36 protein-coding genes (1 of these 36 running past the window's edge) are annotated in these 43279 nt (G+C 71.3%); 10 read left to right on the top strand and 26 right to left on the bottom strand.

Annotated elements, in window-relative coordinates; all coding sequences use genetic code 11:
• The first annotated feature begins 200 nt into the window (after positions 1 to 200).
• Positions 201 to 1880 carry an alkaline phosphatase D family protein gene (locus tag ABT057_RS37740; protein ID WP_502974030.1) on the top strand — a complete coding sequence of 560 codons (1680 nt, stop codon included), beginning with the start codon at positions 201 to 203 and terminating at the stop codon, positions 1878 to 1880.
• Positions 1881 to 1886: 6 nt separating this feature from the next.
• On the opposite strand, the gene ABT057_RS37735 is transcribed toward ABT057_RS37740, so the two are convergent.
• Complete coding sequence (locus ABT057_RS37735) at positions 1887 to 2456, bottom strand: dienelactone hydrolase family protein (protein ID WP_352348417.1); 570 nt, start codon at positions 2454 to 2456, stop codon at positions 1887 to 1889.
• 98 nt (positions 2457 to 2554) lie between these two features.
• On the opposite strand from ABT057_RS37735, the gene ABT057_RS37730 reads away from it, so the two are divergent.
• Positions 2555 to 3649: a mechanosensitive ion channel family protein gene (locus ABT057_RS37730; RefSeq protein ID WP_352348416.1), complete on the top strand. Its 1095-nt coding sequence runs from the start codon at positions 2555 to 2557 to the stop codon at positions 3647 to 3649.
• A 10-nt stretch (positions 3650 to 3659) separates the two neighbouring features.
• On the opposite strand, the gene ABT057_RS37725 is transcribed toward ABT057_RS37730, so the two are convergent.
• The 6 genes from ABT057_RS37725 to ABT057_RS37700 all read right to left on the bottom strand — a co-directional run bounded on the left by ABT057_RS37725 (position 3660) and on the right by ABT057_RS37700 (position 9400).
• Complete coding sequence (locus ABT057_RS37725) at positions 3660 to 4400, bottom strand: SDR family NAD(P)-dependent oxidoreductase (protein ID WP_352348415.1); 741 nt, start codon at positions 4398 to 4400, stop codon at positions 3660 to 3662.
• A 64-nt stretch (positions 4401 to 4464) separates the two neighbouring features.
• Complete coding sequence (locus tag ABT057_RS37720; RefSeq protein ID WP_352348414.1) at positions 4465 to 6051, bottom strand: Na+/H+ antiporter; 1587 nt, start codon at positions 6049 to 6051, stop codon at positions 4465 to 4467.
• A gap of 72 nt (positions 6052 to 6123) precedes the next feature.
• Positions 6124 to 6600 carry a GNAT family N-acetyltransferase gene (locus ABT057_RS37715; protein ID WP_352348413.1) on the bottom strand — a complete coding sequence of 159 codons (477 nt, stop codon included), beginning with the start codon at positions 6598 to 6600 and terminating at the stop codon, positions 6124 to 6126.
• Positions 6597 to 7541, bottom strand: coding sequence for an RluA family pseudouridine synthase (locus ABT057_RS37710; protein WP_352348412.1), 945 nt, complete (start codon positions 7539 to 7541; stop codon positions 6597 to 6599). The genes ABT057_RS37715 and ABT057_RS37710 overlap by 4 nt, the downstream gene beginning before the upstream one ends.
• A gap of 76 nt (positions 7542 to 7617) precedes the next feature.
• On the bottom strand, positions 7618 to 8226 hold the full coding sequence (gene lspA / locus ABT057_RS37705; protein WP_352348411.1) for a signal peptidase II: 609 nt from the start codon (positions 8224 to 8226) through the stop codon (positions 7618 to 7620).
• A gap of 67 nt (positions 8227 to 8293) precedes the next feature.
• Positions 8294 to 9400, bottom strand: coding sequence for a TraR/DksA family transcriptional regulator (locus ABT057_RS37700; RefSeq protein ID WP_352348422.1), 1107 nt, complete (start codon positions 9398 to 9400; stop codon positions 8294 to 8296).
• A 603-nt stretch (positions 9401 to 10003) separates the two neighbouring features.
• On the opposite strand from ABT057_RS37700, the gene ileS reads away from it, so the two are divergent.
• Positions 10004 to 13141 (top strand): isoleucine--tRNA ligase, encoded by a 3138-nt coding sequence (gene ileS, locus ABT057_RS37695; protein WP_352348410.1) that lies wholly within the window; start codon positions 10004 to 10006, stop codon positions 13139 to 13141.
• Positions 13142 to 13303: 162 nt separating this feature from the next.
• Here ileS and ABT057_RS37690 read toward each other — a convergent pair whose 3' ends face one another.
• The 16 genes from ABT057_RS37690 to rsmH form a co-directional block, all read right to left on the bottom strand.
• Positions 13304 to 14599, bottom strand: coding sequence for a DivIVA domain-containing protein (locus ABT057_RS37690; RefSeq protein WP_352348409.1), 1296 nt, complete (start codon positions 14597 to 14599; stop codon positions 13304 to 13306).
• A 52-nt stretch (positions 14600 to 14651) separates the two neighbouring features.
• Positions 14652 to 14936, bottom strand: coding sequence for a YggT family protein (locus ABT057_RS37685; protein WP_055633825.1), 285 nt, complete (start codon positions 14934 to 14936; stop codon positions 14652 to 14654).
• A 71-nt stretch (positions 14937 to 15007) separates the two neighbouring features.
• Positions 15008 to 15649 (bottom strand): cell division protein SepF, encoded by a 642-nt coding sequence (locus ABT057_RS37680; protein ID WP_352348408.1) that lies wholly within the window; start codon positions 15647 to 15649, stop codon positions 15008 to 15010.
• A 128-nt stretch (positions 15650 to 15777) separates the two neighbouring features.
• Positions 15778 to 16497, bottom strand: a complete 720-nt coding sequence (locus tag ABT057_RS37675) for a YggS family pyridoxal phosphate-dependent enzyme (RefSeq protein WP_352348407.1) — start codon at positions 16495 to 16497, stop codon at positions 15778 to 15780.
• Between the two features lie 6 nt (positions 16498 to 16503).
• Entirely contained in the window at positions 16504 to 17232 is a 729-nt protein-coding gene (gene pgeF, locus ABT057_RS37670; protein WP_352348406.1) for a peptidoglycan editing factor PgeF, read from the bottom strand.
• The gene (ftsZ, locus tag ABT057_RS37665; protein WP_352348405.1) at positions 17229 to 18425 is read right to left on the bottom strand and encodes a cell division protein FtsZ; all 1197 of its coding nucleotides are present in this window, start codon (positions 18423 to 18425) and stop codon (positions 17229 to 17231) included. Before ftsZ ends, pgeF begins: the two co-directional genes overlap by 4 nt.
• A gap of 277 nt (positions 18426 to 18702) precedes the next feature.
• Positions 18703 to 19497, bottom strand: a complete 795-nt coding sequence (locus tag ABT057_RS37660) for a cell division protein FtsQ/DivIB (protein ID WP_352348404.1) — start codon at positions 19495 to 19497, stop codon at positions 18703 to 18705.
• A 26-nt stretch (positions 19498 to 19523) separates the two neighbouring features.
• Complete coding sequence (murG, locus tag ABT057_RS37655) at positions 19524 to 20621, bottom strand: undecaprenyldiphospho-muramoylpentapeptide beta-N-acetylglucosaminyltransferase (protein WP_352348403.1); 1098 nt, start codon at positions 20619 to 20621, stop codon at positions 19524 to 19526.
• Between the two features lie 6 nt (positions 20622 to 20627).
• Positions 20628 to 21992, bottom strand: a complete 1365-nt coding sequence (gene ftsW / locus ABT057_RS37650; RefSeq protein WP_352348402.1) for a putative lipid II flippase FtsW — start codon at positions 21990 to 21992, stop codon at positions 20628 to 20630.
• Between the two features lie 87 nt (positions 21993 to 22079).
• A complete protein-coding gene (gene murD / locus ABT057_RS37645; protein ID WP_352348401.1) occupies positions 22080 to 23519 on the bottom strand; it encodes a UDP-N-acetylmuramoyl-L-alanine--D-glutamate ligase in 1440 nt (479 codons plus the stop codon).
• Complete coding sequence (gene mraY / locus ABT057_RS37640; RefSeq protein ID WP_352348400.1) at positions 23501 to 24574, bottom strand: phospho-N-acetylmuramoyl-pentapeptide-transferase; 1074 nt, start codon at positions 24572 to 24574, stop codon at positions 23501 to 23503. Before mraY ends, murD begins: the two co-directional genes overlap by 19 nt.
• Positions 24571 to 25986 (bottom strand): UDP-N-acetylmuramoyl-tripeptide--D-alanyl-D-alanine ligase, encoded by a 1416-nt coding sequence (locus ABT057_RS37635; protein WP_352348399.1) that lies wholly within the window; start codon positions 25984 to 25986, stop codon positions 24571 to 24573. The genes mraY and ABT057_RS37635 overlap by 4 nt, the downstream gene beginning before the upstream one ends.
• A gap of 4 nt (positions 25987 to 25990) precedes the next feature.
• Positions 25991 to 27682: a UDP-N-acetylmuramoyl-L-alanyl-D-glutamate--2,6-diaminopimelate ligase gene (locus ABT057_RS37630; protein WP_352348398.1), complete on the bottom strand. Its 1692-nt coding sequence runs from the start codon at positions 27680 to 27682 to the stop codon at positions 25991 to 25993.
• Between the two features lie 126 nt (positions 27683 to 27808).
• Positions 27809 to 29779, bottom strand: coding sequence for a peptidoglycan D,D-transpeptidase FtsI family protein (locus tag ABT057_RS37625; RefSeq protein ID WP_352348397.1), 1971 nt, complete (start codon positions 29777 to 29779; stop codon positions 27809 to 27811).
• Positions 29780 to 29784: 5 nt separating this feature from the next.
• Positions 29785 to 30330, bottom strand: a complete 546-nt coding sequence (ftsL, locus tag ABT057_RS37620) for a cell division protein FtsL (protein ID WP_352348396.1) — start codon at positions 30328 to 30330, stop codon at positions 29785 to 29787.
• Positions 30331 to 30391: 61 nt separating this feature from the next.
• Entirely contained in the window at positions 30392 to 31348 is a 957-nt protein-coding gene (gene rsmH / locus ABT057_RS37615; protein ID WP_352348395.1) for a 16S rRNA (cytosine(1402)-N(4))-methyltransferase RsmH, read from the bottom strand.
• A gap of 286 nt (positions 31349 to 31634) precedes the next feature.
• On the opposite strand from rsmH, the gene ABT057_RS37610 reads away from it, so the two are divergent.
• The 4 genes from ABT057_RS37610 to ABT057_RS37595 all read left to right on the top strand — a co-directional run bounded on the left by ABT057_RS37610 (position 31635) and on the right by ABT057_RS37595 (position 37410).
• Positions 31635 to 32243 (top strand): beta-class carbonic anhydrase, encoded by a 609-nt coding sequence (locus tag ABT057_RS37610; RefSeq protein ID WP_352348394.1) that lies wholly within the window; start codon positions 31635 to 31637, stop codon positions 32241 to 32243.
• 228 nt (positions 32244 to 32471) lie between these two features.
• Positions 32472 to 33509 carry an AAA family ATPase gene (locus ABT057_RS37605; RefSeq protein ID WP_352348393.1) on the top strand — a complete coding sequence of 346 codons (1038 nt, stop codon included), beginning with the start codon at positions 32472 to 32474 and terminating at the stop codon, positions 33507 to 33509.
• Positions 33509 to 34909: a DUF58 domain-containing protein gene (locus tag ABT057_RS37600; RefSeq protein WP_352348392.1), complete on the top strand. Its 1401-nt coding sequence runs from the start codon at positions 33509 to 33511 to the stop codon at positions 34907 to 34909. The genes ABT057_RS37605 and ABT057_RS37600 overlap by 1 nt, the downstream gene beginning before the upstream one ends.
• The gene (locus ABT057_RS37595; protein ID WP_352348391.1) at positions 34906 to 37410 is read left to right on the top strand and encodes a transglutaminase TgpA family protein; all 2505 of its coding nucleotides are present in this window, start codon (positions 34906 to 34908) and stop codon (positions 37408 to 37410) included. Before ABT057_RS37600 ends, ABT057_RS37595 begins: the two co-directional genes overlap by 4 nt.
• 91 nt (positions 37411 to 37501) lie before the next feature.
• Here ABT057_RS37595 and ABT057_RS37590 read toward each other — a convergent pair whose 3' ends face one another.
• The 3 genes from ABT057_RS37590 to ABT057_RS37580 form a co-directional block, all read right to left on the bottom strand.
• Positions 37502 to 37894: an SCO2097 family morphological protein gene (locus tag ABT057_RS37590; protein WP_352348390.1), complete on the bottom strand. Its 393-nt coding sequence runs from the start codon at positions 37892 to 37894 to the stop codon at positions 37502 to 37504.
• Positions 37895 to 38172: 278 nt separating this feature from the next.
• A complete protein-coding gene (locus ABT057_RS37585; protein WP_352348389.1) occupies positions 38173 to 38943 on the bottom strand; it encodes a methyltransferase in 771 nt (256 codons plus the stop codon).
• A 182-nt stretch (positions 38944 to 39125) separates the two neighbouring features.
• The gene (locus tag ABT057_RS37580) at positions 39126 to 39689 is read right to left on the bottom strand and encodes an SAV_6107 family HEPN domain-containing protein (protein WP_352348388.1); all 564 of its coding nucleotides are present in this window, start codon (positions 39687 to 39689) and stop codon (positions 39126 to 39128) included.
• Positions 39690 to 39865: 176 nt separating this feature from the next.
• Between ABT057_RS37580 and ABT057_RS37575 the strand changes: the two genes are divergently transcribed.
• The 3 genes in view from ABT057_RS37575 to ABT057_RS37565 are tightly spaced (at most 44 nt apart) and all read left to right on the top strand, a layout consistent with a single transcriptional unit that may run on beyond the window.
• A complete protein-coding gene (locus ABT057_RS37575; protein ID WP_352348387.1) occupies positions 39866 to 40609 on the top strand; it encodes an ATP-binding cassette domain-containing protein in 744 nt (247 codons plus the stop codon).
• Entirely contained in the window at positions 40581 to 42665 is a 2085-nt protein-coding gene (locus tag ABT057_RS37570) for a YhgE/Pip family protein (RefSeq protein WP_352348386.1), read from the top strand. The genes ABT057_RS37575 and ABT057_RS37570 overlap by 29 nt, the downstream gene beginning before the upstream one ends.
• Before the next feature lie 44 nt (positions 42666 to 42709).
• Positions 42710 to 43279: the 5' portion of a TetR/AcrR family transcriptional regulator gene (locus ABT057_RS37565; RefSeq protein ID WP_352348385.1), read on the top strand. The gene runs 57 nt beyond the window's last position; 570 of the gene's 627 nt are visible here — the first part of the coding sequence; it begins with the start codon at positions 42710 to 42712; its stop codon lies off the right edge, out of view.

Raw genomic sequence — 43279 nt, 5'->3', positions numbered from 1 at the left:
CGGGGCGCGCCCGACAACGCGGCTGGGGGTCCCCCCTCTGGGGGAGGGCGTGCCAGACGCCGCCAGGCAGGCGGGACTTTCGAAACACGCCCTAGACCGGCGCCCTGCGGGGCGGTCGTCTCCGACACGCAGTCAAAGAGCGGGCGAACATTTCACGTTCGCCCGCTCTTTTGTCGTACTGGTCAGTAATCTCATCGCCCGTGACCAGTCGATACAGATCGCCCGAGAGTGCCGACATGGCGTCGGCTCGCCCCAACTCGCTGTCGCCGCGCCGCCGTACGGTCGTCAAGGCGGCTGCGGCCACCGCCGTCCTGGCCGGCCCGCTCGCCGCCGCGCTGCCCGCCCGGGCCGCCGAGGCCCCCGCCTTCCTGCACGGTCTCGCCTCCGGCGACCCGCTGCCCGACGGCGTCCTGCTGTGGACGCGGGTGACGCCCACCGCAGAGGCGACGCCCGGCTCCGGCCTCGGCCCGGACACCGAGGTCGGCTGGACCGTCGCCACGGACAAGGCGCTGACCAACGTGGTCGCGCGGGGCTCCACCACCGCCACCGCCGCCTCCGACCACACCGTCAAGGCGGACATCCGCGGCCTGACACCGGCCACCGACTACTGGTTCCGCTTCTCGGCCGGCGGCACCGACTCCCCGGTGGCGCGCACCCGCACCGCGCCGGCGGCGGACGCCACCGTCACGGGCCTGCGGTTCGGTGTGGTCTCCTGCGCCAACTGGGAGGCCGGCTACTTCTCCTCGTACCGCCATCTCGCGGCCCGCGGCGACCTGGACGCCTGGCTGCACCTCGGCGACTACATCTACGAGTACGGCACCGGCGAGTACGGCACCCGCGGCACCGTCGTGCGGCAGACCTCGCCCACGCACGAGATCGTCACCCTCGCCGACTACCGCACCCGGCACGGCAAGTACAAGACCGACCCGGACCTGCAGGCCCTGCACGCCAAGGCGCCCGTCGTCGCGATCTGGGACGACCACGAGTTCGCCAACGACAGCTGGTCGGGCGGCGCGGAGAACCACACCGAGGGCGCCGAGGGCGCCTGGACGGCCCGTCAGGCGGCCGCCAAGCAGGCCTACTTCGAGTGGATGCCGGTCCGCCCGGCGATCGCCGGCACCACCTACCGGCGCCTGCGCTTCGGCAAGCTCGCCGACCTGTCGCTGCTCGACCTGCGCTCCTTCCGCTCGCAGCAGGTCGCGGTCGGCAACGGCTCGGTCGACGACCCGGACCGCACGATCACCGGCCGCGCCCAGCTCGACTGGCTGAAGGCCGGGCTGAAGGCGTCCGACACCACCTGGCGGCTGGTCGGCAACTCGGTGATGATCTCGCCGTTCGCCATCGGCTCGCTCTCCGCGGACCTGTTCAAGCCGCTCGCCAAGCTGCTCGGCCTGCCGCAGGAGGGCCTCGGCCTCAACACCGACCAGTGGGACGGCTACACCGACGACCGCCGCGAGCTGCTGGCCCATCTGCGCTCCAACGCCATCGGCAACACCGTCTTCCTGACCGGTGACATCCACATGGCGTGGGCCAACGACGTGCCCGTGGACGCCGGGACCTACCCGCTGTCGGCCTCGGCCGCCACCGAGTTCGTGGTCACCTCGGTGACCTCCGACAACCTCGACGACATCGTGAAGGTCCCCGAGGGCACCCTGACCGCGATCGCCTCCCCGATCATCAGGGCCGCCAACCGGCACGTCCAGTTCGTGGACACCGACCGCCACGGCTACGGCGTCCTGGACATCACCGCCGAGCGCGCGCAGATGGACTACTACGTGCTGTCCGACAAGACCAGCCCCGCCGCGACCTCCGCCTGGTCCCGCTCGTACCGCACCCGCAGCGGCACGCAGAAGGTGGAGCGGACCTACGACCCGGTGTAACCGCCGCTACAGCGACTCGAGGAAGCCGAGCGCCACCCGCCAGGTGGCCTCGGCGGCCTCCGCGTCGTAGTCCGGCAGGTCCGGGTCGGTGTACAGGTGCCCCGCGCCCGCGTACCGGTAGATCTCCACGTCGGCGCCCGCTCTGCCCATCTGGAGGTACCAGGCGCTCAGCCAGTCGTCCGTCTCGAACGGATCCGGCTCCGCGACGTGCAGCTGCACCGGCAGCTGGTCCACCGACACGTTCGGCGCGAGGTCCGACGTGCCGTGCAGGAGCAGCAGACCGCTGGCCTTCTCGTCACCGAGGGCGAGGGTCTGGGCGATCGACGCGCCCAGTGAGAACCCCGCGTACACGAGCCCTCTCCCCGAGTAGGGCGCGGCCGCCAGGACGGCTCTCTTCAGCAGCTCGTCCTTGCCGATCGCCTCGTTGTGCGCCATGCCCTCCTCGACCGAGTCGAACGTACGCCCCTCGAAGAGGTCGGGCGTCCACACCTCGTGCCCGGCGGCACGCAGCCGGTCCGCCGCGGCGCGCACGGCGGGACGCAGTCCGTAGGTCGAGTGAAAGAGCATGATGTTCATGCGCCCATGGTGCCAGCCGCCACTGACAACGCAGTGTGTGAGTCTCTGCACGGAAGTCACATGTTCAAGGCCCCGCCCGTCCGGTTACTTTCGGGGGCATGGAGAACCTGATCCGTCCCGTGATCGTGTTCGGCGGGTCGGTGGTGCTGACCGTGCTCATCGGCTGGGCCACCGACCTGCTGCTGCGAAAGGCCGACGCGCGACACAGTGAGACCCCGCTGTGGGGGCTGCTGCGCCGCGGTCGGATCCCGTACCAGCTGGTGCTGTGCGCGGCGATGCTGAGAGGGTCCTACGACCAGGCCCAGATGCTGGAGGACCACCGCACCGGGATCGGCCAGGCCCTCACCCTGGTTCTGATCGGCGCCGCGGCCTGGCTGGTGATCCGGATCGCGGCGGCGGTCGTCGAGACGTCGTACTCCCGCTACGCGCGCATGCACCGCGACCCGGCCCGGGTGCGGCGGGTGCGCACCCAGGTGTCGCTGATCATGCGGGTGGTGGCGGCCGTCGTCGGAGTGGTCGCGGTGGCCGCGATGCTGCTGACCTTCCCGGCGATGCGGGCGGCGGGCGCCTCGCTGCTGGCCTCGGCCGGCGTCCTCGGCATCGTCGCCGGTGTGGCCGCCCAGTCGACGCTGAGCAACATGTTCGCCGGGCTGCAGATCGCCTTCGGCGACATGGTGCGCATCGGGGACACCGTGGTCGTGGACGGCGAGTGGGGCACGGTCGAGGAGATCACCCTGACCTTCCTCACGGTACGGACCTGGGACGAGCGCCGGATCACCATGCCGGTGTCGTACTTCACCTCGAAGCCGTTCGAGAACTGGTCGCGCGGTACCCCGCAGATGACCGGCATCGTGTACTTCCACGTGGACCACACGGCCCCCATCGACGCGATGCGCGAGAAGCTGCGCGACATCCTGCGCGAGTGCCCCGCCTGGGACGGCCGCGCCTGCGGCCTGGACGTCACGGACACCACCCCGAACACCATGCAGGTGCGGGCCCTGGTCACGGCGAAGGACGCCGACGACATCTGGACGGTCCGAGTCACGGTCCGCGAGCAGATGGTCCGCTGGCTGGCCAGGCAGCACCCGTACGCGCTCCCGCGGGTCAACACGGCGGACGCGACCCCGCCCCCGGGCCGCATCCCCGGCCAGGACCGCTCCGCCACCCCGGACGGCGCGGCGCGGCGCAACTGACGTCCGCCGCTCAGTTCCCGCGTTCGGCGCCGCCGTTGACCTGGATCACCTGCGAGGTGACGTGTCCCGCGGCGGGGGAGGCGAGCCAGTGCAGCGTGGCGGCCACGTCCCCGGGCGTCCCGGCCCGTCCCGTGAAGGTCTCGCCGATCAGCCGCTCGCGGCGGGCGGGGTCGATGGCGTCCCCGAAGAACCCGGTGTCCTCGATGTACCCGGGCGCGACCACGTTCGCGGTGATCCCGCGCGGGCCCAGCTCCCGGGCGAGATCACGGGCGTACGGGTGCAGCGCGGCCTTGGCACCGGCGTACGCCCCGCTTCCGGACCCCCGGTAGGCGGCGATCGAGCTGACGAACAGCACCCGCCCGCCGGGCGAGGCGAGCCGGTCCTTCAACGCCTCGGTGAGCAGGGCCGCGGAGAGGGTGTTGATCCGGAAGCTCACGGTCCAGTCGTGCGCGACCCGGTCGAGCGGATCGTCGCTGTCGGCCGGCGGTTCGAGCAGCCCCGTGCCACCGGCACTGTGGACGAGGACGTCGACGGTCCCGAACCTCTCCGCGACGAACCGCTCCACACCCCGGACCTGCTCGGGTTCACCGAGATCGGCGGCGTACGTCAGCGCCCCGTCGACCCCGGCCTTCTCCAGTACTTCCGCCCGCCGCCCGAGCAACAGCACCCGATCCCCGTCGGCTGCGAAGGCCTGCGCCGCGGCGAGCCCGATTCCCGTACCTCCACCGCTGATTACAACATTACGTTCCATGCTCCGAGCGTAACCAGGGACACCGGCAAGGTCACGACGGTTCACGAGACCGCGATGAAGGCGATCACCGAAGGCTCCGCACGTCCAACTGCCGCAGCACCCGGTCCACCACCTCCGGATCCGCCCCCACCTCGCCGCGCGCCGCCAGCACCTCGTGCCGCGCCGCGCTCATCATCTCCCCCTGGATCCGCCGCACGCGCTTCAGCCGCCGCACCCGCCGCTCGTGTCCCTCCAGTCGCTCCTCCTCCCCCATCTCGGGACTGATCCGCACCCCGATCTCATAGGCGCGCCGCAGCATCTGCTCGGACAGTTCCTCCGAGAGTTCCTCCGCCTCCTCGATCTCCCGCAGCCTGCGCTTCGCCGCCTTCGCCGCCCGGACCGCCAGCTCCCGTTCGAACTCCTTCTCCCGCTCGGTGTCCGCCTGCACCCCCAGCCGCTTCACCAGCCACGGCAGGGTCAGCCCCTGCACCACCAGCGTTCCCATGATCACTCCGAAGGCGATGAAGACGATCTCGTCCCGGTCGGGAAACGGGTCCCCCGCATCCGTCCTCAGCGGAATCGCCAGCGCCAGCGCGACCGACGCCACCCCCCGCATCCCCGACCACCACATGATCACGGTCTCCCGCCAGCTCATCGGGATGTCCTCGTCGTAGTCCCGCCGCGCGTGCAGCCGTTTCGTCAGCCAGGTCGCCGGCATCAGGTACAGCAGCCGGACGACGACCACCACGGCCACCACGATCCCCGCCCAGCCGAGCATCTCGCCCCACCGCCCGGACGCCGTACGGATCGCGTTGTGCAGCTCCAGCCCGATCAGCCCGAACGCCACACCGGTCACCAGCGTGTCGACGATGTCCCAGAAGGCGTGCCCGGCGAGCCGGGTCAGCACGTCGTCGGGGTCGGTGGCGTACTCCGCGAGGAACAGCGCGCAGGTCAGCACGGCCAGCACACCGGAACCGTGCAGTTCCTCGGCCAGCACGTACGCCGCGTACGGCACGAGCAGGGTGAGCCCGATCTGCAGCGTCGTCTCCCCGAGCAGGTCGAGCAGCCTGTTGGCGCCCCAGCCGAGCCCCACGCCCACGGCGACCGCGACCACGGCGGACAGCACCAGCTGGAGCACCGCCTGCCCCGGTGCGAACTCCCCGCTGAGGACGGCCGCGATCGCCACGTGGTAGAGCACGATGGCCGTGACGTCGTTGAACAGTCCCTCGCCCTCCAGGATGGAGACGAGCCGGCGCGGCAGCCCGAGCTGCCCGGCGACTGCGGTCGCGGCCACCGGGTCGGGCGGCGCGACTAGGGCGCCCAGCGCGACGGCCGCGGCGACGGGCAGCCCGGGCACCACCGCGTGGGCGACGGCGGCCACACAGACCGTGGTGACGAACACCAGCGCCACGGCGAGCAGGAAGATCGGCCGTTTGTTCGCGGTGAACTGCCGCCACGACGTCCGCCGCACCGCCGCGTAGAGCAGCGGCGGAAGCAGCAGGGGCAGGATCAGATCCGGCGGCACGTTCACATTGGGCACGAAGTCGAGCACCGCGAGGACGATCCCGAGCAGGGTCATCAGGACGGGCGAGGGCAGCCCGAACCGGTCTCCGACCGGGACGCTCACCACGGCCCCGAGCAACAGCACGAACAGCAGGGCCAACTGATCCACGGTCAACGCTCCGGGAGTCTAGGGTCTGTCCGGCCGTGCAGGAACGTCCGTTCCCCTGCCTCGCACCCGGCACTAGAGAGAGCGGCGCATGGAGCGGTGGGGGATCCCCGCCTCCATCTCCTCCGGCCCGTACGCCTCGTACCCCAGCCGCTCGTAGAAACCCAGCGCCTGGGTCTGCGCGTGCAGGTCCACCGCCGTGAGCCCGTGCGCGCGTGCCGCCTCCTCGACGGCACGCACCAGCGCGACCCCGACGCCCAGCCCGCGCGCCTCGCGTGTCACGGCGAGCCGCCCGAGGGACCCCACCGACAGGTCGCCGCCGGTCTTCGCCGCGGCCGCCTCCGCCCCGTACAGCAGCCGCCCGGTCCCCAGCGCCACGCCGTCCTCCCGGACCGCCAGCACATGCACGGCGGCGGTGTCGTACGCGTCGTACTCCAGGTCCTCCGGGACGCCCTGTTCGGCGACGAAGACCTCCTTGCGCACCGCGAAGCACGCCTCCAGGTCGGCGGGGTCCTGAGCGACGCGGACCGTGTACGCGCGCGTGCCGCTCATCCGTACGTCTCCTCACGGACCTGGTCCAGGGCCTTCTGCAGGTCTGCCGGGTAGTCGCTGGCGAACTCCACCCACTGACCGTCACCGGGGTGCTCGAAGCCGAGCCGCACCGCGTGCAGCCACTGCCGGGTCAGGTGCAGCCGCTTCGCGAGCGTGGGGTCGGCGCCGTAGGTGAGGTCGCCGACGCAGGGGTGGCGGTGGGCGGCCATGTGGACGCGGATCTGGTGGGTGCGGCCGGTCTCCAGCTTCACGTCCAGCAGGGAGGCCGCGCGGAAGGCCTCGATGAGGTCGTAGTGCGTGACGGACGGCTTGCCGTCGGCCGTGACCGCCCACTTGTAGTCGTGGTGCGGATGCCGGCCGATGGGCGCGTCGATGGTGCCGCTGGTGGGGTCGGGGTGGCCCTGGACCAGTGTGTGGTAGCGCTTGTCGACCGTGCGCTCCTTGAACTGGCGCTTGAGCGAGGTGTACGCCCGCTCCGACTTGGCCACGGCCATCAGACCGGACGTACCGACGTCCAGCCGGTGCACGATGCCCTGGCGCTCTGCGGCACCCGAGGTGGAGATGCGGTAGCCGGCGGCCGCGAGCCCGCCGATGACGGTCGGGCCGCTCCAGCCGGGCGACGGGTGCGCGGCCACGCCCACCGGCTTGACGATCACCACCACGTCCTCGTCGTCGTACACGATCTCCATGCCCTCGACCGGCTCGGCGACGATCTGCACCGGGGCGGGGGCCTGCGGCATCTCGACCTCGAGCCAGGCCCCGCCGTGCACCCGCTCCGACTTGCCGACCACCGAGCCGTCGACCGAGACCTTCCCCGCCGCGGCGAGCTCCGCGGCCTTGGTGCGGGAGAAGCCGAACATGCGGGAGATGGCGGCGTCGACGCGCTCGCCCTCCAGGCCGTCCGGCACGGGCAGGGTACGGATCTCGGGAATCGTGCTCACCCGTCGAGTATGCCGGACGGCTCCCACACCGCCGTACGGGCCTGTGGACAACCGCTCGGGGCCCAGGAGGGCGGGTTCAGTCCTTGTGGACGGTACCGTCCGGGTCGAGCCCCTTGAAGGACAGCAGCACGATCAGGATGCCGCCGCAGACGATCGCCGAGTCGGCGAGGTTGAACACCGCGAAGTGCTTCGGCGCGATGAAGTCCACGACCGCGCCCTCGAAGACGCCCGGCGAACGGAAGATCCGGTCCGTGAGGTTGCCCAGCGCACCGCCGAGCAGCAGGCCGAGCGCGATCGCCCAGGGCAGGCTGTAGAGCTTGCGGGCCAGGCGGGCGATCACCACGATCACCGCCGTCGCGATGACCGTGAAGATGACCGTGAAGGCCTCGCCGAAGCCGAAGGCCGCGCCCGCGTTGCGGATGGCCTCGAACTTCAGCCAGTCCCCGATGATCTCGATCGGCTCGTGATGCTCCAGCTTGGCGACCACGATCATCTTGCTGACCAGGTCCAGGAGGTACGCGAACGCGGCGACGGCGAAGAGCACGGCGATCCGGCGCTTGCCCCTGGGCCGCGCCCCGGTGCTCTCCTGCCCTTCGGGACCGTCCGGGCCGGACGACTGCTCCGGCTCGGCCCCTGCCGCCTCTGGGGTATCCGGCGTACCGATGATGCGCTCCGCCTCTGCCACGTGAGTCCCTCGACCTAGGTACCTGACTGAGGATGAGGGTACGGCACGCTCCCGCACCCGCACGCGGTCAGTACCGACGCTCCTGTTTCTGCTTGCACTCGACGCACAGCGTGGCCCTGGGGAAGGCCTGCATGCGTGCCTTGCCGATGGGGTTGCCGCAGTTCTCGCACAGGCCGTACGTGCCGGCGTCCAGCCGCTCCAGGGCGTGTTCGGTCTGGATCAGCATCTCGCGCGCGTTGGCGGCCAGCGCCAGTTCGTGCTCGCGCGTGATGTTCTTCGTCCCGGTGTCCGCCTGGTCGTCGCCCGCGCCGTCCCCGGAGTCCCGCATCAGCCCCGCGAGAGCCACCTCGGACGAGGCGAGTTCCGCGCTCAGCCGCTCCTGCTCGGACTGCAGCTCCGCGCGGGCCTCGGCGACCTCCTCCGCGGTCCAGGGATCCTCGCCGGGGCGGACCGCGAGTTCGCCGGGTTCCACCGCGGCGAGGCGTGCCTTGGGCACCGCGGACTTCGCCGCCGTGGCCGTGCCAGGAGTCTTCTTCGCAACCACTGTCGTGGCTCCCGTCTGCTCCGCGGCCGAGGCCGCGCCCACCTTCTTGGCCGTGCTCTTCTTTCCCCCACGCACCGCAGCCACGCCCGTGCCGGCGTTCCCGACGGCAGCCTTGTCGCCACTCGCTTTCTTCCCGGCGGTCTTCCTGGCCACGGTTTTTCCGACGGCTTGCTCGGCGGCAACCTTCTTGGCGGCCGCTTTCCCGACAGCGGTTTTCCCGGCAGGGGCTTTCCCTGCGACGCTCTTGGCGGCCGCCTTCTCTGCCGGCGCCTTTCTGGCGGCCGTCTTTCCGGCGGTCGTCTTCCCGGCCGCGGCTCCTGTGGTCTTCGTGCCTGCCGTCTCCTTGGCGGCGGCCTTCACACCGGCGGCCTTCTTCGCCGCGGTCTTCTCGGTACCCGCCTTCCCGACTGCGGTCCTCCTGGCGGCGGTCTTCTTGGCCGTGGTCTTCCTGGCCGTGGTTTTCTTCGCAACCGTCCTTCCGGCCCTTTCGGCCACGGTCTTCACCGCGTCCGCCGCGGGCGCGGCGCCCCGGGCGCTTTTCTTCCCTCCGACGCTTTTGGCCGCACCGCCGGAGGCTCGCGTGGACCTGCCGGACGCCGACTGCTGTACGGCGGTCTTTTTCGCCACCATGGCCGCGGCCCCTTCACATATTGTGATCTTGCGCGCGCATCGTGCTGGGACGATAAATCGACTCGAGACGCACGGCAACGGGGCACACCGCCCGAATCGCCCGCCTCGCGCACTCCACGCGGCCGGCCTGCCTGCGTTGTGCCCAGCTCCCCGAGGGGTAATCCGAAGAACCGACCATCCCGGAATCCGAACACGCGTACCCCTCCAGAAGGCGGCCAATCGGGTCACATCCCGCTCGTCCGCGGTCCGCTTCCGGGAGCGCCGTAAACCGGTCGGCCGCTGTCGGTGCGGAGCCGTACACTGGGCGGAGCGAAAAGCGTGGATGGGGACGAGTAGCGGCGTACGCAGCCCAGAGCGACCCGGGGACGGTGGAAGCCCGGGGGCGAGCGCGACGTGAAGATCACCCCGGAGCCGCCGGAAGAAGGCCCCCACAGGGTTGGTAGACCCGGCATCGCGACCCCAATGAGCGGGCTCACCGGAGCACAGGGCGCACCGGAGGGCCAAGGAGGGTGGTACCGCGGGAGCGCGCCGCACACGGCGTAGACAGGCAAGAAGGCTCTCGTCCCTCCGACGGAAGGCAATACGTCCGCCGGAGGAAGATCGATGACGCAGTACCGCCAGGTGCCCGCCCAGGTCGACCTGCCCGCCCTCGAGCACGCCGTGCTCGACTTCTGGCGCGAGCAGAAGATCTTTGCCAAGAGCCTGGAGCAGTCCGAGGGCCGCCCCGAGTGGGTGTTCTACGAGGGCCCGCCCACGGCGAACGGCATGCCCGGCGCCCACCACATCGAGGCACGCGTCTTCAAGGACGTCTTCCCCCGCTTCCGCACCATGCGCGGCTACCACGTGGCCCGCAAGGCCGGCTGGGACTGTCACGGCCTCCCGGTGGAGCTGGCGGTCGAGAAGGAACTCGGCTTCAGCGGCAAGAAGGACATCGAGGCGTACGGCATCGCCGAGTTCAACGCCAAGTGCCGTGAGTCCGTGCTCCGCCACACCGACGCCTTCACCGACCTGACGAACCGCATGGGCTACTGGGTCGACCTCGACGACGCCTACGTCACGATGGACCCCGAGTACATCGAGTCCGTCTGGTGGTCGCTCAAGGAGATCTTCAACAAGGGCCTGCTGGTCCAGGACCACCGCGTCGCCCCCTGGTGCCCCCGCTGCGGCACCGGGCTGTCCGACCACGAGCTGGCGCAGGGCTACGAGACGGTCGTGGACCCGTCCGTGTACGTCCGTTTCCCGCTCACCTCCGGTCCGCTGGCCGGCCAGGCCGCCCTCCTGGTCTGGACGACGACCCCCTGGACCCTGGTCTCCAACACGGCCGTGGCCGCGCACCCCGAGGTCACCTACGTCGTCGCGACCGACGGCGAGGAGAAGCTCGTCGTCGCCGAGCCGCTCGTCGCCAAGGCACTCGGCGAGGGCTGGGAGACCACCGGCCAGACCTTCACCGGCGCCGAAATGGAGCGCTGGAACTATCAACGTCCGTTCGAGCTGGTGGAGTTCCCGGCACCGGCGCACTACGTGGTCAACGCCGCGTACGTCACGACCGAGGACGGTACGGGCCTGGTCCACCAGTCCCCCGCCTTCGGCGAGGACGACCTCGAGGTCTGCCGCTCCTACGGGCTGCCCGTGGTCAACCCCGTCCGCCCCGACGGCACCTTCGAGGAGTCCGTCCCCATGGTCGGCGGCGTCTTCTTCAAGAAGGCGGACGAACAGCTCACCGAGGACCTCCAGCAGCGCGGCCTCCTCTTCAAGCACATCCCGTACGAGCACAGCTACCCGCACTGCTGGCGCTGCCACACCGCGCTCATCTACTACGCGCAGCCGTCCTGGTACATCCGCACCACCGCCGTCAAGGACCGCCTCCTCCAGGAGAACGAGAAGACCAACTGGTTCCCCGACACGGTCAAGCACGGCCGCTTCGGCGACTGGCTGAACAACAACATCGACTGGGCGCTGTCCCGCAGCCGCTACTGGGGCACCCCGCTGCCGATCTGGCGCTGCGAGGACGACCACCTCACGGTCGTCGGCTCGCGCGCGGAGCTCACCGGACTGACCGGCACCGACCAGTCCGGGCTGGACCCGCACCGCCCGTACATCGACGCGGTCACCTTCGCCTGCCCCCAGGAGGGCTGCGGACACACGGCCACGCGCGTGCCGGAGGTCATCGACGCCTGGTACGACTCGGGTTCCATGCCGTTCGCGCAGTGGGGCTACCCGTACAAGAACAAGGACCTGTTCGAGTCCCGCTACCCCGCCCAGTTCATCTCCGAGGCCATCGACCAGACCCGCGGCTGGTTCTACACGCTGATGGCGGTCGGCACCCTGGTCTTCGACAAGTCGTCCTACGAGAACGTGGTCTGCCTGGGCCACATCCTCGCCGAGGACGGCCGCAAGATGTCCAAGCACCTGGGCAACATCCTGCAGCCGATCCCGCTCATGGACCAGCACGGCGCCGACGCGGTGCGCTGGTTCATGGCCGCCGGCGGCTCCCCCTGGGCGGCCCGCCGCGTCGGCCACGGAACCATCCAGGAGGTCGTCCGCAAGACGCTCCTCACGTACTGGAACACGGTCGCCTTCCAGGCCCTGTACGCCCGTACGTCGGGCTGGGCGCCGTCCGGGGCCGACCCGGCCCCGGCCGACCGCCCGCTGCTCGACCGCTGGCTGCTGTCCGAACTCCACGCACTCACCGACCAGGTGACCCGGTCGCTGGAGGCGTACGACACCCAGCGCGCCGGCAAGCTGCTCTCGGCGTTCGTCGACGACCTGTCCAACTGGTACGTCCGCCGCTCCCGGCGCCGCTTCTGGCAGGGCGACAAGGCGGCCCTGCGCACGCTGCACGAGGTCCTGGAGACCGTCACCAAGCTGATGGCCCCGCTGACCCCGTTCATCACCGAGCGGGTCTGGCAGGACCTGATCGTGCCGGTCACCCCGGGCGCCCCCGTGTCCGTACACCTGTCGTCCTGGCCGGAGGCCGACCTCTCCGCGATCGACCCGGAGCTGTCGAAGCAGATGGTCCTGGTCCGCCGTCTGGTGGAGCTGGGCCGCGCCACGCGCGCCGAGTCGGGCGTCAAGACCCGCCAGCCGCTGTCCCGCGCCCTCATCGCGGCCGCCGGCTTCGGCGAGCTCTCCCCGGAGCTGCACACGCAGATCACCGAAGAGCTGAACGTCGAGTCCCTGGCGTCCCTCTCCGAGGTGGGCGGGTCGCTGGTCGACACGACCGCCAAGGCCAACTTCCGCGCCCTGGGCAAGCGGTTCGGCAAGCGCGTCCAGGACGTGGCGAAGGCCGTCGCGAACACGGACGCGGCCGCCCTCTCCCTCGCCCTGCGCGAGGGCACGGCCTCCGTGGAGGTCGACGGCGAGACCGTGACACTCGCCCCCGACGAGGTGATCATCACGGAGACCCCGCGCGAGGGCTGGTCGGTCGCCTCCGACTCCGGCGCCACCGTCGCCCTCGACCTGGAGATCACCGAGGAACTGCGCCGCGCGGGCCTGGCCCGTGACGCGATCCGGCTGATCCAGGAGGCCCGCAAGAACAGCGGCCTCGACGTCGCCGACCGCATCGCGCTGCGCTGGAGCGCGACCGACCCGGCCGCCGTCGACGCCCTGGCCGGTCACTCCGCCCTGATCGCGGACGAGGTCCTCGCCACCGACTTCGCCCAGGGCGAGGCGGACGACAGCTACGGCACCCCGTTCACCGACGAGGGCCTGACCCTGACCTTCCGCCTGCGCAAGGCGTAAGGACATACCCGGAAGGGCCCGGTTCCTGAGGGAACCGGGCCCTTCGACACATCCAGCGACTCCGTCAACATCGTCGACACGCGTAAAAAGGGCGGGACCCCGGATGGAAATCCGGGGCCCGCCCTTTGAACGCTGCCGACGCCTAAGGCGTACTACTGGCCGTCAGTTGTCGTCCTCGTCGATGAGGAAGCCACGCATCGGCGAGGGAGCCTGACCCATCGGGGAGGGGCCCTGCGGACGTACCGGAGCCATCGGCTGAGTCATGGCCGGGGACATCTGCTGCTGCCCGCCGTAGGACGGCGCGGCAGGGCTGGGAGCACCCATGCCCGAACCCATGCCCGAGCCCATGCCGGGCGCACCCGAACCGTAGGACGGGGCACTCGCACCGGCCGGGGCCATGGAGGGCGCCGGGGACGGCGGCAGGGAGGCGGCGGCGGGGGTCCGCGGCGGCGCGAGGGAGTCGTCGGCCTGGGTCTCCAGCTGACGCAGCTGGGACTCGAGGTACGACTTCAGCCGCGTACGGTACTCGCGCTCGAAGCCGCGCAGGTCCTCGACCTTGCGCTCCAGCGTGGCGCGCGCGGACTCCAGGGAGCCCATGGCGACGCGGTGCTTCTCCTGCGCGTCCCGCTCCAGAGCGTCGGCCTTGGCACGGGCGTCACGCTCGAGCCCCTCGGCACGCGAACGCGCCTCGCCGACGATCTTGTTGGCCTCGGAACGGGCCTCGGCGATCGCCTGGTCGGCGGTCTGCTGGGCCAGCGAGAGGACACGGGCGGCGCTGTCGCCACCGGGGCCCTGACCGGGGCCGCCCATCGGACCGCCCATGGGGCCGCCCATCGGGCCACCCATCTGCTGCTGCATGGGGGGCTGACCGCCCATCGGGCCGCCCATGGGGCCCTGGCCCATCGGACCCTGACCCATCGGGCCGGGACCCTGCGGACCACCCTGACCGCCGGGGCCGGCGGGCAGCTGCGGGGCACCGCTCGGCAGCTGGGGCGGGCCACCCATGGGGCCACCCATCTGCTGCTGCGGGGGGCCAGATATTCCGGCGGGCACCGGCGCGCCCGGACCTCGCATACCCTGCTGCGGCATCCCCTGCTGGGGCATTCCGCCCTGCGGCATCCCCTGCTGGGGCATTCCGCCCTGCTGCATGCCGCCCGGCTGCATGCCTCCCTGCTGCATGCCGCCCTGGGGCATTCCGCCCGGCTGCATGCCACCCTGCTGCATGCCGCCCTGCTGGTCCTGCGGCTCCGGCGGCTTGCGCATGTTCTGCTGGTTCTGGGCAGCAGCGCGCGTGGCCGCGGCCAGTTTGGCGCGCAGGTCCTCGTTCTCGCGGAGAAGTCGGGTCAGTTCGGCTTCGACCTCGTCGAGGAAGGCATCGACCTCGTCCTCGTCATAGCCTTCTCGGAGGCGGACGGTCGTGAACTGCTTGTTCCGCACGTCCTCGGGGGTCAACGGCATCTCTTCACCTCAACGTAGTCGTCGGCATCGGCAAGACGGTAGTTCACATCGCTCACAGCCGGCTCACGATCGAGATCAGGATGTAGACGATGATCATCAGTACGAAGAAGGACAGGTCGAGCGCCACGCCCCCGAGACGCAGCGGCGGGATGACCCGCCGCAGAAGCTTGAGCGGTGGATCGGTGACAGTGTAGGTGGCCTCCAGAACGACCACCATCGCCTTGCCGGGTTGCCATGAGCGGGCGAACTGGAAGACGTAGTCCATGACCAACCGGAAGATGAGCACGATGAGGAACACCATCAAGGCGATGTAGACGACATCCAGGACCACGCCCATGTTCGGTGCTTCCCTCTCCCCTGTTTCCGTGCTGCTCGTACTGCTCTGTACTGCTTTTCCGGTCTTGCGTCTCAGCTCTGGTTGAAGAACCCGCCCTCTGCGATGCGGGCCTTGTCCTCCGCCGTGACATCGACGTTAGCAGGCGACAACAGGAACACCTTCTGCGTCACCCGCTCGATGCTGCCGTGAAGACCAAACACCAAACCGGCCGCAAAGTCGACAAGTCGCTTCGCGTCTGTGTCGTCCATCTCAGTCAGATTCATGATCACCGGGGTGCCCTCACGGAAGTGTTCCCCGATGGTACGGGCCTCGTTGTAGGTCCGGGGGTGGAGTGTGGTGATCCGGTACGGCTCTCGTTCCGACACGACCTTGGGCATGATCACCGGTGCGTTCTTCTCCAGGGACTGACGTTCTTGTGTGATGGATGCCACGGGCGCGATGCGCGCCGGACGCCCGGATTCCGCGACCGGCGCGGAGGATCGGGCGACCGGCTCGCGCGGCGCGGGCGGCTGTACGATTCGCACCTCTTCGTCCCGTTGGGACTGGTGTGCACCGTGTGACTGGTGGGACGGCTCGTGCCGCCGGTGATCCCGTTCGGGTTCCGGGTCGAGCTCGGGTTCGAAGTCGTCGTCGGGGTCGAATCCCCGGCCGTCGTACCCATCGTCCTCCACGAGGCCGAGGTAGACCGCCATCTTGCGCATCGCGCCGGCCATGCTCTGAGTCCTCCGCTCTGTGGTGGATCGACTTTCGACTGCCAAGTCCCGCGATCCACGTGGCCCTTGTGTCCGCCTGTCGGCGGTAATGACCATATTTTCTGCTGTGGTCCGACTTCCTGGCGACGTTACCCGAGCCTGGGGCGGACTCCGAGTACCGCAGTGCCGACGCGCACATGTGTCGCCCCGGCTGCCACGGCCTCCTCGAGGTCCGCACTCATCCCTGCGGAAACCATGTTCGCAGCCGGATGGGCTCGGCGCAGGTCAGTCGACAAATCCATCAACCGCCCGAAGGCCGCCCGTTCACGTCCCGCGTACTCCCCGGTCAGAGGTGCGACGGTCATCAGTCCGGCCAGCCGCAGCCCCGGCGAGCCGGCCACCAGACCGGCCAACTCCTCGACCCCGCCCGGCGCCACGCCACCCCGGTCACCGCGGGCGCTCTCCCCGGCGTCCAGCGCGACCTGGATCAGGCACCCCACCTCCCGTTCGGCCCGCACGGCCTCCTTCGACAGCGCGGTCACCAGCCGGGCCCGGTCGACCGACTGCACGAAGTCCGCGTAACCGACCACGGACCGCACCTTGTTGGTCTGCAACTGACCGACGAAGTGCCAGGAAAGGGGCAGGTCCGAGCATGTCGCGGCCTTGGAAGCGGCGTCCTGGTCCTTGTTCTCGGCGACATGGCGCACGCCGAGCTCCGCCAGGATCCGCACGTCGCTCGCCGGATATGTCTTGGTGACCACGATGAGGGTCACTTCGTCCCGCGCGCGCCCGGCGGCGGCGCACGCGCCGGCGATGCGCTCCTCCACCTTCGCCAGATTTCCGGCGAGTTCGTCCCTACGGTCGGTCATGCCACATCAGTCCAGCCAGACATATCCCGCGAGTCGCCCCGTGGCGCGGTCGCGGCGGTACGAGAAGTGATCGTCCGACTCCCGGGTGCACACCGGCGACTGATCCCGGTCGCACACCCCGAGCCGGTCGAGCTGCGCGTGCACCCCTGCGGTCACGTCGACCGCGGGAGTGCCCCAGCTCGTCTCGGCGTACGCGGCGGACTCCACCGCGGCCACCTCGGCGCGCATCTCCTCCGGCACCTCGTAGCACCGGCCGCACACCGCGGGTCCGGTGCGGGCGACGATCCTGGACGGCTCGGCGCCGAGCTCCACCATGGCCCGTACGGCGGCCGGGACGACCCCCAGGGCCATGCCCGGCCGGCCCGCGTGGGCCGCGGCGGCGACCCCGGCGACCGGGTCGGCGAGCAGGACGGGGGTGCAGTCGGCGGTGAGGACCGCGAGGGCGAGTCCGCGCCGGGTGGTGACGATCGCGTCGACCTCCGGCACCGGACGGTCTCCCCAGGGCCCGTCCACGACCGCCACGTCCGCGCCGTGCACCTGGTTCATCCAGACCACGTCGGCCGGGTCGAGACCCAGCGACTTGGCGGCCAGTTCCCGGTTGGTGCGTACGGCCTCGGTGTCGTCGCCGACCGCGCCGCCGAGGTTGAGCTCCTCATACGGAGCGGCGCTCACCCCGCCCCACCGGTCGGTGAAGGCGAAGTGCGCGCCGCTCGCGTGTCCGCGCTGGCCTATCACTTCAGGAAGTCCGGCACGTCCAGCTCCTCGGCCGCGCTGTCCGAGTAGGTCCGCGACGGCGGCACCGGCGGGGAGACCGGAAGTTCGGCCACCGGCTCGGGGGCCGGCTCCGGCTCCTCCTTGGGGGTCACGCTGCCGAGCGAGCCGAAGGAGGGGCGGCTCTCCGGCTGCCGCACCGGAGTGGGCTCCTCGCGGCGGGAGGAGGCCGAGGACGAGCCGAGGACGTTGTCCCGGCGGGCCGGGGGCTGGCCCCCGTCGAAGCCGGCCGCGATGACGGTGACCCGGACCTCGTCGCCGAGCGCGTCGTCGATGACCGCGCCGAAGATGATGTTGGCCTCGGGGTGGGCGGCCTCGCTGACCAGCTGGGCGGCCTCGTTGATCTCGAACAGACCGAGGTCGGAGCCGCCGGAGATGGAGAGCAGGACGCCCCGGGCGCCGTCGATGGAGGCCTCCAGGAGCGGCGAGGAGATCGCCATCTCGGCGGCGGCCACCGCGCGGTCGTCGCCGCGGGCCGAGCCGATGCCCATGAGGGCCGAACCGGCCTCGGACATGACCGACTTGACGTCGGCGAAGTCGAGGTTGATCAGACCGGGGGTGGTGATGAGGTCGGTGATGCCCTGGACACCGGAGAGCAGGACCTGGTCGGCCGACTTGAAGGCGTCGAGCACCGAGACCTGACGGTCCGAGATGGACAGCAGCCGGTCGTTGGGGATGACGATGAGGGTGTCCACCTCTTCGCGGAGTTCGGCGATGCCGTCCTCCGCCTGGTTGGCGCGGCGCCGGCCCTCGAAGGTGAAGGGACGGGTCACCACGCCGATGGTGAGGGCGCCCAGGGAGCGGGCGATGTTGGCCACGACGGGCGCGCCGCCGGTGCCGGTGCCGCCGCCTTCACCGGCCGTCACGAAGACCATGTCGGCCCCCTTGAGGACCTCCTCGATCTCCTCGCGGTGGTCCTCGGCGGCCTTGCGGCCGACGGCCGGGTTGGCGCCGGCGCCGAGTCCGCGGGTGAGTTCGCGACCGACGTCGAGCTTGACGTCGGCGTCGCTCATCAACAGCGCCTGCGCGTCGGTGTTGATGGCGATGAACTCGACGCCCTTGAGACCGACCTCGATCATCCGGTTGATGGCATTGACACCACCGCCGCCGACACCGATGACTTTGATGACTGCGAGGTAGTTCTGCGGTGCTGCCACGTCGAAGGCCTCTCGCCTCGAGTTACGTGTCGTCGCCTCGCGGGTGACGCGATCCGACGACTGATGCCGAATGGGACGGTCCGTTTCGCCGACCCGAACCCTAACGCTGAAGTTTAGGGTTACCAGTGTGTGTGTTCCTTGGAGTCTTCTGAACAGGACACTAAGTCGACAAGTGGCGCCCGTTCAACGAACACGCCGAACCTCCCGTTTTTCTTTTCACCCTATGTGATCAGCCGTGTCGCTGCCCAACCAGGGTGCTGGCCTGCGCGTATGTGCGTCAACTCCCCGCTGACGCAGGGGCCGTGGGAGCGCTGACATCGAAGTGCCGCGCGGCCGGAGAGGCTTTCATGAGAGCGGTGAGCGTACGGCCCTTCAGGGCGCCCTTCTCGGCGCTCCCCCAGGAGACCGTGCGGCCGTCGGTCAGCTCCAGCGAGATGTCGTCGTAGGAACGGACCTTGAGGGCACGGGTCCGCTGCGTGACCGCGGCCGGAAGGTCGCCGGCGACCCGCACCGCCTCGCGCACCAGTCGGTCCTCGCCGAAACGCCGCAGGCTCGCGGCGCCCGAACCGGTGGAGGAGATGGCCATTTCGAGGAGCGGCGCGTTCTTCGGCACTTCGGAAATCGTGGCGAACCGGACGCCCTCGTCGTCCACTTCCACGAAATTCGACCCTTTTCGTATGAACAGAACGGGCTGCCGCTCGGTCACTTTCAGGCCGATTCCATGGGGCCAGGAACGCACCGCTTCGACCTCGTCGATCCGGGGCAGTCTCGCGCGCAGCCGCGCCTCGATCTCCCCGGTGTCGACGGAGATCAGCGGTGAGCCGAGCGGTACGGCGGCGGCCTCGCGCACCTGGGCGGGCGTCAGCACGTGGGTACCGGACACCGAGACGCGCTCGACGCGCGTCCACCCGGAGCCGTACAACACCCAGATGCCGGCCGCCCCGAGAAGGATCACGGAGAGTGCCAGAAGGATGATCATACGGAGCCGGCGCGGGCCCAGCCTCCGGACGAGGGGCGGGCCGGACGACTCCTGCTCACGTGCACCGCGCTCGGCGGTGGCGGATCCGGCCACGCTCCCTACCCTTTCGTCATACGGTCCTATTGGCGTGTACGGGAGGCCGCGATCGCCTCGTACACCATGCCGACGAGCAGTTCGTCGGCGTCCCTGCGGCCGAACTCGCTGGCGGCACGGGACATCTCGTACAGCCGGTGCGGGTCGGCGAGCACGGGCAGGACGTTCTCCCGGACCCACTCGGGGGTCAGTTCCGCGTCGTCGACGAGGAGTCCGCCGCCCGCCTTGACCACCGGCTGGGCGTTCAGCCGCTGTTCGCCGTTGCCGATGGGCAGCGGGACATAGGCGGCCGGGAGCCCGACGGCGGAGAGTTCGGCGACGGTCATCGCGCCCGCGCGGCAGAGCATCATGTCGGCCGCGGCGTACGCGAGGTCCATCCGGTCCACGTACGGTACCGGGATGTAGGGGGGCATTCCCGGCATCTGCTGGACATGCGGCAGTTCGTTCTTCGGGCCCACCGCGTGCAGGATCTGGATGCCGGCCTGCTGCAGCCAGGGCGCGACCTGCTGGACGACCTCGTTGAGGCGGCGGGCACCCTGCGAGCCGCCGGACACGAGCAGCGTCGGCAGGTTGGGGTCGAGCCCGAACATGTGCCGGGCCTCGGGACGGGCGGCGGCGCGGTCCAGCGTGGCGATGGAGCGGCGCAGCGGGATGCCGATGTAGCGGGCGTCGCGCAGCTTGCTGTCGGGCGTGGAGACGGCCACCCGGGCGGCGTACCGGGAGCCGATCTTGTTGGCGAGGCCGGGCCGGGCGTTGGCCTCGTGGACCACGATCGGCACGCCGAGGCGCTTGGCCGCGAGATAGCCGGGCAGGGCCACGTAGCCGCCGAAGCCGACGATGGCGTCGGCCTTCGTGCGCTCCAGGATCTGCTCGGCCGCCTTGATCGTGCCGCGCAGCCGGCCCGGCACGGTGATCAGCTCGGGGGTGGGCTTGCGCGGCAGCGGCACGGCCGGGATCAGCGCGAGCTCGTAGCCCCGCTGCGGAACGAGCGTGGTCTCCAGACCGCGCTCCGTGCCCAGGGCCGTGATCCCCACCGTGGGGTCCTGCCTGCGCAGGGCGTCCGCGAGGGCGAGCGCGGGCTCGATGTGGCCGGCGGTCCCCCCACCAGCGAGTACGACATGCACCGAAATTCACCGCTCTCCGGACGGTCGCGCCGCCGAGGCACGCCGTCGCATCGTGTTCCATCTCCGGGGTCCCCGGTTCGGCTGAGGACCCCCGGCACCCCGCTTTCTACCAAAGCGGGGTTGCCGCATCGCAAGCGCCGCCCGTGCGGCGGGATCGTCGCGTGCGAAGGCGATCAGCAGCCCGATCGCGAACATGGTCGGCAGCAGGGCGGACCCTCCGTAGGAGAACAGCGGGAGGGGGACTCCGGCGATCGGCAGCAGACCGAGCACCGCACCGATGTTGATCACCGCCTGCGCGGTGATCCAGGTGGTCACACCTCCCGCGGCATACCTCACGAAGGGGTCCTCCGTGCGTCCGGCCACGCGGATACCCGCATAGCCTAGAGCCGCGAAGAGGGCGAGGACCGACAGCGTGCCCGCGAGGCCCAGTTCCTCACCGGTGACGGCGAAGATGAAGTCGGTGTGGGCTTCCGGGAGTTGGCCCCATTTCTCCACACTGGCGCCGAGCCCGGAACCGAAGATGCCGCCGGAGGCGAGGGCGTAGATCCCGTGGACGGCCTGCCAGCAGTCGGCGGCCCCGGACCTGGGCTCGGTGGCGCCGATGCAGGCGAGCCTGGCCATCCGGTTGGGGCTGGTCTTGATGAGGATGATCCCGATGGCGGCGGCGACCGACAGCACGCCGACGAACAGCCGGGTGGGTGCCCCGGCGAGCCACAGCAGGCCGAAGAGGATCGCCGTGAGGATGATCGCCGTACCCATGTCGCCGCCGAGCATGATCAGGCCGAGCAGCATGAACGCGGCCGGGACGAGCGGCACCAGCATGTGCTTCCACTGCGTGAGCAGCTTCTTGTCCTGCTTGCGGGCGAGCAGGTCGGCGCCCCACAGCACGAGCGCGAGCTTGCCGAACTCGCTGGGCTGGATCTGGAAGGAACCGCCGAGCGAGATCCAGTTCTGGTTGCCGTTGACCGCCATCCCTATCCCGGGCACCTGCACCAGGGCCATCAGGAAGACGGCCCCGGCGAGGATCGGGTAGGCCAGCGCCCGGTGCAGCCTGACCGGGATCCGGGAGGCGACCAGCAGCAGGACGGCGCCGATGGAGGCGGCCAGGAACTGCTTGCGGAAGAAGAAGGATCCCGGCAGCGACATCTGCAGCGCGGTGATCTGCGAGGCGGAGTACACCATCACCAGGCCGAGCACGGTGATCAGCAGACTGCCGCCGAGGATCACGTAGTACGCGGTCAGCGGCCGGTCCCAGGCCTTGCGGGCCCGTGTCCAGGCCCTCAGGAGGGGGTTCTCACGCGGGGGCCGGGCGGCGGGAGGCCTGCGGGCCGCCCGCTGTACGGGCGGCCGGCCGGTACGACTACTGGACATCGGCACTCACCGTCCGGGCATCCGGCCACATCCGAGTCACGCGTCCTCCAAGGGTCCTGGAGCAACCGTCGCGGCCGGGACCCGCCGTCAGGTGTCCGCGCCGAGTTCGCGCACCGCATCGGCGAACGCGTCCCCGCGCTGGTTGTAGTTGACGAACATGTCCATGGAGGCACAGGCCGGGGCGAGCAGCACCGTGTCGCCTTCGGTGGCGAGGCGCCGGGCCTCCTGGACGGCCGCGAGCATCGCCCCAGTGTCGGTCCGTTCGAGGTCGACGACGGGTACTTCGGGGGCGTGTCGCGCCAGCGCTTCACGGATCAGCGCGCGGTCGGCGCCGATGAGGACCACTCCGCGCAGCCGCTTCGCCGAGCCCGCGACGAGTTCGTCGAAGGTCGCGCCCTTGGCGAGCCCTCCCGCGATCCACACGATCGACGGGTACGCCGCCAACGAGGCCTGTGCCGCGTGGGTGTTGGTGGCCTTGGAGTCGTCGACGTACGCGACGCCGTCCACGTCGGCCACGTGCGCGATGCGGTGGGCGTCCGGGGTGAAGGCCCGCAGACCGTCCCGTACGGCCGTGGGAGGCACCCCGAAGGCCCGTGCGAGGGCCGCGGCGGCGAGGGCGTTGGCGATGTTGTGCGGGGCGGGCGGGTGGACGTCGGAGACCTCGGCGAGTTCCTGGGCGTTCTGCTGCCGGTTCTCGACGAAGGCCCGGTCGACCAGGATGCCGTCCACCACTCCGAGTTGGGAGGGTCCCGGGGTGCCGAGGGTGAAGCCGACGGCCCGGCAGCCCTCCTCGACGTCCGCCTCGCGCACCAGGTCCTCGGTGGCCTTGTCGGCCACGTTGTAGACGCAGGCGACCTGATTGCCCTCGTAGACACGGCCCTTGTCCCTGGCGTACGCCTCCATGGAGCCGTGCCAGTCGAGGTGGTCCGGCGCGAGATTCAGCACGGTCGCCGAATGCGCCCGCAGCGAGGGCGCCCAGTGCAGCTGGTAGCTCGACAACTCCACCGCCAGGACGTCGTACTCCTCGTCCCCGAGCACGGCGTCCAGCAGCGAGACGCCGATGTTGCCGACGGCGGCCGTGCGCAGGCCGGCCGCCTTCAGGATCGACGCCAGCATCTGGGTGGTGGTCGTCTTGCCGTTGGTGCCGGTGACGCACAGCCAGGGTGCGGCTCCGGGGCCCCGCAGTCGCCAGGCGAGTTCGACGTCGCCCCAGACGTCCACCCCCGCCTCGGCCGCCGCCGCGAAGAGCGGCTTGTCGGGCTTCCAGCCCGGCGCGGTGACGATCAGTTCGGTGCCTTCGGGCAGGGTCGCCCCGTCGCCGAGGCGCACGGTGACACCGAGCGCCCGGAGTTCTTCGGCCTGCTCACGCGCGCGTGCGTCGTCGCCGTCGTTGACGACGGTGACCTTCGCGCCGAGCCCGTGCAGCACCTTGGCCGCCGGGATGCCGGAGACGCCGAGCCCGGCGACGGTGACGTGTTTGCCCTCCCAGGAGGGACCCTGCCGGTCGGTCACTTTTCTGCTGCCCATCCCGCGTAGAAGAGCCCGAGTCCGACGATCACACAGATGCCCTGGATGATCCAGAAACGGACCACGACAAGGACTTCGGACCAGCCCTTGAGTTCGAAGTGGTGCTGGAGTGGCGCCATGCGGAACACGCGCTTCCCGGTCAGCCGGAACGAGCCGACCTGGATGACGACAGACATGGTGATGAGGACGAACAGGCCGCCCATGATGGCCACCAGCAGCTCCGTGCGGGAGCAGATGGCGAGACCCGTGAGGACACCGCCGAGCGCGAGCGAACCGGTGTCACCCATGAAGATCTTGGCCGGCGACGTGTTCCACCAGAGGAAGCCGAGACAGGCACCCATCAGCGCGGCGGAGATGACCGCCAGGTCCAGCGGATCGCGCACCTCGTAGCAGGCGTTGGGGTTGGTCAGGGTCTCACCGTTGGCGCAGGACTCCTGGTACTGCCAGACGCCGATGAACGTGTAGGCGCCGAAGACCAGGACCGAGGCACCGGTGGCGAGGCCGTCCAGACCGTCCGTCAGGTTCACGCCGTTCGACATCGCGAGGATCATGAACAGCGCCCAGACGACGAACAGCACGGGGCCGATCGTCCAGCCGAAGTCCGTGATGAACGACAGCTTCGTGGAGGCCGGGGTGTTGCCGCGGGCGTCCGAGAACTGCAGGGAGAGCACCGCGAAGCTGATGCCGACGATCAGCTGGCCCGCCATCTTCGCCTTGGCCCGCAGACCCAGCGATCGCCGCTTGACGATCTTGATGTAGTCGTCGAGGAAGCCGACCAGGCCCATGCCGCACATCAGGCCCAGCACCAGCAGACCGGTGTAGGTCGGCGGCTTGCCCGTGATCAGCTTGGACAGGAAGTACGCCGCGACGGTCGCCAGTATGAACGCGATGCCGCCCATGGTCGGCGTACCGCGCTTGCTGGCGTGCTCGCGCGGGCCGTCGTCGCGGATGTACTGGCCGTAGCCCTTGCGCGCCAGCAGCTTGATCAGCAGCGGCGTGCCGATCAGCGTCAGGAAGAGGCCGATGACGCCGGAGAACAGGACCTGCTTCATCATCGGGCAGCGACCTCACCCTCGGCACCGGTCGCGAGCAGCGCCTGCGCGACGCTCTCGAGACCGACCGAACGGGACGCCTTCACGAGCACGACGTCCCCCGGGCGCAACTCGCTGCGCAACAGGTCGACAGCCGCCTGTGCGTCGGACACGTGCACCGACTCCTCACCCCACGAACCCTCGTTGTATGCGCCCAGTTGCAGCCAGGCGGCTTCCCTGCCCCCGACCGCGACGAGCTTGCCGACATTGAGCCGGACGGCGAGCCGCCCGACCGCGTCGTGCTCGGCGAGCGCCTCGTCCCCGAGCTCGGCCATCTTGCCGAGCACCGCCCAGGTCCGCCGCCCCTTGCCCATGGCCGCCAGCGCGCGCAGCGCGGCTCGCATGGACTCGGGGTTCGCGTTGTAGGCGTCGTTGACGATCGTCACGCCGTCCGGGCGCTCGGTGACCTCCATCCGCCAGCGGGAGAGGGAGCCCGCCTCGGAGAGCGCGGTGGCGATCTCAGTTACGGACATGCCCAGCTCATGGGCGACGGCGGCCGCGGCGAGCGCGTTCGACACGTGGTGCTCACCGTACAGGCGCATGGTCACGTCACTGCACCCGGAGGGTGTGTGAAGGCTGAAGGAGGGCTGTCCGCTGTCCGTGAGTCGTACGTTCTCCGCCCGTACGTCCGCTTCGTCGGTCTCGCCGAAAAGGACCACCTTCGCCTTCGTACGGGAGGCCATGGCCCGGACCAACGGGTCGTCGGCGTTGAGGATCGCGGTCCCGCCCTCATGGGCCGGCGGCAGGGACTCGACCAACTCGCCCTTTGCCTGTGCGATCTGTTCGCGGCCGCCGAACTCGCCGATGTGGGCGGAGCCGACGTTGAGCACGAGGCCGATCTTCGGCGGTGTCAGTTCGGCGAGATAGCGGATGTGCCCGATGCCGCGAGCGCCCATCTCCAGTACCAGGAACCGGGTTTCGGCGGTGGCGGACAGGGCGGTCAGCGGCAGCCCGATCTCGTTGTTGAGGGAGCCGGGTGTGAAGACGGTCGGCGCCTTGCGCCGCAGCACCTGGGCGATGAGGTCCTTGGTGCTGGTCTTGCCGGCCGAGCCGGTGAGCGCGACGAGGGTCGTGCCGAGCTTGCGCACGACGTGGCGGGCGAGGGCGCCGAGGGCGGCCTGCACGTCGTCCACGACGATCGCGGGCACGCCGACCGGGCGCGAGGCCAGTACGGCCGCCGCACCCGCCTCGACGACCGCCCGGGCGAAGTCGTGGCCGTCCACGTGTTCGCCGACGAAGGCGACGAAGAGGCTGCCGGGCTCCACCTCGCGGGAGTCCCGGACGACGGGTCCGGTGACCTCCGCGGAGGGGTCCGGTATGTCGTACGTCTGCCCGCCGACGACTGCTGCGATCTCGGCGAGGGAGAGGGCGATCACAAGTTCATCCCTGGGTCTGCTGGATAGCTTCGCGAAGCACCTGGCGGTCGTCGAACGGACGCACCACCCCGGCGATGTCCTGGCCCTGCTCATGCCCCTTGCCCGCGACCAGCACGGTGTCCCCGGCGTGCGCGCGGGCGACGGCCGCGGCGATCGCGGCGGCCCGGTCCTCGAACAGGAGGACCTCGCCGCGCTCGTGCGCCGGCACCGACGCGGCGCCTTCGAGCATGGTCGCGAGGATCGCGAGGGGGTCCTCTGAGCGGGGGTTGTCCGATGTCAGTACGGCGGTGTCGGAGAGCCGCGCGGCGGCGGCGCCCATCGGCCCGCGCTTGGTGCGGTCCCGGTCGCCGCCGCAGCCGAGCACGACGTGCAGCCGGCCCTTGGTGACCTTGCGCAGCGCCCTGAGGACCGACTCGACGGCGTCCGTCTTGTGGGCGTAGTCGACGACCGCGAGATAGGGCTGGCCGGCGTCCACGCGCTCGAGGCGGCCCGGCACCCCGGGGACGGCCGCGACGCCGTCGGCGGCGGTCTGCGGGTCGATCCCGGCTGCGGCGAGGGCGACGACCGCGGCGAGGGTGTTCGCCACGTTGAACGAACCGGGCAGCGGCGCCCTGGCGGTGACCCGCGCTCCGTCCGGGCCCAGGATGGTGAACGTCGAGTCCATCGGGCCGATGCGGACGTCGTCCGCGCGCCAGTCGGCGTCGGGGTGGCCCTCGGCGGAGAAGGTGACGACCGGGACCTCGGCCTCCCCGGCCAGCCGGCGGCCGTACTCGTCGTCGAAGTTGACCACGCCGAGTCTGCTGCGTTTCCGGGTGAACAACTGCGCCTTGGCCTGGAAGTAGTCCTCCATGCCGGAGTGGAACTCCATGTGCTCCGGGCTGAGGTTGCTGAACACGGCGATGTCGAAGACGCAGCCGTCGACCCGGCCGAGGACCAGCGCGTGGCTGGAGACCTCCATCGCGACCGCCTCGACCCCGCGTTCGCGCATGACGGCGAACAGGGCCTGGAGGTCGGTGGCTTCGGGAGTGGTGCGCTCGGACCTGATGCGCTCCTCACCGATGCGCATCTCGACCGTACCGATCAGCCCGGTGGACTTGAGGGCCTTCAGGCCGCCCTCGACCAGGTAGGCGGTCGTCGTCTTGCCGGAGGTGCCTGTGATGCCGATCTGAAGCAGGTCACGGCCCGGGTGGCCGTAGATCGTGGCCGCCAGCTCGCCCATCCGCGCGCGCGGGTCCTCGGCCACCAGGACCGGCAGGCCGGTCGCGGCGGCGCGTTCGGCGCCGGTGGGATCGGTGAGCACGGCGACCGCGCCGAGGCCGGCGGCCTGCGTGACGAAGTCGGCGCCGTGCAGCCGGGCGCCGGGGAGCGCGGCGTACAGGTCGCCGGGGCGGACGGCGCGCGAGTCGTGGGTGATGCCCGTGACGGCTGCGGCGCCTTCCCCGCTTCCCGCGCCCTCCGCACTCCCCGCGCTCTCCTCGACGGTGACCCCCAGTTGGCCGGCGAGCTCCGCGAGGGGTGTGGCGGAGACCTGGGCCGGCCTGGGCGGTCCCGGATATGTCACGGAAGCGCCCTTCTGGGTGGTTTGGGACTGATCAGCGTGTGGCACGGCGGTGAGCGTACCGGGCGCACCCGCCTGCGGGCGAAGCGAGGAGGCGGGCGAGGCCTGGTTCCCCGGGTCGGGAGTGATCATGGTCACGGGCTGGTTCCTGGCTGGTTCGGCGCTGAACACGGGCGGAGGGCACTGGACGGGCGGGACGGGCGGCCCCTGGGCGGGCGGCGACGGTCGGACGGACGGACGGGTGGGTGGACTGGCTTACGGATCTCAGGGAGTGAAGGTGACGGGGAGCTTGGCGGCCTTCGCCCCGGTCGGCGGGACCTGCAGGGTCTTCAGGGCGAACTCCATCACCTGCTTGAAGATGGGGCCGCAGATCTGGCCGCCGAAGTAGCTGCCCGCGGTGGCGTTCTGGATGGCGCAGTAGACGGTGACACGGGGGTTGTCGGCGGGCGCGAACCCGGCGAACGACGAGGTGTAGCCCTTGTACTTGCCGGTGGCCGGATCCACGCGGTTGGCGGTGCCCGTCTTGCCCGCGACGCGGTAGCCGGGAATGCGCGCCTTGGTACCGGTGCCCTCCTGGTCGTCGACGACCGACTCCAGCATCTGGGCGAGGGTCTTCGCCGTCTTCTCGCTGACGACCCTGGTCTTCTTCGGGGCGGCGGCGGGTGTGAAGCGGCCGTCGGGACCCTGGGTGCCGCGCACCAGGCTCGGCTCGACGCGCACACCGCCGTTGGCGATCGTCGAGTAGACGGAGGCCGCCTGGAGTGCGTTGAGGGACACGCCCTGGCCGAAAGGAATCGTGTACTGCTGCGAGGTCGACCACTTGTCCGGCGGCGCGAGGATGCCCTTCGTCTCGCCCGGGAAGTCGATCCCGGTGTAGCTGCCGATGCCGAACTTGCGCAGGTAGGAGTACAGGACCCGGTTGGCCTCGGCCTGGGTCCTGCCGAGCTGTCCGGTGGCCAGGATGGTGCCGATGTTGCTGGACTTGGCGAGCACGCCGTTGAGCGTGAGGTTCCAGGTCGCGTGGTCGATGTCGTCCTTGAAGAGCCGGTCGCCGCGGTGCAGCCGGTTCGGCACGACGACGTGCGTCAGCGGGGTGGCGACGTTCTCCTGGAGGACGGCGGCCATCGACATGATCTTGGCGGTGGAGCCGGGCTCGTAGGCGTCCTGGAGGGCGGCGTTGCCCAGGGCGGCCGGGTCGGCCGTGGAGAGGTCGTTGGGGTCGAAGCCGGGCGAGTTGGCCATGGCGAGGATCTCGCCGGTGCGGGTGTCCTGGACGACGACGTAGCCGCGGTCCGCCTTGGACGCCTTGACCTGTTCGGTGATGGCGTTCTGCGCGGCCCACTGGATGTCCCGGTCCAGGGTCAGCTCGACGTTCGAGCCGGGCACGGCGGGGGTCTCGGTGGAGCCGCCCGCGGTGGGCACCTGACGGCCCCCGGACTGGGCGTAGCGGATCTTGCCGTCCTTGCCGGTCAGGGTCGCGTTCAGCTCCTGCTCGATGCCGCCGCCCCCCTTGCCCTCGGCGTTGACCCAGCCCAGAACGGCGGCGGCGAGGTCGCCGTTGGGGTAGACGCGCTTGCTGCTGGGAACGGCGAAGACCCCGCCGAGGACGTTGACCGTGCCGTCCGTGCCCTCCTTGGCGGTGAGCGCGGCCTTCAGGTCCTTGATCTGCTTCCAGACCTGCGGGGTCTGCCGGCCGGCCAGTTTCGTGTAGCGGGATTCCGCGTCCGCGGGCCGCAGCTTTTCGACGATCGCGGACTGCTCCTGGCCGAGGATCGGCGCGAGGAGCGCGGCGGCCTGCTCCGGACCGTCGTCGATCTTCAGGTTCTGGCGGTTGAACATCATGGGGTCGGCCGTGATGTCGTACGCGTCCTCGCTGCTGGCGAGGGCGACCCCGCTGCGGTCGGTGATCTCGCCGCGCTCGGCGGCCAGCACCTGGCCGACGTACCGGTTCTTGTCCGCCTTGGCGGCGTACGTGCTCGCGTCGACCGCCTGGACCTGGAGGAGACGGACCACGAAGGCGGCCATCACCAGGGTCAGGGCGAGGCCGACCATGCGCAGCCGGGGCCGCGGGCTGCCGAGCCGCAGGGGCCGCGGGGCCGCGGGGCGCGCCGGGGCGGGGCGGCGGGCCGGACGGGCGCCGGGGCCCGGCCGCCGCTGGGCTGACGCGGGGCGGGCGGGCCGGGCGGACCGGGCGGGGCCGGGCACACGCCGGCGGGGCGGTTCCCTGTCGGACACTTCCGTCACCTGCCGGGGGTCGTGGGGGCGGCCGCGGCCGGAGCGGGGACCGCGCTCTGTACGGGAGAGACGCCCGCGGGGGCGGAGGACGGCGACACCGGCGCCGGGGTGGGCGCGGGCGACGCGATCGTCTGGGACAGCGTGACGGCCTCGGGCGGCCGCACGACGGCGCCTTGGGAGGACCGCAGGGACGCGGCCGAGGGGACGCCCTTCACGGTGCCGTCGGGGTCCAGGAAGGCGGGGTCGCCACCGGGGATCATGCCGAGTTCACGGGCGCGGCGCTGGAGAGCGTCCGGGGCGGAGTAGGAGTCGATGTCCCGCTGGAGCGCCTGTTCCTCGTCGGTGAGGTTCTTGGTGTCCTTCTGGAGGTCGGTCATCTGGAAGGAGCCCTCGCTGAGGGCCGAGTTCAGCACGAGCAGTCCGATGAGGCCGCCGCCGAGCAGCAGGACGACGAGCAGGACGAAGGGGGTGCGGGCGGCCTGGCGCGGGCCCGAGGGGAAGAGACGCGCGAGCCGGGCGGCCCTGCCCTTCAGTTCGGGTTTCCTGCTCACTCGCCCTCCCCCAAGTCCGGTTCTCCCGCCTGTGCCCGCCCGTGCCCTCGCGTCACACGGATCATTCGACGGACTCCCTGATGCGCTCCGCGCCGCGCAGCCGTGCCGGGGCGGCGCGCCGGTTCTCGGCGACCTCCTCCTCGGTGGGAAGTTCGGCACCACGGGTGAGCAGCTTGAGCCGGGGCTGGTAGCGCTCGGGGACGACGGGCAGCCCGGGTGGGGCGGTGTTCGCGGCGCCGGCCGCGAACACCTGCTTGACCAGCCGGTCCTCCAGCGAGTGGTACGACAGGACGGCGATCCGCCCGCCGATCCCGATCGCCTCGACGGCGGCCGGGATCGCCCGCTCCAGGACGGACAGCTCGCCGTTGACCTCGATGCGCAGCGCCTGGAACGTGCGCTTGGCGGGGTTGCCGCCGGTGCGCTTGGCGGCCTGCGGGAGCGCGTCCCTGATCAGCTCGACGAGCCGGGCACTGTTGGTGAACGGCTCCTTCGCGCGCTCGCGCACCACCGCGGAGACGATCCGCTTGGCCTGCTTCTCCTCGCCGTAGGCGCGCAGGATCCGGACCAGTTCGCCGGGCGGGTAGGTGTTGAGGACCTCGGCGGCGCTGATGCCGGTGGACTGGTCCATGCGCATGTCGAGCGGGGCGTCCTGCGCGTAGGCGAAGCCCCGTTCGGCCTCGTCGAGCTGCATGGAGGACACGCCGAGGTCGAACAGGACGCCCTGCACGCGCGGGATGCCGAGCCGGTCCAGTACGTCCGGGAGTTCGTCGTAGACGGCGTGCACGAGGGTGGCGCGCTCGCCGAAGGGGGCGAGGCGCTCACCGGAGAGGCGCAGCGCCTCCTTGTCGCGGTCGAGGGCGACGAGCCTGGCCTCGGGGAACCGCGTCAGCAGGGCCTCGCTGTGGCCGCCGAGACCGAGTGTGCAGTCGACGACGACGGCGCCGGGCCGCTCCAGGGCGGGGGCCAACAGGTCCAGGCACCGCTGGAGCATCACCGGGACGTGTCGACTCTGGCTCAAGGGGCCCTCTCAGATCCGGCGGGCCCGCACGCACCGCCGGGTCCCCGCCCTCGCGGGGAGATCTCCGGCGGCCGCGCCGGGGTCTCACGGGGAATTCGGTCAAGCGGGGAGGTCGTCGGAGATCGCGGTCTCCCGCTTCGCGTCACTTTAGTCCACGGTGACTCGCGGTCAATCAACCGGCCTGCGCGTCGCGGGCCGGCGCGGCCGTGAAGCCGCGAACCGGAGAAAATCACCCTCCTGGGCGGCCATGCCTCACCCCTGTGGCTTACCTCACAAACACGGGGTGATGACGCTCTTTTTCCCTTCTCACAGCAGGACCGGAAGGCCCGTGACCAGTACCGTCATGATTATGACGACTTCCGCATCCGTACCCACCGAGTCCGAAGACGCCATACGCGGCGGCACGGTGACCGACCGTCTCGTCGACGCGAACGAGCAGTACGCCGCCGCCTTCACCGACCCCGGCATGGACGCCCGGCCCGTTCTGCACGTGGCGGTCGTGGCCTGCATGGACGCCCGTCTCGACCTGCACGCCGCGCTCGGCCTGGAGCTCGGCGACTGCCACACGATCCGTAACGCGGGCGGCGTGGTCACCGACGACGTGATCCGCTCGCTCACCATCAGCCAGCGCAAACTGGGTACGCGCAGTGTCGTACTCATCCATCACACGGGCTGCGGTCTGGAGGCGATCACCGAGGACTTCCGCACCGAGCTGGAGATGGAGGTCGGCCAGCGCCCGGCGTGGGCGGTGGAGGCCTTCCGGGACGTCGACCAGGACGTGCGGCAGTCGATGCAGCGGGTGCGCACCTCGCCCTTCCTGCTGCACACCGACGACGTGCGCGGCTTCGTGTTCGACGTGAAAACGGGCCTGCTGCGCGAGATCGACCCCGCCTGATCCCTGTCGGTCAGCTGTTGATTTCCACACCTCGGCCACCCGAAAAGCCATAGAACCGACATATCGCGGGCAGTTGTCCACAGGCGAGTGACACGAATCGGTAACGGCAGCAACAATGCGGTTGTGACGCCACGCCGAACATTTCACGGGTGGCGCACGTGATTCGGGGTGGGCCGGTCCGCAGGACAGAGCGTCGGCCCGGAGAAAGTACGGGCCGAGGAGGGCCGGGTGACGACCTATGACGAACGAGCGAGCCTCACAGATCTGACCGCCACTGTGGATCGTGTCCGCAGTTCAGTGGAGGGAGTGATCGAGGGCAAGCCCGAGGTCGTACGGCTTTCGCTGACCGTGCTGCTCGCCGAGGGACATCTGCTGATCGAGGATGTCCCCGGCGTCGGCAAGACGATGCTCGCCAAGGCGCTGGCACGGTCCATCGACTGCTCGGTACGCCGCATCCAGTTCACGCCGGACCTGCTGCCCTCGGACATCACCGGTGTGTCCATCTGGGACCAGCAGCGTCGTGACTTCGAGTTCAAACCGGGCGCGATCTTCTCGCAGATCGTGATCGGCGACGAGATCAACCGCGCCTCCCCGAAGACGCAGTCGGCACTGCTGGAGTCCCTGGAGGAGCGCCAGGTCACCATCGACGGGCAGACGTACGAGCTGCCCACTCCCTTCATGGTGGTGGCCACGCAGAACCCGGTCGAGATGGAGGGCACCTACCCGCTGCCCGAGGCCCAGCGCGACCGCTTCATGGCCCGGGTCTCCATCGGCTACCCGAGCCCCGAGGCCGAACTGCAGATGCTCGACGTGCACGGCGGGGTCAGCCCGCTCGACGATTTGCAGCCGGTTGCCCACGCGCACGAGATCGTGAAACTGATCGACACCGTCCGCGGTGTCCATGTCGCCGAGTCGGTCCGCCGGTACGCGGTCGACCTGGTCGCCGCCACCCGAACCCACCCCGACCTCAGACTCGGCGCCTCACCGCGCGCGACGCTGCACCTGCTGCGCGCCGCGAAGGCGTCCGCCGCGCTCAACGGCCGGGACTACGCGCTGCCGGACGACGTGCAGAACCTCGCCGTGGCGGTGCTGGCCCACCGGCTGCTGCCCACCGCGCAGGCCCAGCTGAACCGTCGCACGGCGGAGCAGGTCGTCGAGGAGATCCTGCAGCGCACCCCGGTGCCCGCGAGCCCCCAGCAGCACGCCTACGGCGGCCTGGGCCACACCACGCCGGCATACCCCCAGCAGCCGCCCCGGAGGCTCTGATGACCATCGGGGGGACCGGACAGGCCGGGCAGACCGGCCGGCCCGGCCGGCCGGAGGGCGGGCGCGGCGAGAAGGGCGGCGCCCGGACCGCCCTGGCCGGTCTGACCACGCGCGGCCGCTCCTTCCTGGCCGCGGGCGTGGCCGCCGCAGTCTGCGCGTACGTGCTCGGGCAGCCGGACCTGCTGCGGGTCGGGCTGCTGCTGGCCGCCCTGCCGCTGATCTGCGCGGCCGTCGTCTACCGCACCCGCTACCGGGTCGCCGGCAGCCGCCGCCTCGCCCCCGCGCGTGTACCGGCCGGCAGCGAGGCCCGCGTCCACCTGCGGATGGACAACGTCTCGCGGCTGCCCACCGGTCTGCTGATGCTCCAGGACCGGGTGCCCTACGTCCTCGGCCCGCGTCCCCGCTTCGTGCTGGACCGGGTGGAGGCGGGCGGCCGCCGCGAGGTGTCCTACCGGGTCCGCTCCGACCTGCGCGGCCGCTACCCGCTGGGCCCGCTCCAGCTGCGGCTGAACGACCCGTTCGGCATGTGCGAACTGACCAGGTCCTTCTCGACGTACGACACGCTGACGGTGATCCCGCGCGTGGAGGCGCTGCCGCCGGTACGGCTGAGCGGCGAGGCCAAGGGCTACGGCGACGGACGGCAGCGCTCGCTGGCCCTGGCCGGCGACGACGACATCATCCCGCGCGACTACCGCTACGGCGACGACCTGCGCCGGGTGCACTGGCGGTCCACGGCCCGCTACGGCGAGCTGATGGTGCGGCGCGAGGAGCAGCCCCAGCGGGCACGCTGCACGGTGCTCCTGGACACCCGCGGCGTGGCCTACACCGGCGCGGGCCCGGACTCGGCCTTCGAGTGGGCGGTCTCGGGCGCCGCGTCCGTGCTGGTGCACATGCTCGAGCGGGGCTACTCGGTGCGGCTGCTGACGGACACCGGCAACTCGGTGCCCGGTGAGGGCGCCGAGGGGTTCGCCGGGGCCAGCGGTGAGTCGGCGGACGCGGCCGGGCTGATGATGGACACCCTCGCGGTGGTCGACCACTCGGACGGCGCGGGCCTGTCCCGGGCCTACGACGTGCTGCGCGGCGGCAACGAGGGGCTGCTGATGGCCTTCTTCGGCGACATGGACGAGGAGCAGACGGCGATCGCCGCGAAGATGCGCCAGCGCAGCGGGGGCGCGCTGGCCTTCCTGCTGGACAGCGACACATGGGGACGTGAACCGAACGGGGTGCCCGATCCGATGAACGGGCAGGAGGAGCGGCTGCGGATGCTGCGCGAGGCGGGCTGGACGGCCGTGAGCGTGCCCCGGGGCGCCGCTCTGGAAGAGCTGTGGCGCCAGGCAGACCGGGAGCGGACGGGTGTCGTGACGGCGAGCGGGGCGAGCGCGAGGGAGGCTCGGTCATGAGCGGGCGGGCTCGGCTGACTCTGTGGTCGGCGGGGGCCACGCTCATGGCGTCCTGCGCGCTGCTGCCGCTCATCGACTCCGGAGCGTGGTTCCTGCAGGCGCTGTTCCTGCTGGCGATCCAGTCCGGGGTGGGCGCTGCCGCGCGGCGGGTGCCGCTGGCCCGGCCGCTGACCGTGGCCGCCCAGGCCCTGGTCACGCTGCTGGTGCTGACCCTGGTCTTCGCCCGGGAGCAGGCGGTGCTCGGGCTGGTCCCCGGCCCCCAGGCCTTCCACCACCTCGCCGACCTGCTGCAGACGGGCTCCGACGACGTGGGGCGGTACGCGATCCCGGCCCCGCTGTCCGACGGCATCCGGTTGATGCTGGTGGGCGGTGTGCTGGTGATCGGTCTTGCGGTGGACACCCTCGCGGTGACCTTCCGCAACGCGGCCCCGGCCGGCCTGCCGCTGCTCGCGCTGTACTCCGTGGCCGCGGGGCTGTCCGACAGCGCGTGGGACTGGGTCTGGTTCCTCATCGCCGCCGTCGGCTATCTGATGCTCCTCCTGGCCGAGGGCCGGGAGCGGCTCTCCCAGTGGGGCCGCGTCTTCGCCGGGGCCCCGCGCACCCCGGGCGGGCAGTCCGGCCCGGTGGCCCCGGTGCGCACCGGCCGGCGCATCGGCATGGCCGCGCTGGGCGTGGCCGTCATGGCGCCGCTGCTGCCCCTGCCGGCGATACAGAGCGGCCTGCTGGGCGGCACGGGTGCGGGCGTGGGCGTGGGCAGCGGCGGCGGGGGCACGATCTCGGCGGTCAACCCGCTGGTCTCGCTGCGCGACAGCCTCAAGGTGAACGACGACCGCACGGTCCTGAAGCTGACCACCAACTCCACCGACAACTCGGACATGTACCTGCGGATCGTGTCCCTGGACGAGTTCGACGGCACCACGTGGAAGCCGTCGAAGCGCCACATCGTCGCCGTGCCGGACCGGTTCCCGACGCCCACCGGCCTCAGCTCGGACATCAAGCGCACGGAGATCACCACCCGGATCGCGGCCGCCGACGGCTACGCGCAGAACTGGCTGCCGATGCCGTACCCGCCGAGCAGTGTGAAGATCAAGGGCAACTGGCGGTACGAACCGGTCGGCATGACCCTCGTCGGCGACCACGGGCAGGACACCAGCGGCAAGACGTACGAGGTGAAGAGCCTCGACGTGCAGCCGACGGCGGAGCAGTTGGAGACCGCACCCGAGGCGCCCAGCTCGATCAGGAACGACTACACCAAGGTGCCGGACTCGCTGCCGAAGGTGGTGGCCGAGCAGGCCCGCGAGATCACCGGCGGCGCGACGAGCGACTACGAGAAGGCGGTCAAGCTCCAGGACTACTTCGCGGTGACGGGCGGCTTCGAGTACGACACCGACGTGGAGGTCGGCTCCGGTCCGGACGCGATAGCCCGCTTCCTGCGGGACAAGCAGGGCTTCTGCGTCCACTTCTCGTTCGCGATGGCGGCGATGGCCCGCACGCTGGGCATACCGGCGCGGGTCGCGGTGGGCTTCGCCCCGGGGTCCCCGCAGGCCGACAGCTCGGTGGCGGTGAGTCTGAAGGACGCGCACGCCTGGCCCGAGCTGTACTTCGAGGGCGTGGGCTGGACCCGCTTCGAGCCGACCCCCACGCGGGGTACGACGCCCTCGTACACGGTGCCGGACAGCTCGGGCGTGACCACCCCCGAGCAGCCTCAGTCCTCGCAGTCGGCGGACTCCGCGCCGTCGGCCGCGCCGTCGACGGACGCCACCTGCTCGGCGCAGGACAAGAAGCTCGAGAACTGTGGCGCCGCGCTGCCGCTGGACCAGGCGGACCGCGGCGACCAGGGCCCGGCGAGCTACCAGGTGGCCGGCTGGATCCTGCTGGGGGTTCTGGCCCTCGTCCTGCCGCTGCTGCCGATGCTGTGGCGGCTGCGGCGGCGGTCGGAGCGGCTGGCGTCGGCCCGGCACTCCGTGGCGGCGGCGCCCGGCGGACACCGGAGCGGCACTACGGACGGGCTGGAGGCGGTGGAGGCCGGTCCGGGGGTCGCTCTGGACGAGCCGTCCCAGGAGGCCGCCGACGCGGCCGCGGCCCATGTGCTGGCGGTCTGGCGCGAGCTGACCGACACAGCCTGGGACTACGGCATCGAGCCGGACGAGGCGCTGACCCCCCGGCGGTCGGCTGCGCGGATCGTCGGGGCCGGCGAGCTGGACGAGACCGCGGCCCGGTCGGTGTACCGGGTGGCGGGCGCGGTGGAGCAGGTGCTGTTCGCACCGCGGCCGCGGGCCGAGGCGGGGCTGGCCGACGACGTGCGGCAGGTGCGGGCGGCACTGCGGGCGCGGGCCGGCTGGTCGACGCGGGTGCGGGCGGTCGTGGCGCCTCGGTCGGCGATACGGGCCCTGTGGGACCTCTCCGACCGCTGGGCGGCCGTCAAGGCGTCCTGGGCGGCGCGGGTGGCGAGGCTGGCGACCCTGGTGCGCCGGCCGTCCGGCCAGCAGGGCGGCGGCTGAGACCGCCGGGCGGCACGCGTCCGCCAGGACAGCACACATGTGAGGGGGTGACCACCCGGCGGGTGGTCACCCCCTCACATGTGTTCCGGTGTCAGTGACCGCCCTGCTCGTCCCGGCGGCGCTGCCAGCGCTGTTCGATGCGGTCCATCACTGAGCGCTTCTGCCGTCCCTGAGCGCGTGTCTGCGGGGCGCCCGCGGCCTGTTCGCCCGGCTTGGGGGCCTTGCGCCAGCCGGTCACGGCGAGCACCGCGCATCCCAGCATGACGAGGAAGCCCACCACACTGAGCCAGACCTGCTTGGCGACCATTCCGGCCATGAGGAGCGCGATACCTACGAGGAAGCCGGCGACCGCCTGGTAGACCCGCCGTCGGGTGTACGTACGCAGCCCGCTTCCCTCGAGCGCCGACGCGAACTTGGGATCTTCGGCGTACAGCGCTCGCTCCATCTGCTCGAGCATGCGCTGCTCGTGCTCCGAGAGCGGCACGGAGTCCTCCTCATCGTGCAGTCGCCGGGGCGACCCGGGGGGTCCCTTCAGGATAGGCAGGGAATCGCCCCCGTGAAACCCGCCCCTCTACGCCAATTGGCCAACCGGAGCCCGCCATGGGCGTCCCGGTCCGCTGAGGCTTCCATTCCCCAACGGCCGACCCGTCATGCCGGGCGGTCTCCCTCGATCATACGGCGCACAGCGCCCGAACGGGGGGCCTGTGGCGTACTCCATGTGCGGCCGAGCCGCTGATCAGCGGGGGCGCCCCGGGGAGGCGCTCAGGCTCCTTCGGCCCCTCTCGCCTCACCGAGCACATGGAGCTGGGTGGCGACGGAGTGGAAGGCGGGGAGCTCGGCGGCCGCCTCCTCGAGCTTCAGCAGGGCGTCGAGGGCACCGGGCTCGGTGTCCACGAGCACGCCGGGGACGAGGTCGGCGAAGACCCGCACGCCGTGCACGGCGGCGACGGCGAGGCCGGCGCCCCGGACGAGCCCGGTGAGCTGCTCGGCGGTGAAGCGGCGCGGCACGGGGTCACCGGTGCCCCAGCGGCCGTCCGGGTCACCGAGGGCCTGCCGGGCCTCCTTGAAGTGGCCGGCGAGGGCGCGCGCGAGGACGGCTCCGCCGAGACCGGCGGCGAGGAGGCTGAGGACGCCCTCGGAGCGCAGGGCGGCCACCGCGTTGCGGACGCCCTCGGCGGGGTCGTCGACGTACTCCAGGACACCGTGGCACAGCACCACGTCGTAGCCGCCCCGCTCGACCACGTCGAAGAGGCCGTGGGCGTCGCCCTGGACGCCTCGTACGCGGTCGGCGACACCGGCCTCGGCGGCGCGGCGCTCCAGGGCGAACAGCGCGTTGGGGCTGGGGTCGACGACGGTGACGCGGTGGCCGAGGCGGGCGACGGGCACCGCGAAGTTGCCGCTGCCGCCGCCGGTGTCGAGGACGTCCAGCGCCTCGCGACCGGTGGCCTTGACCCGGCGTTCGAGGGCGTCCTGGAGGACTTCCCAGACCACGGCGGTACGGAGAGAGGCGCGGGGTCGCAGCGGGTCCGACACGGCAGTTGACTCCTCGGCGCGGCACCGCCTCTTGCGCGGCGGAGCGAACGGGCTGCCTCCCCGGCCGGCCGTACCCGGCCCGGGGTCGGGCGGACGGACGGAGGGAAGGCTTCAGGCGCCTTCCACCCTATTGCCTCCACCACCCCGGCTGGTCACCGCCGGGCCCGTCGCGCGGAGGACGATCACCCCGCGTCCGGCATGGCCCGCCCCGCTCTCCTGCCGTCCGGGTCGTCGCCGTCCTGCCGGGGCTGAGGCAGGACCGGCTGGAGGACCAGCATGCGCTCGACGAGGCGGACGAACATCGCCACGTCGCGGATCAGGTCGTCGGCGTCCCGGCGGCCGGCGGCGCCCGGGATGCCCGCCTCGGCCCGGGCGCGGCGCCCGGCCCCGGAGGCGAACAGGGCGCTCCACTCGGTCAGTTCGGGAGCGATCTCGGGGAGCACTTCCCAGGCGCTCCGGATGCGCGCCCGCCGCCGGGGCGAGGGGTCGGGCCGGCCACGCGCGGCGAGCACCGCGGCGGCGGTGCGCAGGGCCGCGAGGTGGGCCGTGGCGTAACGCTCGTTGGGCGTTTCGAGGACGGCTGCCTCCTCCAGACCCGCGCGGGCCTGGGCGAGCAGGTCGAGGGCGGCGGGCGGTGCCGTGGTGCGGCGCAGCACGGGGTGGACGTCGCTCGCCGGGCCGGTCAGTGAGGGGGCAGGGCCGGTGGCGCGGCGCCGGTGTGCGGCGGCTGCGTGGTGACTGGCCATGACGAACCTCCTGTCGTCGGTGTGACGGCACGACCTGTCCGGTGGTGCCGTATGTGCCCATCGTGAGGTATGCCACTGACAATCCGTTCTGACCTGGGCTTTTGCTTCGATCGAAGGTTCGGGTTAGTTTTTGCACTGACCAGTCAGTTCAAAAACTTTCGACGGCAGGGGGGATCGTGGACGGCGTCCGCATCACCGCCGAGGGCTTCGGCCTTCAGGGACCTCGCGGCTGGGCGTTCCGGGGCGTCGGCGTCGACGCGGAGCCCGGCTCGCTGATCGCGGTCGAGGGGCCGTCCGGCTCCGGCCGCACGAGTCTGCTGCTCGCCCTCACGGGCCGGATGAAGGCCACCGAGGGGACGGCGGGCGTCGGCACGGCACGGCTGCCGAAACAGCTCGCGGCCGTGCGCCGGGTCAGCGCCCTCGCCCATGTCGCCGGGGTCACCGACCTCGACCCGGCCCTCACCGTCGGCGAGCACCTGCGCGAACGGGCGCTGTTGCAACGGCGGTTCGGCGGCTCGGTACGGGAACTCCTGCGCCCGCGCGCGGAGCGGGCCGCGGGGGCGCGGCTGCGCATCGACACCGCGCTGACCGCTGCCGGGCTCGAAGCCGAGACCCTGCCCAAGGGCACCCGGACCGCCGTACGCGATCTGGAGCGGACCGAGACGCTGCGTCTGTCGGTGGCCCTGGCGCTCGTCGGACGGCCGGCGCTGCTCGGGGTCGACGACGCCGACCTGAAGCTCTCCGACGCCGAACGCGCCGAGGTCTGGACCCTGTTGAGGTCCGTCGCCGAGTCCGGGACCACCGTCCTGGCCGTGTGCGCCGAGGCCCCCGAGGACACCGTCGTCGTGTCCACCCGTACGACCGCCGAGAGCGACGAGGAGGAGAAGACCGATGCGCTCGCCGAAACTCGCCGCGCTTGAACTGCGCCGCTTCGGCCGGGGGAAGCTCCCGAGGGCCGCGCTGGTCGCGCTCCTGCTGCTGCCCCTGCTGTACGGCGCGCTGTACCTGTGGTCGTTCTGGGACCCGTACGGCCGGCTCGACCGCATCCCCGTCGCGCTGGTGAACGACGACAGGGGGGCGACCGCGGACGGGAAGCGGATCACTGCGGGCGACGACATCACCGAGGGACTGCTCGACAGCGAGGTCTTCGACTGGCACGAGGTGAGCGCCGAGCAGGCACGCGCGGGCATGGAGGACGGGACGTACTACCTGTCGCTGACCATGCCGGCCGACCTCAGCAGACGGATCGCCTCCAACGCGGGCGACTCCCCCCGGACGGGCGCCCTCCAGGTGCGCACCGACGACGCGAACAACTACATCGTCGGGCAGATCTCACGGACGGTCTTCAGCGAGGTGCGCACGGCGGCCTCCACCAAGGCGTCACGGTCGTTCCTGGACAAGATCTTCGTCTCGTTCTCCGACATCCACGGCGCGACCGCGAGGGCCGCCGACGGCGCGGACGACCTCGAGGGCGGGATCGGCAAGGCCGAGAAGGGCTCCAAGGACCTCGCCGACGGACTGAAGGACGCCCGGAAGGGCAGCGGCTCGCTGGCCACGGGACTGGAGAAGCTCGACAAGGGCGCGGGCACCCTGCAGACCGGCACCCAGCAGGTCGCGGACGGCACCCGGACACTCGCCGACAAGGTGAACGGGGTCGCCGCCAGGGTGGGCCCCTTCCTCGAGGGCGAGGAGAAGGCCATCGGGGACACCGCCCGGCTGGTCGCCGACTCCGCCGGCGTGGTCCGGGACAACCTCGACACCCTGGTCAAGGCCGCGCCGACGGCCGCCAAGGGCGCGCACACCGCCTCCGACGCCCTCGCCGCCGTCTACACGGCACGCTGCGAGACCCCGGTGCTGCCCGACCCGGCCTGCGCCGACCTGAAGAAGGCCGGGGACACCGCCGCCGACGTCGCCGCGGTCGCGGACGACCTCGACACGCTGATCGCCGACCAGGACGGCGACCTGAGGACCATGCGCACCCGCCTCGGCACGCTCCAGCAGCAGGCCCTGGCCCTCGCCGACCGGGCACCGCACCTCTCCGAGGACCTCGACGACGCCGTCACCCGGATCAACGCCCTCGACGCGGGCGCCAGGAAGGTCGCCGCGGGAGCGAAGGAGCTGCACACCGGCCTCGGCACCGCCCGCGCCGGCGCCACCGACCTGAACGAGGGCGTCGGCAGGCTCGAGACGGGCGCCGAGGACCTCAGCGGCGGCATGTACAAGCTCTCCGACGGCTCCGGGAAACTCGCCGCCGGACTCCACGACGGCGCCGAGCGGATCCCCGACTACGACGAGCGGGAGCGCGACGCGCGCACCGGCGTCATGGCCGACCCCGTGCGCCTCGCCTCCCAGGACCTGCACAAGGCGGCCAACTACGGCACCGGTTTCGCCCCGTACTTCATCCCGCTGTCGCTGTGGGTGGGCGCGATGGTGGCGTACATGCTGATCCCGCCGATGAACCGGCGCGCGCTCGCCACGGGCGCCCCGGCCTGGCGGATCGCGCTGGCGGGCTGGCTGCCGGTGGTCGCGATCGGCGTGCTGCAGACGACGGCGCTGATGGCGGTCCTGCACTGGGCGATCGGCCTGGAGATGGCCCGCGCGGCCGGGACGGTGGGTTTCCTGTTCCTGGTGACGGCGTGCTTCGCGGCGCTCGTGCAGTGGCTGGGCGCCCGCTTCGGCCCGGCGGGCAGGATCCTCGTCCTGGCCCTGCTGATGCTCCAGCTCACCTCGGCGGGCGGCACCTACCCGGTGCAGACCAGCCCCGGCTTCTTCAACGCCGTCCATCCGTACCTGCCGATGAGTTACGTCGTCGAGGCGCTGCGCAGGCTCATCACGGGCGGCGGCCTCGAACCGGTGTGGCACGCGTGCGTGGTGCTCGTCGCCTTCACGGCTGGCGCCCTCGCGCTGACCGCCCTGGCGGCGCGCCGCCGCCAGGTGTGGACCCTGGACCGGCTGCACCCGGAGCTGAGCCTGTGAAGATCCGGCGTACGGGAGGTCGGGTTCCTGTGACAATCGACGTCATGGAAAGCAGCACCACGTCGGGCGGCCGCACCCGCCGCGAGGCCACCCGGCAGAAGCTCTACGAGGCGGCCGTCACACTCATCGCCGAGCAGGGCTTCTCCGCCACCACGGTGGACGAGATCGCCGAGCGGGCCGGCGTCGCGAAGGGCACCGTCTACTACAACTTCGCCAGCAAGTCGGTCCTCTTCGAGGAGTTGCTGAGACACGGCGTCGGCCTGCTCACCGCCTCCCTGCGGGAGGCCGCCGAGCACACCGCGCGCGAGGGCGGCAGCAGGGTCGACGCCCTCGACGCGATGGTCCGCGCGGGCCTCGTCTTCATCGAGCGCTACCCGTCCTTCACCCAGCTGTACGTGGCCGAGCTGTGGCGCACCAACCGGACCTGGCAGTCCACGCTCATGGTGGTGCGGCAGCAGGCGGTGGCCGTCGTCGAGGGCGTGCTGCGCGAGGGCGTCGAAAGCGGCGAGTTCAGCGAGGACATCGACGTCCAGCTGACCGCGTCCGCGCTGGTCGGCATGGTCCTGGTGGCCGCCCTGGACTGGCAGGCCTTCCAGCCGGAACGCTCCCTGGAC

The organism is Streptomyces sp. NPDC002588, from assembly GCF_040295925.1.
Lineage (GTDB): Bacteria > Actinomycetota > Actinomycetes > Streptomycetales > Streptomycetaceae > Streptomyces.
Note: the sequence above shows the minus strand (reverse complement) of the source record. Positions and strands in the feature narration are given on the sequence as shown.

Coding starts and splice junctions, on each gene's coding strand:
- ABT057_RS37735 (WP_352348417.1), bottom strand. CDS start 2,456: ATGAACATCATGCTCTTTCACTCGACCTACGGACTGCGTCCCGCCGTG.
- ABT057_RS37730 (WP_352348416.1), top strand. CDS start 2,555: ATGGAGAACCTGATCCGTCCCGTGATCGTGTTCGGCGGGTCGGTGGTG.
- ABT057_RS37725 (WP_352348415.1), bottom strand. CDS start 4,400: ATGGAACGTAATGTTGTAATCAGCGGTGGAGGTACGGGAATCGGGCTC.
- ABT057_RS37715 (WP_352348413.1), bottom strand. CDS start 6,600: ATGAGCGGCACGCGCGCGTACACGGTCCGCGTCGCTCAGGACCCCGCC.
- ABT057_RS37700 (WP_352348422.1), bottom strand. CDS start 9,400: ATGGTGGCGAAAAAGACCGCCGTACAGCAGTCGGCGTCCGGCAGGTCC.
- ileS (WP_352348410.1), top strand. CDS start 10,004: ATGACGCAGTACCGCCAGGTGCCCGCCCAGGTCGACCTGCCCGCCCTC.
- ABT057_RS37690 (WP_352348409.1), bottom strand. CDS start 14,599: ATGCCGTTGACCCCCGAGGACGTGCGGAACAAGCAGTTCACGACCGTC.
- ABT057_RS37685 (WP_055633825.1), bottom strand. CDS start 14,936: ATGGGCGTGGTCCTGGATGTCGTCTACATCGCCTTGATGGTGTTCCTC.
- ABT057_RS37680 (WP_352348408.1), bottom strand. CDS start 15,649: ATGGCCGGCGCGATGCGCAAGATGGCGGTCTACCTCGGCCTCGTGGAG.
- ABT057_RS37675 (WP_352348407.1), bottom strand. CDS start 16,497: ATGACCGACCGTAGGGACGAACTCGCCGGAAATCTGGCGAAGGTGGAG.
- ftsW (WP_352348402.1), bottom strand. CDS start 21,992: ATGTCCAGTAGTCGTACCGGCCGGCCGCCCGTACAGCGGGCGGCCCGC.
- murD (WP_352348401.1), bottom strand. CDS start 23,519: ATGGGCAGCAGAAAAGTGACCGACCGGCAGGGTCCCTCCTGGGAGGGC.
- mraY (WP_352348400.1), bottom strand. CDS start 24,574: ATGATGAAGCAGGTCCTGTTCTCCGGCGTCATCGGCCTCTTCCTGACG.
- ABT057_RS37610 (WP_352348394.1), top strand. CDS start 31,635: ATGACGCTCTTTTTCCCTTCTCACAGCAGGACCGGAAGGCCCGTGACC.
- ABT057_RS37600 (WP_352348392.1), top strand. CDS start 33,509: ATGACCATCGGGGGGACCGGACAGGCCGGGCAGACCGGCCGGCCCGGC.
- ABT057_RS37595 (WP_352348391.1), top strand. CDS start 34,906: ATGAGCGGGCGGGCTCGGCTGACTCTGTGGTCGGCGGGGGCCACGCTC.
- ABT057_RS37580 (WP_352348388.1), bottom strand. CDS start 39,689: ATGGCCAGTCACCACGCAGCCGCCGCACACCGGCGCCGCGCCACCGGC.
- ABT057_RS37570 (WP_352348386.1), top strand. CDS start 40,581: ATGCGCTCGCCGAAACTCGCCGCGCTTGAACTGCGCCGCTTCGGCCGG.